This window comes from Enemella dayhoffiae (assembly GCF_002250625.1).
Taxonomy (GTDB): domain Bacteria; phylum Actinomycetota; class Actinomycetes; order Propionibacteriales; family Propionibacteriaceae; genus Enemella; species Enemella dayhoffiae.
The window spans coordinates 1-57,671 of the sequence record NZ_NMVQ01000023.1 but is presented as its reverse complement, the minus strand read 5'-3'; the positions used below and the strand labels follow the sequence as shown (position 1 = coordinate 57,671).

At 69.8% G+C, this 57,671-nt stretch carries 48 protein-coding genes, 1 tRNA gene and 3 pseudogenes (1 of these 52 running past the window's edge); 17 read left to right on the top strand and 35 right to left on the bottom strand.

Annotation, left to right across the window (positions count from 1 at the left end; all coding sequences use genetic code 11):
- From CGZ93_RS11195 to efeB, 6 genes are all read left to right on the top strand, one after another.
- Positions 1-164, top strand: the end of a protein-coding gene (locus CGZ93_RS11195) for a decaprenyl-phosphate phosphoribosyltransferase (protein WP_094364482.1). It extends 784 nt beyond the left edge of the window; 164 of the gene's 948 nt are visible here — the last part of the coding sequence; its start codon lies beyond the left edge, outside the window; the stop codon is at positions 162-164.
- Between the two features lie 30 nt (positions 165-194).
- Positions 195-884: an SDR family oxidoreductase gene (locus CGZ93_RS11190; RefSeq protein WP_094364219.1), complete on the top strand. Its 690-nt coding sequence runs from the start codon at positions 195-197 to the stop codon at positions 882-884.
- Positions 881-1,954, top strand: coding sequence for a winged helix DNA-binding domain-containing protein (locus CGZ93_RS11185; protein ID WP_094364218.1), 1,074 nt, complete (start codon positions 881-883; stop codon positions 1,952-1,954). Before CGZ93_RS11190 ends, CGZ93_RS11185 begins: the two co-directional genes overlap by 4 nt.
- Before the next feature lie 177 nt (positions 1,955-2,131).
- Positions 2,132-2,995, top strand: coding sequence for an iron uptake transporter permease EfeU (gene efeU / locus CGZ93_RS11180; protein ID WP_094364217.1), 864 nt, complete (start codon positions 2,132-2,134; stop codon positions 2,993-2,995).
- Positions 2,992-4,164 (top strand): iron uptake system protein EfeO, encoded by a 1,173-nt coding sequence (gene efeO, locus CGZ93_RS11175; protein ID WP_094364216.1) that lies wholly within the window; start codon positions 2,992-2,994, stop codon positions 4,162-4,164. The genes efeU and efeO overlap by 4 nt, the downstream gene beginning before the upstream one ends.
- A gap of 17 nt (positions 4,165-4,181) precedes the next feature.
- On the top strand, positions 4,182-5,450 hold the full coding sequence (gene efeB / locus CGZ93_RS11170; protein WP_094364215.1) for an iron uptake transporter deferrochelatase/peroxidase subunit: 1,269 nt from the start codon (positions 4,182-4,184) through the stop codon (positions 5,448-5,450).
- 65 nt (positions 5,451-5,515) lie between these two features.
- On the opposite strand, the gene CGZ93_RS11165 is transcribed toward efeB, so the two are convergent.
- The 3 genes from CGZ93_RS11165 to CGZ93_RS11155 are packed head-to-tail and all read right to left on the bottom strand — an operon-like array spanning position 5,516 to position 8,746.
- The gene (locus CGZ93_RS11165; RefSeq protein WP_094364214.1) at positions 5,516-5,950 is read right to left on the bottom strand and encodes a lipoprotein LpqH; all 435 of its coding nucleotides are present in this window, start codon (positions 5,948-5,950) and stop codon (positions 5,516-5,518) included.
- Positions 5,951-5,978: 28 nt separating this feature from the next.
- Positions 5,979-7,514, bottom strand: a complete 1,536-nt coding sequence (locus tag CGZ93_RS11160) for an acyl-CoA carboxylase subunit beta (protein ID WP_094364213.1) — start codon at positions 7,512-7,514, stop codon at positions 5,979-5,981.
- A gap of 47 nt (positions 7,515-7,561) precedes the next feature.
- Positions 7,562-8,746, bottom strand: a complete 1,185-nt coding sequence (locus CGZ93_RS11155) for an acyl-CoA dehydrogenase family protein (protein WP_094364212.1) — start codon at positions 8,744-8,746, stop codon at positions 7,562-7,564.
- 189 nt (positions 8,747-8,935) lie between these two features.
- Here CGZ93_RS11155 and CGZ93_RS11150 point away from each other — a divergent pair, with 189 nt between their 5' ends.
- A complete protein-coding gene (locus tag CGZ93_RS11150; protein WP_094364211.1) occupies positions 8,936-10,804 on the top strand; it encodes a potassium transporter Kup in 1,869 nt (622 codons plus the stop codon).
- A 29-nt stretch (positions 10,805-10,833) separates the two neighbouring features.
- On the opposite strand, the gene CGZ93_RS11145 is transcribed toward CGZ93_RS11150, so the two are convergent.
- Positions 10,834-11,838, bottom strand: a complete 1,005-nt coding sequence (locus CGZ93_RS11145; RefSeq protein WP_229117378.1) for a magnesium transporter CorA family protein — start codon at positions 11,836-11,838, stop codon at positions 10,834-10,836.
- Between the two features lie 103 nt (positions 11,839-11,941).
- Between CGZ93_RS11145 and CGZ93_RS11140 the strand changes: the two genes are divergently transcribed.
- Positions 11,942-12,595: a M23 family metallopeptidase gene (locus tag CGZ93_RS11140; protein WP_229117377.1), complete on the top strand. Its 654-nt coding sequence runs from the start codon at positions 11,942-11,944 to the stop codon at positions 12,593-12,595.
- A gap of 6 nt (positions 12,596-12,601) precedes the next feature.
- Here CGZ93_RS11140 and CGZ93_RS11135 read toward each other — a convergent pair whose 3' ends face one another.
- Entirely contained in the window at positions 12,602-12,934 is a 333-nt protein-coding gene (locus CGZ93_RS11135; RefSeq protein WP_141211184.1) for a DUF899 family protein, read from the bottom strand.
- Between the two features lie 53 nt (positions 12,935-12,987).
- Here CGZ93_RS11135 and CGZ93_RS11130 point away from each other — a divergent pair, with 53 nt between their 5' ends.
- Entirely contained in the window at positions 12,988-13,827 is an 840-nt protein-coding gene (locus CGZ93_RS11130; RefSeq protein ID WP_094364209.1) for an RCC1 domain-containing protein, read from the top strand.
- Positions 13,828-13,886: 59 nt separating this feature from the next.
- Here the strand turns inward: CGZ93_RS11130 and CGZ93_RS11125 are convergent, their stop codons facing one another.
- The 3 genes from CGZ93_RS11125 to CGZ93_RS11115 all read right to left on the bottom strand — a co-directional run bounded on the left by CGZ93_RS11125 (position 13,887) and on the right by CGZ93_RS11115 (position 17,057).
- Positions 13,887-15,221 (bottom strand): HNH endonuclease signature motif containing protein, encoded by a 1,335-nt coding sequence (locus CGZ93_RS11125; protein WP_094364208.1) that lies wholly within the window; start codon positions 15,219-15,221, stop codon positions 13,887-13,889.
- 397 nt (positions 15,222-15,618) lie between these two features.
- A complete protein-coding gene (locus tag CGZ93_RS11120; protein ID WP_094364207.1) occupies positions 15,619-16,251 on the bottom strand; it encodes a TetR/AcrR family transcriptional regulator in 633 nt (210 codons plus the stop codon).
- Positions 16,236-17,057, bottom strand: coding sequence for an alpha/beta fold hydrolase (locus CGZ93_RS11115; RefSeq protein WP_176451732.1), 822 nt, complete (start codon positions 17,055-17,057; stop codon positions 16,236-16,238). The genes CGZ93_RS11120 and CGZ93_RS11115 overlap by 16 nt, the downstream gene beginning before the upstream one ends.
- Positions 17,058-17,213: 156 nt before the next feature.
- Here CGZ93_RS11115 and CGZ93_RS11110 point away from each other — a divergent pair, with 156 nt between their 5' ends.
- From CGZ93_RS11110 to CGZ93_RS11100, 3 genes are all read left to right on the top strand, one after another.
- Complete coding sequence (locus CGZ93_RS11110; protein ID WP_094364205.1) at positions 17,214-18,980, top strand: acetyl/propionyl/methylcrotonyl-CoA carboxylase subunit alpha; 1,767 nt, start codon at positions 17,214-17,216, stop codon at positions 18,978-18,980.
- 105 nt (positions 18,981-19,085) lie between these two features.
- Positions 19,086-19,898, top strand: coding sequence for a hypothetical protein (locus CGZ93_RS11105; RefSeq protein WP_094364204.1), 813 nt, complete (start codon positions 19,086-19,088; stop codon positions 19,896-19,898).
- An 8-nt stretch (positions 19,899-19,906) separates the two neighbouring features.
- Positions 19,907-22,651: an FAD-binding and (Fe-S)-binding domain-containing protein gene (locus CGZ93_RS11100; protein WP_094364203.1), complete on the top strand. Its 2,745-nt coding sequence runs from the start codon at positions 19,907-19,909 to the stop codon at positions 22,649-22,651.
- Between the two features lie 6 nt (positions 22,652-22,657).
- Here the strand turns inward: CGZ93_RS11100 and CGZ93_RS11095 are convergent, their stop codons facing one another.
- Together CGZ93_RS11095 and CGZ93_RS11090 are read right to left on the bottom strand one after the other, a co-directional pair.
- Entirely contained in the window at positions 22,658-23,518 is an 861-nt protein-coding gene (locus CGZ93_RS11095) for an NAD-dependent protein deacetylase (protein ID WP_094364202.1), read from the bottom strand.
- A complete protein-coding gene (locus CGZ93_RS11090) occupies positions 23,518-24,942 on the bottom strand; it encodes an NAD(P)H-quinone dehydrogenase (RefSeq protein WP_229117416.1) in 1,425 nt (474 codons plus the stop codon). Before CGZ93_RS11090 ends, CGZ93_RS11095 begins: the two co-directional genes overlap by 1 nt.
- A gap of 98 nt (positions 24,943-25,040) precedes the next feature.
- Between CGZ93_RS11090 and CGZ93_RS11085 the strand changes: the two genes are divergently transcribed.
- The 3 genes and pseudogenes from CGZ93_RS11085 to CGZ93_RS19880 form a co-directional block, all read left to right on the top strand.
- Complete coding sequence (locus tag CGZ93_RS11085; protein WP_094364200.1) at positions 25,041-25,856, top strand: purine-nucleoside phosphorylase; 816 nt, start codon at positions 25,041-25,043, stop codon at positions 25,854-25,856.
- Positions 25,856-27,604, top strand: coding sequence for a phospho-sugar mutase (locus CGZ93_RS11080; RefSeq protein ID WP_094364199.1), 1,749 nt, complete (start codon positions 25,856-25,858; stop codon positions 27,602-27,604). Before CGZ93_RS11085 ends, CGZ93_RS11080 begins: the two co-directional genes overlap by 1 nt.
- A 200-nt stretch (positions 27,605-27,804) precedes the next feature.
- Positions 27,805-28,359: pseudogene (locus tag CGZ93_RS19880) on the top strand (CPBP family intramembrane glutamic endopeptidase); the annotation flags it as partial.
- 273 nt (positions 28,360-28,632) lie between these two features.
- On the opposite strand, the gene CGZ93_RS11070 reads toward CGZ93_RS19880, so the two are convergent.
- The 5 genes from CGZ93_RS11070 to CGZ93_RS11050 all read right to left on the bottom strand — a co-directional run bounded on the left by CGZ93_RS11070 (position 28,633) and on the right by CGZ93_RS11050 (position 34,390).
- Positions 28,633-29,424 (bottom strand): SDR family NAD(P)-dependent oxidoreductase, encoded by a 792-nt coding sequence (locus CGZ93_RS11070; protein WP_094364479.1) that lies wholly within the window; start codon positions 29,422-29,424, stop codon positions 28,633-28,635.
- A complete protein-coding gene (gene metG, locus CGZ93_RS11065) occupies positions 29,421-31,208 on the bottom strand; it encodes a methionine--tRNA ligase (protein ID WP_094364197.1) in 1,788 nt (595 codons plus the stop codon). The genes CGZ93_RS11070 and metG overlap by 4 nt, the downstream gene beginning before the upstream one ends.
- An 18-nt stretch (positions 31,209-31,226) precedes the next feature.
- Complete coding sequence (gene selB / locus CGZ93_RS11060; RefSeq protein ID WP_094364196.1) at positions 31,227-32,978, bottom strand: selenocysteine-specific translation elongation factor; 1,752 nt, start codon at positions 32,976-32,978, stop codon at positions 31,227-31,229.
- Positions 32,969-34,273, bottom strand: coding sequence for an L-seryl-tRNA(Sec) selenium transferase (selA, locus tag CGZ93_RS11055; protein WP_094364195.1), 1,305 nt, complete (start codon positions 34,271-34,273; stop codon positions 32,969-32,971). The genes selB and selA overlap by 10 nt, the downstream gene beginning before the upstream one ends.
- A 21-nt stretch (positions 34,274-34,294) precedes the next feature.
- Positions 34,295-34,390 (bottom strand) — tRNA-Sec (locus CGZ93_RS11050).
- A 39-nt stretch (positions 34,391-34,429) separates the two neighbouring features.
- Between CGZ93_RS11050 and selD the strand changes: the two genes are divergently transcribed.
- Positions 34,430-35,416, top strand: coding sequence for a selenide, water dikinase SelD (gene selD / locus CGZ93_RS11045; RefSeq protein ID WP_094364194.1), 987 nt, complete (start codon positions 34,430-34,432; stop codon positions 35,414-35,416).
- Between the two features lie 106 nt (positions 35,417-35,522).
- Here selD and nrfD read toward each other — a convergent pair whose 3' ends face one another.
- The 18 genes and pseudogenes from nrfD to CGZ93_RS10950 form a co-directional block, all read right to left on the bottom strand.
- Positions 35,523-36,593 carry an NrfD/PsrC family molybdoenzyme membrane anchor subunit gene (gene nrfD / locus CGZ93_RS11040; RefSeq protein WP_094364193.1) on the bottom strand — a complete coding sequence of 357 codons (1,071 nt, stop codon included), beginning with the start codon at positions 36,591-36,593 and terminating at the stop codon, positions 35,523-35,525.
- Entirely contained in the window at positions 36,590-37,699 is a 1,110-nt protein-coding gene (locus CGZ93_RS11035; protein WP_094364192.1) for a 4Fe-4S dicluster domain-containing protein, read from the bottom strand. The genes nrfD and CGZ93_RS11035 overlap by 4 nt, the downstream gene beginning before the upstream one ends.
- Positions 37,699-40,986, bottom strand: coding sequence for a formate dehydrogenase (fdh, locus tag CGZ93_RS11030; protein WP_267489731.1), 3,288 nt, complete (start codon positions 40,984-40,986; stop codon positions 37,699-37,701). Before fdh ends, CGZ93_RS11035 begins: the two co-directional genes overlap by 1 nt.
- A gap of 33 nt (positions 40,987-41,019) precedes the next feature.
- Positions 41,020-41,349 (bottom strand): annotated as a pseudogene (locus CGZ93_RS11020) (hypothetical protein); the annotation flags it as partial.
- Positions 41,350-41,373: 24 nt separating this feature from the next.
- Complete coding sequence (locus tag CGZ93_RS11015; protein ID WP_407643944.1) at positions 41,374-42,432, bottom strand: adenosine deaminase; 1,059 nt, start codon at positions 42,430-42,432, stop codon at positions 41,374-41,376.
- Positions 42,433-42,600: 168 nt separating this feature from the next.
- The gene (locus tag CGZ93_RS11010; RefSeq protein WP_094364187.1) at positions 42,601-43,014 is read right to left on the bottom strand and encodes a cytidine deaminase; all 414 of its coding nucleotides are present in this window, start codon (positions 43,012-43,014) and stop codon (positions 42,601-42,603) included.
- Entirely contained in the window at positions 43,004-44,284 is a 1,281-nt protein-coding gene (locus CGZ93_RS11005) for an ABC transporter permease (RefSeq protein WP_229117375.1), read from the bottom strand. The genes CGZ93_RS11010 and CGZ93_RS11005 overlap by 11 nt, the downstream gene beginning before the upstream one ends.
- Complete coding sequence (locus tag CGZ93_RS11000) at positions 44,281-45,447, bottom strand: ABC transporter permease (RefSeq protein WP_094364186.1); 1,167 nt, start codon at positions 45,445-45,447, stop codon at positions 44,281-44,283. Before CGZ93_RS11000 ends, CGZ93_RS11005 begins: the two co-directional genes overlap by 4 nt.
- The gene (locus CGZ93_RS10995) at positions 45,444-47,015 is read right to left on the bottom strand and encodes an ABC transporter ATP-binding protein (protein WP_094364477.1); all 1,572 of its coding nucleotides are present in this window, start codon (positions 47,013-47,015) and stop codon (positions 45,444-45,446) included. The genes CGZ93_RS11000 and CGZ93_RS10995 overlap by 4 nt, the downstream gene beginning before the upstream one ends.
- A 247-nt stretch (positions 47,016-47,262) precedes the next feature.
- Positions 47,263-48,372, bottom strand: coding sequence for a BMP family lipoprotein (locus CGZ93_RS10990; protein ID WP_176451731.1), 1,110 nt, complete (start codon positions 48,370-48,372; stop codon positions 47,263-47,265).
- Between the two features lie 172 nt (positions 48,373-48,544).
- Positions 48,545-49,309, bottom strand: a complete 765-nt coding sequence (locus tag CGZ93_RS10985; RefSeq protein WP_094364185.1) for a helical backbone metal receptor — start codon at positions 49,307-49,309, stop codon at positions 48,545-48,547.
- A gap of 28 nt (positions 49,310-49,337) precedes the next feature.
- Complete coding sequence (locus CGZ93_RS10980) at positions 49,338-49,970, bottom strand: response regulator transcription factor (protein ID WP_094364184.1); 633 nt, start codon at positions 49,968-49,970, stop codon at positions 49,338-49,340.
- Positions 49,967-51,070 (bottom strand): sensor histidine kinase, encoded by a 1,104-nt coding sequence (locus CGZ93_RS10975; RefSeq protein ID WP_094364183.1) that lies wholly within the window; start codon positions 51,068-51,070, stop codon positions 49,967-49,969. Before CGZ93_RS10975 ends, CGZ93_RS10980 begins: the two co-directional genes overlap by 4 nt.
- On the bottom strand, positions 51,067-51,816 hold the full coding sequence (locus CGZ93_RS10970; protein WP_094364182.1) for an ABC transporter permease: 750 nt from the start codon (positions 51,814-51,816) through the stop codon (positions 51,067-51,069). The genes CGZ93_RS10975 and CGZ93_RS10970 overlap by 4 nt, the downstream gene beginning before the upstream one ends.
- Before the next feature lie 28 nt (positions 51,817-51,844).
- Positions 51,845-52,738, bottom strand: a complete 894-nt coding sequence (locus tag CGZ93_RS10965; RefSeq protein ID WP_094364181.1) for an ABC transporter ATP-binding protein — start codon at positions 52,736-52,738, stop codon at positions 51,845-51,847.
- A gap of 262 nt (positions 52,739-53,000) precedes the next feature.
- Complete coding sequence (locus CGZ93_RS10960) at positions 53,001-53,309, bottom strand: HU family DNA-binding protein (RefSeq protein WP_094364180.1); 309 nt, start codon at positions 53,307-53,309, stop codon at positions 53,001-53,003.
- 292 nt (positions 53,310-53,601) lie between these two features.
- Positions 53,602-54,468: an amidohydrolase family protein gene (locus CGZ93_RS10955; protein ID WP_171196750.1), complete on the bottom strand. Its 867-nt coding sequence runs from the start codon at positions 54,466-54,468 to the stop codon at positions 53,602-53,604.
- Positions 54,465-55,736: an MFS transporter gene (locus CGZ93_RS10950; protein ID WP_094364179.1), complete on the bottom strand. Its 1,272-nt coding sequence runs from the start codon at positions 55,734-55,736 to the stop codon at positions 54,465-54,467. Before CGZ93_RS10950 ends, CGZ93_RS10955 begins: the two co-directional genes overlap by 4 nt.
- Positions 55,737-55,908: 172 nt before the next feature.
- Between CGZ93_RS10950 and CGZ93_RS19465 the strand changes: the two are divergent.
- Positions 55,909-56,076 (top strand): annotated as a pseudogene (locus tag CGZ93_RS19465) (IS3 family transposase); the annotation flags it as partial.
- 14 nt (positions 56,077-56,090) lie between these two features.
- Here CGZ93_RS19465 and CGZ93_RS10940 read toward each other — a convergent pair.
- On the bottom strand, positions 56,091-56,675 hold the full coding sequence (locus CGZ93_RS10940; protein WP_094364177.1) for a S1C family serine protease: 585 nt from the start codon (positions 56,673-56,675) through the stop codon (positions 56,091-56,093).
- Positions 56,676-56,761: 86 nt separating this feature from the next.
- Positions 56,762-57,283 carry an HdeD family acid-resistance protein gene (locus CGZ93_RS10935; RefSeq protein WP_094364176.1) on the bottom strand — a complete coding sequence of 174 codons (522 nt, stop codon included), beginning with the start codon at positions 57,281-57,283 and terminating at the stop codon, positions 56,762-56,764.
- Positions 57,284-57,671: the final 388 nt, after the last annotated feature.

The following is a 57,671-nucleotide window of genomic DNA, read 5'->3' as shown; positions in this document are numbered from 1 at the left end:
TGGTCATCTCGATCATCCCGCTGACCATCGGCCTGCTGCAGTATGCCCTCGAGGTGGACAGGGGCGACGCCGGCGAGCCCGAGGACGTGGTGCTGAAACACCGCGCCCTGCAGGTGTCCGGTCTGCTCTGGATGGTCTGCCTGGTGCTCGGCATCTTCTTCTGATTCAGTTTTGACCCAACGCAGGGAGGCCTCATGACCGCACGCCCCATCGCCCTGATCACCGGCGCCAGCCGCGGCATCGGTCGCGCGATCGCGTTCGACCTGGGCCGCGACCACCACGTGCTGGTCGGCGGCACCCACGCGGAAGCGGTGGACGCGCTGGTCGCCGAGCTGCCCTCGGCCGCCCCCTTCACCGCCGACCTGACCGACCCGGCCCGCATCGCCGAGCTCGCCGCGGACATCCCCAGCCTGGACGTGCTCGTCCACTCGGCCGGGATCTCGGTCCACGGCCCGATCGCCGAGGTCGACCACGACGAGTGGACCCGGGTGCTGGCGGTGAACGTGGTCGCCGTGGCCGACCTGACCCGGCTGCTGCTGCCGGCCCTGCGCACCGCCGGCGGCCAGCTGATCAGCATCAACTCCGGTGCCGGCTACACCGCCCGGCCGGGCACCGGCCCGTACGCCGCCTCGAAGTTCGCGCTGCGCGCGCTCACCGACGCGCTGCGCGAGGAGGAGCGTGGCCGGGTGCGGGTGTCCTCGATCCACCCCGGGCGGGTGGACACCGACATGCAGCGGGAGATCCAGGCCCGGCGCGGCAACGACGACTATCGCGGCGAGATCTATCTGACGCCGGAGTCGGTGGCCGCGGCGGTCCGGCTGGCGGTCGATGCCACCGACGAGGCGATGGTCGAGAGCATCTTGGTACGCCCGGTGGTGACGTGACGCTGCACCCCGCGGACCTGTCACTGGCGCGGATCGTCGCCCAGCGGCTGGCCGGGCCGCCGCTGGCCGACCCAGCGACCGTGGTCGCGCACCTGGGCTGCGTCCAGGGACAGGACCTTCCCGGAGCGCTAACCTCGGTGGCCCTGCGCACCGCGGAACGCAGCCTGGCCGGCGTACGCCGTGCCCTCGACGAGGCGAAGGTGGTGCGCACGTGGCCGATGCGCGGCACCCTGCACCTGGTCCCGGCCCGGGACGCCGCGTGGATGTGCGGGCTGACCGCGCCGCGGATGGACGCCCACGCCGCGCGGCGGCGCGCGGAACTCGGGCTGACCGAGCAGATGTCGTCTGCGGCGGGTGAGATCGCGGTCGCCGCGATCCGCGCGGACGGTCCGCAGACCCGGGCCGAGCTGCTCGCCCGCTGGGAGCCCGAAGGGTTCACCGAGGTGTCGGGGCGTGGCTATCATCTGCTGTCCCAGTTGAGTTATCGGGGGATTCTGACGCAGGGGCCGATGACCGCCGACGGGCGCACCGAGCAGCGTTTCGTGGTGCTGGAGGACTGGGTGCCCGAGCTCGAGCGACCGGAACGCGAGCAGGCGCTGGCCCGCTGGGCCGAGCTGTACTTCGGCTCCCACGGCCCGGCGACGCGGGCTGACTTCGCGCGCTGGACCGGGCTGACGATGACCGACGTACGCCTCGGTATCGCCGGGGCGACCGGGCTCACCCGTCAGGAGATCGACGGCGTCGAGCACTGGTTTGCCGAGGAGCTTCCGGACCTGCTCGCCGATCACCGTCGCGCGGCCGGCGCTCCCCTGCTGCTGCCGGGATTCGACGAGCTGATCCTCGGCTACGCCGACCGCTCCTGCACGCTGGACCGCGACCACGAACAGCTGGTCGTCCCGGGCCGCAACGGCGTGTTCAAGCCCACCGTCATCCATCGGGGCAAGGCGGTCGGCACCTGGAAACGGGTACGCCGCAGTGCCGGCGACCGGCTGGAGACCCGGGCCCTCGGCGAGCTGAAACTCCCCTCCGACCGCCAACTGGACCGGGCCTTCGAACAGCTCCCCCGCTGACACCACGTTCCCCGAGCGGTCGGGCATGCAGCGAAGCGGAGCAGTGACCGAGGTGTCGAGGGGAGCGACCGGAACTCCAGTGTGACCTGCCCATCACTCTCGTGAAGTGCATTGCCAAGGCGGGACCACCGTGATAGACCTCTTCTCAGGTAAGGCTTGCCTAATCCGGGAGGTGTGATGCTGGCGAACTTTCTGATCGGCCTGCGTGAGGGCCTCGAGGCGGCCCTGGTGGTCAGCATCCTGGTCGCCTATCTGGTGAAGTCCGACCGCCGTCACCTGCTCCCCCGGATCTGGGCTGGCGTCGGCGCAGCGGTGCTGGTCTCGCTCGCGTTCGGGGCACTGCTCACCTTCGGCCCGAAGGGGTTGACCTTCGAGGCCCAGGAACTGATCGGCGGCGGGCTGTCCATCGCCGCCGTCGGATTCGTCACCTGGATGATCTTCTGGATGGCCAGAGCCGCGAAGAACCTGTCCGGAGAGCTGCGCAGCCGGGTGGACGCCGCGGCCGAGGGCGGCCGGGCATCGCTCGTGGTCGTCGCCATGCTCGCCGTCGGCCGCGAGGGGCTGGAGACCGCACTGTTCCTGTGGGCGGCCACCCAGGCGGCGTCCGGGTCGGGGGGTTCGAGCCTCACCCCGCTGATCGGCGCCCTGCTCGGTCTGCTGGTGGCGGTGGCACTCGGTTGGGCCCTCTACAAGGGCGCACTGAAGATCAACCTGACCAGGTTCTTCACCGTCACCGGCGCGTTCCTGATCCTGGTCGCAGCCGGGGTTCTCGCCTACGGGGTGCACGACCTGCAGGAGGCGCGTTTCCTGCCCGGCTTGCACAATCTGGCCTTCGACGTCTCCCACCTGGTGCCGCCGACGTCGGTGCACGGCACCCTGCTCAAGGGGATCTTCAACTTCTCACCGGCCACCACCTGGCTCGAGCTGATCGCCTGGTGGGCGTACGCCCTGCCCACCTCCCTGCTCTTCTGGCGCACCATGCGCCGTCGCACGACCACCCCTGCCATCCGTGAACCCGTACCCGCTGGAGATCTTCGATGATCCGTCTGACCCGCACCCTCGCCGCCGCCGGAATCGGCGCCCTGCTGCTCGGCGGCCTGGCCGGCTGCACCGACAACACCAACCGGGCCGGCGCCGCTGGCGATCCGCGCCACCTGTCGGTGAACGCCACCGACACGTCCTGTCAGGTGTCGGCCGCCGAGGCCCCCGCCGGCAAGCTCACCTTCTCGGTGCGCAACTCCGGCGCCAAGGTGACCGAATTCTATCTGTTGGGTGAGGACGGCCTGCGGATCCTCGGTGAGGTGGAGAACATCGGCCCCGGCCTGACCCGCGACCTGGTGCTCTCGGCACCGGCCGGAAAGTTCTTCACCGCCTGCAAACCCGGCATGGTCGGCGACGGCATCCGCAGCGCGTTCACCGTCCATCCCTCCGCGGAGCAGGCGCCGGTCAGCGAGGACGACAAGGCGATGGTCGAGCAGGCCAATCAGCAGTATCAGCTCTACGTCAAGGACCAGACCGAGCAGCTGCTCAGCAAGACCGAGGCGTTCGCCGCGGCCTACAAGGGCGGTCAGGACGACGCCGCGCGCCGGCTCTATCCGCAGGCTCGGGTGCACTGGGAGCGGATCGAGACCGTCGCCGAGTCGTTCGGCGACCTGGACCCGAAGATGGACGCCCGCGAGGCGGATCTGAAGCAGGGCGAGGAATGGAGCGGCTGGCACCTGATGGAGAAGGACCTGTGGCCCCAGCGGGCACAGAACTACCAGCCGCTGAACCAGACCGATCGGGCAAAGTACGCCGACCAACTGGTGGCCGACACCAAGGAGCTGTACGAACGGACCCGCTCACTCACCTTCACCGCCGACATGATCGCCAACGGCGCCAAGGGCCTGCTCGACGAGGTCGCCACCGGAAAGGTGACCGGCGAGGAGGAGTACTGGTCGCGCACCGACCTGTGGGACTTCCAGGCCAACGTCGACGGCGCCCGGGTGGCGTGGCAGGGACTGCAACCGCTGTTGAAGAAGAAGGATGCTCAGCTGGACGGCCAGCTGACCACCGACTTCGCCGAGCTGCAGAAGCTGCTCGACAAACACAAGGTCGGCGACGGGTTCAAGACCTACGACAAGCTCTCCGAGGCTGAGGTGCGGGAACTCTCCGACGCCGTGAACGGGCTGTCCGAACCGTTGTCCAAGCTCACCGCCGCGGTGATCTGAGCCAGAGGATCCCTACGATGGCGGACATCTCGCGCCGTGGCCTGCTCGGGGCCGGCGGACTCGGCCTGGCCGCAGCCGGTGCGGCCTTCGCCGGTGGGTACGCCGCAGCGGCCCCGGACGCGGCCGATGCCGCCGCGGGAGCGGCGCCGGCCGAGCGGCGCTATCCGTTCCGCGGTCCACATCAGGCCGGAATCACCACCCCGGCACAGGATCGGCTGCACTTCGCCGCCTTTGACGTCACCACCGACTCCCGGGACAAGCTGATCCGGCTGCTGCAACGCTGGACCGAGGCCGCGGAGCGGATGACCCGCGGTGAGGCCGCCGGTGCCGGTGGACAGTCCTATGACTCACCCCCCGACGACACCGGCGAGGCGATGGGGCTGCCGCCCTCGGGGTTGACCATCACCTTCGGCTTCGGCCCGACACTGTTCACCGACGCCCAGGGGCGCGACCGGTTCGGGTTGGCGGCGCGAAAACCTCAGTCCCTGCAGCGATTGCCGCACTTCCCCGGAGACCGGCTGGACCCGGCGCGCAGCGACGGTGACCTGTGTGTGCAGGCCTGCGGAGACGACCCGCAGGTGGCGGTGCACGCGATTCGCAACCTCGCGCGGATCGGTTTCGGCACGGTGGCGGTACGCTGGTCGCAGCTCGGGTTCGGACGTACCTCGTCGACCTCGACCGACCAGGCCACCCCACGCAACCTGTTCGGGTTCAAGGACGGCACCGCCAACCTCAAGGCGGAGGACCCGAAGTCGGTCGAGGAACACGTCTGGGTACCCCGCGGCCGGGAGACCGCCGCCGACTGGCTGGCCGGTGGCTCCTTCCTGGTGGCCCGGCGGATCAGCATGCACATCGAGACCTGGGACCGCGCTCCGCTGCGGGAACAGGAGACCATCATCGGGCGGAGCAAGGCCGAGGGGGCACCGATGTCCGGTGGTCAGGAGTTCACCGGACCCGACTTCACACTGGCCGGACGCGGCCAGAAGCCGCTGATCGACGTCAACTCACACGTCCGCCTTTCCCACCACAGCAGCAACTCCGGGCGCCGGATGCTCCGTCGCGGCTACAACTTCGTGGACGGGTCCACCGCACTCGGCCGGCTCGACGCGGGTCTGTTCTTCCTCGCCTACGTGACGGATCCGGCCACCCACTTCATCCCGCTGCAGACCAACCTGGCCCGCAATGACCTGCTCAGCGAATACCTGCTGCACACCGGCTCAGGGCTCTGGGCGATCCCGCCCGGTGTCGCCGACCGCGAGTTCGTCGGCCAGGCCCTCTTCACCTGACGTTGAACCCCACGATCCCCGAGTAGCAGAGGATGGCAATCCTCTGCGTGTCGAGGGGAGCGACCTCACTCGATCTTGTTGCAGCTCACGGTGATCTTGAACTCCTCGGTACCACCCGCGGGTTTGCCCTCAGCCACCCGGACCAGAGTGCCGCTGACCAGGAACGTGTTCGCGCTGCGGCTCACCACCGCCCGACCGGTGTTGTCCTGAGCCCGCATCATCATCGTCGGTTGACCCTTGGCACCCATCACCACACCCACCACCTTGGGCTGCTGATCCTCGGTCACTCCAACCTGTGTCTGTGCCGGGCCGGAGTCCATGGTGATCAGGATCCCACCCTCCTTGCGTTCGCACTTGATCGAGCTGGCCTGGTAGGTCTCGCCCTCGACCTCGAACTGGCCGCTGCCACCGTTGATCAGGGAGCATCCGGACAACAGCCCGAATGCCAGCACCGATACGGGAAGGGCTCGGCCGAGTCGCCGGAACAAGGGGGTGGTCACGCGTCCAGCCTAGCCGCAACGGGCTCGATCAGACCGGAGGAATGCCGTGCCGACGGGCAACCAGGTGTCGGTCCTTCCCGGCGGCGGCGGCGAATCGCGCGATCAGTTCCCCGCGCACCTCACCGGGGTTGATGATCCCGTCGATCACCAGGTCGCTGGCCAACCGCAGGATGTCGATGTCGACCTCATATTCCTCCCGCAGCTTCGCCACGTAGGCCTCGCGCTCGGCCGGATCCTCGATCGCGGCGATCTTGTTGGCGTACACGGCGTTGATCGCCGCCTCTGGCCCCATCACGGCGATCTTGGCGGTGGGCAGGGCGAGACAGGCGTCCGGCCCGAAACCGGGTCCGCACATGGCGTACAAGCCGGCCCCGTAGGCCTTGCGGACGATCAGCGAGATGGACGGCACGGTCGCCTCGGACATCGCGGTGATCATCTTCGCCCCGTGCCGGATGATGCCCTGCTTCTCCACCGCCGAGCCGATCATGAACCCGGGCACGTCGGCCAGATAGAGCAGCGGGAGGTTGAACGCGTCGCACAACCAGATGAAGCGGGCGGCCTTGTCGGCGGAGTCGACGAAGAGTACGCCCCCCTTCACCGCCGGCTGGTTGGCCACGACTCCGACCGGTTTTCCTTCCAGCAGGCCGATTCCGGTGACCAGCTCAGGGGCGAACAGCGGCTTGGTCTCAAAGAACGAGTCCTCGTCACAGATCGCCTCGATCACGGTGTGGATGTCATAGCCTACCGATTCCGAGGAGGGGACCAGGTCGTCGGTGAACTTCCGCGCGGCCGGCGCCGACTCCTGCACCGGCGGCTGGTCGCGCCAGTTCAGCGGCAGATAGGAGAACCAGTGCTTGGCCTGTTCGATCGCGTCCGCGTCGTCGTGGGCGAGTTGGTCGCCGCACCCGGAGACGGTGGCGTGCATCCGCGCGCCGCCCATCTCCTCCAGGCTGACCTTCTCCCCCACCACCATCTCCGCCATCCGCGGCGAACCGAGATACATCGACGCGTTCTGCTCGACCATGATCACCAGGTCGGTGAACGCGGGGATGTACGCCCCGCCCGCGGCCGAGGGGCCGAACAGGCAGCAGATCTGCGGCACCTTGCCCGACAGCAGCACCTGGTTCTTGAAGATTCGGCCGGCGCCGCGGCGTCCCGGAAAAAGCTCAACCTGGTCGGTGATCCGGGCCCCGGCGGAGTCGATGAACCAGAAGATCGGCAGCTCGTCGCGCAGCGCGGTCTCGGTGACCCGGACGATCTTCTCCACGGTGCGCGCACCCCAGGATCCGGCCTTGACCGACGGGTCGTTGGCCACCACCAGTGCGGGGCGCCCCTCGACCAGTCCGCGGCCGGTGACCACCCCGTCGGCGGGCAGGTTTCCGGCCAGGGCGTTGGCGAGCTGTCCGTCCTCGATGAAGGTCTCCTCGTCGAACAGCAGCGAGATCCGGTCGCGGACGAACAGCTTGTTCTGCGAGTCGAGCTTGGCCCGCGCCCTGTCCGCCAGGGAACCGCTGGCATCCCGGGCGGCCTGGATGTCGGCCGCACTGCTCACCCCGTCGACCATCGGTCCTCCCTCGCTCGTGCTCTCCCGCCGTCCCACGCCGTCGGCGCTCACTCGACCGGCAGGCCGAGTCCGCGGGCGATCAGCATCCGCTGCACCTCGGAGGTGCCCTCGCCGATCTCCAGAATCTTTGCGTCGCGATAGAAACGGGCCACCGGGTATTCCTCGATGAAACCGTAGCCGCCGAACACCTGGGTCGCGATCCGGGTCGCGGCAACCGCGTTCTCGGAGGTGTAGAGCTTGGCGATCGCGGCGGCCCGCTTGAACTCGGCGAGCTGCTTCTTCGACGGCTGAGCGGGCAGGGCGTCCTTGAGCGCTGCCGCCGAATAGGTGAGCAGGTGCGCGGTGTGCGCCATCAGGTCGAGGTCGGCGATCTGGAAGGCGACCGCCTGCTTGCGCCCGATCGGGCCGCCGAAGGAGGTGCGCTGCTGCGCGTACTCGACGCACAGGTCGCGGCAGGCGCGGATGCACCCGAGCGACAGGGCCGAGATGGCGACCCGGCCGTCGTCCAACGTGGACAGGAATTGCGCGTACCCCTTGCCGCGCGCGCCCAGCAGGTTCTCCTCCGGGACCCGGCAGTCCTCGAACGCCAGCGGGTGGGTGTCCGAGGCATGCCAACCGAGCTTGTGGTACGCCGGTTCGACGGTGAAGCCGGGGGTGCCGTTCGGCACCATGATCGCCGACAGCTCGGGGCGTCCGTCGTCCTTGGTGCCGGTGCGGGCGGTGACGGTGACCAGGGCGGTGAGGTCGGTGCCGGAGTTGGTGATGAACTGCTTGGCACCGTTGACGGTCCACTCACCGTCGGCGAGCTCGGCCCGGGTGCGGGTGGCGCCGGCGTCCGAGCCGGCCTCCGGTTCGGTGAGCCCGAAGCCGGCGAGGGTACGCCCGGCGACCAGGTCGGGCAGCCAGCGTTCTTTTTGTTCCTGGGTGCCGAAGTTGAGGATCGGGTTGATGCCCAGTCCGACCCCCGCCTCCAGGGTGATCCCGATCGACTGGTCCACGACGCCGAGCTCTTCGATCGCCACGCACAGGCTGGTGAAGTCGCCCGAGCCACCGAACTCCTCCGGCGAGTGCAGCCCGAACAGTCCCAGCTCCCCCATGGCGCGCACGGTGTCCACCGGGAAGCGGTGTTCGCGGTCCCACTCGGCGCAGTGCGGTGCCACCTCCTTGCGGGCGAAGTCGGCGACCACGGCACGCAGGTCCTGGTGCTCCTCGGACAGTTCGAAACTGGTCATCACATCTCCTTGAGCTTCGATGGAGCAGATACTAGGACGCCCTAGTATTTTCCGCCACCGCCGCAGTCGGTCCATGGATCACACCGACCATCGACAAGGGGCCATACTGGCCGGGTGAGCCAGAACAGGGCCGCAGCGCCCAGCACACCCGGGGCGCCCGCCGAGGAGAACGGCCGACCGCACGGGCCCGTGCCGCTGGTCGGGTTGACCGCACTGGGAGTGGTCTTCGGCGACATCGGCACCAGCCCGTTGTACTCCCTGCAGACCGTGTTCAGCATCGAGCACAACACCGTGGCCCCGAATCCCCTCGACGTCTACGGGGTGATCTCGCAGGTGTTCTGGGCCATCGTGCTCGTGGTGACGGTCAAGTACGTGGCGCTGGTGCTGCGCGCCGACAACGACGGCGAGGGCGGCATTCTGGCCCTGGTGCACCTGCTGCGGCAGCGGCTCCGTGGTCATCCGCGGTTGGCCGTGTCGGCACTCATGCTGGGGATTCTCGGGGCCGCCCTGTTCTATGGCGACAGCCTGATCACCCCGGCGATCTCGGTTATGTCAGCGGTGGAGGGGCTGACGGTGTCCCAGCCGCAGCTCGAAGAGTGGGTGCTTCCTGTGTCGGTGGTCATCCTGACCGCGCTCTTCGCGATCCAGCGCTGGGGCACCGAAAAGGTGGGGCGCGCCTTCGGGCCGGTGATGCTGGTCTGGTTCGTCTGTCTGGCGGCCCTCGGCATACCGCACATCGTCGAGCACCCCGAGATCGTGGGCGCGCTGCTGCCGCACCACGCCTGGCTGTTCATGCTGGAACGCCCCTGGGTTGCCTTCATCGCGATGGGCGCGGTGGTGCTGACGATCACCGGTGCGGAGGCCCTGTACGCCGACATGGGCCACTTCGGCGCCCGGCCGATCCGCCTGGCGTGGTTCGCGGTGGTGCTTCCAGCGCTGGTGCTCAACTACCTCGGCCAAGGTGCGATGATCCTGCACTCGCCGGAGACCTCGGACAACCCGTTCTTCCGGATGGCACCGGCCTGGGCCCAGCTGCCGCTGGTGGTGCTGGCCACGGTGGCCACCGTGATCGCATCCCAGGCGGTCATCTCCGGGGCCTTCTCGGTGTCGCGCCAGGCGACGCGGCTCTACCTGCTGCCACGGTTGACGATCCGGCACACCTCGAAGCACGAGGGCGGTCAGATCTATGTGCCCGTGGTGAACTGGATCCTGTTCGGCGGGGTGCTGGTGCTGATCGCGGTCTTCCAGTCCTCGGCACGGTTGGCCACCGCGTACGGCCTGGCGGTGACCGGCACACTGCTCTTGACGATGCTGCTGTTCCTGTTCCTCGCCCATCACGTGTGGCACTGGCGGTGGTGGCAGCTGGGGCTGGTCGCGGTGTTCATCGGCGGCATGGAGGCGGTGTTCTTCGCCGCGAACCTGATGAAGCTGCCCTCGGGTGGCTGGATCCCGTTGCTGATCGCGGCGGCGGTGATCACGGTGATGTCGACCTGGCACCGTGGTTATCAGCTGGTCGCCCAGCGTCGTGCGGAACTCGAGGGGCCGTTGGACGACTTCGTGGAGGAGGTCCGCGACTCCGGACTGGTGCGGATTCCCGGGGTGGCGGTGGTCCCCCACCCGGACCGGGCGACCGTCCCGCTGGCGCTGCGATTCAACGTCGGGTTCAACCGGGTGCTGCACGGTCGGGTGGTGATCGTCAGCGTCGTTTACGAGAACGTGCCCCACATCCGGCACGTGGACCGGGTCCAGATCAACGATCTCGGGTACACCGACGACGGCATCGTCTACCTCGCCTACCACATCGGCTTCAACGACACCGCCAACATCCCGGCAGCGCTGGAGCTGGCCCGGGGGCGTACGCCCGAACTCGACTTCGAACAGGCCGAGGTCACCTACCTGCTCTCCACCGCCGAGGTACGCCGGGGTGACAACCCGGGCCTGTCGCGGTGGCGCAAGCAGCTCTACATGGCCCTGACCCGCAACGCCGCGAGCCGGTCCTCGGTGTTCTGCCTGCCGCCGGAGCGAACCGTCGTGATGGGTTCGCAGATCACGCTCTGAGCCTGTCGACCCCTGAGCCTGTCGAAGGGTCAGATCCAGTCGCGCCGCCGCAGCAGGAGGAACACCGTCGCCGTGATCAGCAGAATCAGCGCCACGCTGAGGATCAGTCCGAGCGGTTCCCCGTTGCCCCAGAACGGCACGTTCTGCCCGAACCAGCCGGTGATCGCGGTGGGCACGGCGATCACCGCGGCCCAGCCGGCCAGCTTCTTCATCACCTGGTTGAGCTGGGCGTCCTGCAGCGACAGGTTGGTCTCGAAGATCGACCCAACGACGTCGCGCAGCGACTCGGTCCACTCGGCCGCCCGCATCACGTGGTCATAGAGGTCCTGGTAGTAGCCGTCCAGACCGTGATCGGCCACCTGCAGGTCGGATCGGTAGTGGATCAGCGTGTTCACCACCTCCCGCATCGGCAGGACCACCCGGCGCAGCGCCACCAGCTCCTTGCGCAGCCGGTACACCTGCTGCTGGATCACGGTGCGTGAGATGCGGTGCTCGAACAGTTCGTCCTCGGTCGCCTCGGCGGCGTCGTCGAGCTGCTGGATGGTGTCGAAATGGCCGTCCACGATCACGTCGAGCAGTCCGTGGGCCAACGCCCCGACGCCGAGTCGCATCAGCGCCGCCTCGGTCTCCCAGCGTTCCACCACCTGGTCCATTTCAAAGTGGTCGTCGGCCCGGACGGTGATGAGCCCGAACGGCAGCACGAAGCAGTTGATCCGCGAGGTGACCAGTCGGGAGTCGTGCAGCTCCTCCCCCGCGTCCTGGCCGAGCCAGGCGGCGTACACGGCCAGGAAGGTGTGGCTGGCGTGCCGCATCGCCTTGGGCCGTTCGGCCGGCGCGATGGCGTCCTCGACGGAGTGCGGATCGAGCCCGACCTCACGGGCGAGCAGGGCCAACTCGCTCGCGTCCGGGTCGACCAGGTCGACCCAGACCAACGAGTCCGGGTCGACGATCAGCTCCTCGACCGTGGTCAGTTCTTGCGCCGCGGGCGTACGCCGCCCGTCGCGCCACTGCAGCACTCGTACGCCTCGGTTCACCCGCTCAGTCTGCCGCAGCCGGCGGCGCTTTCGCGGGACGCACCATTGCCATTTCCGGTCGCAGGGCGAGATGATCAGCGCGCCTCCAGAAGACAGGACCCCCATGATCCGCACTCCGCTGCTCGCCGGTGTCGCCTCCGCCGCGCTGCTCGCACTCCCCGGCGCCGCCTGGGCCGAGCCGACCCCAACCGCCACGGTCGCACCCTCGGGCGGTCCGAGCGCGACTCCCAACACCAGCGCGACGCCCACTCCGACGCGAACTCCCGCCGCGCCCCTGGCGCCACCGCCGTGCGCACCGTTGCCCGCTGGGACGTACACGATGGGGGCGCGCTGGAGTGCCGTCGGCAGCTGGGCCCGGTACCACACCGGCCAAGACTTCCCGGCGCGCGTGGGTACGCCGGTTCTGGCCGTCGCCGACGGGATCGTGGAGGGACCTGCAGCAGGCGCCGCCTGGGCCGGGACCCATGTGGTGATCCGCCATGCGAACGGCGGGGCCACGATGTACACCTTCCTCTCCACGCTCCTCGTCCGCCCCGGTGACCGGGTCGCGGCCGGCCAACAGATCGGCGCGGTCGGCATGACCGGACGCACCTTCGGTCCGCACCTGCATCTGGAGTACTACCCGCCCGGCACCCGACCGGGTGAGGTCTACACATCGGCAGATCCCTACGCCTGGCTGCTCACCCGGCCGTGCGAGAAGAGGGTTGCTCCCGCCGGCCCCGAGCACACCGGCGGGTTGGCGAAGACGGGCAGTTGATCCTGCTCAATATTCGTCGAGGCGACGGTTCCGTTCGAACGCCTCCTGCTGCGGCCAGCCCTCGGGTGAGTCCTCCCAGGTCTCCTGGCGGCCAGAGACGCAGCGGTCCAGATAGCCCGCCTGGGAGCTGAGCGGCTCGACCCCGCGACCGGACGTGCGATAGGTGAGATAGGGCCGGTCGTCCACCTTGAGCAGCCAGCTGACGCCGGACAGCTCGTTGCCCTCGACCGTCCAACCCCAGTCCTGGTTGAACTTGTTGCCGTGCGAGGACACCCACGGCTCGGTCCACCCCATCCGCTTCGAATAGGCGGTCAGCTTCTCGCCGCGGATCAAGCCCACAACGTCAAGTTCATCGCATACCAATGAGGCCGTAGCCTGCTTCGGGAGGAGGCATGCCCATGCGCGCAGTGGCGATAGCGGCTGGTCGACGACACTCGCTGGCCTGCCTTGGCGACGGAACGGTTCTGGCGAGTGGCAACGGCACCTCGGGTGAGCTCATGGTGGACGCCTGGCGGGACGTGGTCTCCGTGGCGGCGGGAAACGTGCACACGGCCAACAACACCGGCCGGTCCCACAGCGTCGGGCTTCGGGCCGACGGCTCGGTGGTGGCAACGGGGTGGCAGGCGGACGGGCAGTGTCAGGTCTCCGGCTGGCGGGGTGTGGTGGCGGTGGCCGCGGGATGGCGGCGTACGCTCGGCCTGCTCGCCGACGGCCGAGTGCTCGCGGTCGGCCGCTCTGACGAGGGCCAGTGCGCGGCTGGCGGTTGGCGTGAGGTGGTCACCGTTTCCTGTGGTGACTGGCATTCCGTAGGCATCCGCGCCGACGGGAGCGCTCACGCGGTTGGCGCGGACAGGCGCGGTCAGTGTGCGGTGACCGACTGGCGCGGCCTGGTCGGGATCGCGGCCGGCTATCTGCACACGGTGGCGGTGGGGCGGGATGGCCGCGTGCTGGCAACCGGTGACCGCTCCACCGGGGCGTGTGCGGTGGACGAGTGGACAGACGTCGTCGCCGTCGCCGCGGGCAGCTATCACACCCTCGGGCTGACCTCTTCCGGCCGAGTGCTCGCGACCGGGCTCGACCAGCACGAACAGTGCCGCGTCACCGGTTGGCGCGATGTCGTCGCGATCGCCGCCGGCTCCACCCACTCACTCGCCCTCCGCTCTGACGGAACCATCCTCGCCACCGGCAACAACGCCGACGGCCAGTGCGACTTCGCCCAGCACGTCTGCTGAGCGAGCTTGCGAGTCGAAGCCCTGTTGAGTTCCCTTCGACTCCCTCGCCCCCTGCGCGCTCAGGGGGCGTTGGGGTCACAGGGTCTGGGGATTCGGAAACGGGCATGGCGGGTGTGCTTCCGGTCAGTGTTGAAGTACTTCGGTGGGATCACGAACGGCAACCCGTCGGGGTCGAGGCGGATGGCCCAGCGTTCGGGGTTGTCGGCATTCCAGGGTCGGTCGCGGGCGGGTTCGACCTGGCGGTGGTGGTGGGGGCACAGCAGCACCAGGTTCCACAGTTTCGTCGGGCCGTACGCCCACCACGGTTGGACGTGGTGGGCCTCGCAGTCCTCCGGCGGATGCGTACAGCCCGGGAACACACACCCCTTGTCCCGGGCCATGAGAGCGGCCCGGATCTCCGAGGTGACCAGCCGCTGCGGCGTGCCAACCTCCATCGGAACCCCTTTGCCGTTCATCACGACCGGCAGGATGTCGGCATCACACGCCAGCCGGCGCACCTCGGTCGCCGACAGATGCTCCCCGCACGACACCTGCACCGTACCCAGACCCGTGCGCAACGTCTCCAACGACACCAGCACAGAGATCCGCGGACGATCGCCACCATTCTTGGGTGCATCACCGACCTTCGCGGCCCGGCGGATGAGGATCATCAACGCATCCGCCCGCATTTGCGCCCGGGTCGGCGGGACCGCGTCGGTTTCCGTGACCACTCGCCACAGCGCCGACTCGTGGGCCTTCAACAACGCGGCGAGTTCTTCACCATCGGCCAGCGGGAGTTTGCCGGCCAGGAGGTAGGAACCGTGATGATCCGGCGCCAACGACAGCCGCCGGTTCTTCTCGGCCTGCAGCCGTTCGGCTTCCAACCGGGCGGCCTCGACGGCGTCGGTGCCGTCGGGGTCAATCGTCTGCCGTACGTGCAGCGACAGTTTGCGCAGGTCATCGGGGGCGAAGTCGGCGGCGAACCCGACCATCAACTCCTGCGCCCGATCCAACTCCGCGGTGGCAAGGGTGTCGGGCAGCTCCTGAAGCCCGTTGAGGATTCCGCGGACCTGGCTGTCCGACAGCAGCCCAGCACACGCGGCCTCGGCGATCAGGTTGAACCGGCCGAACAGAATCGTTGCCTGCTTCACGATCCGGCGTGCCTCCCGGCCGCTGTGCCGATGCTGCCGAGTCAGGAACGTGGCGGTCGAGCACAGGTGCAGTCGTTCGGCCGCTTCGCGCTGCTGCGCCTCGGCGACCAGCTGCGCGCGAGCGGCCTGGGCCGCGGCAACCTGCGCATCGGCCTTGTCGATCAGGGCCAGGACTTCTTCGTCGGTGAGCAGTGCGAGGTTGTCGAGTTCGGGCAGCATGGACACCGCGGTGATCACCGTGGGGGTGTCGGCTGTTGTGCTCATGGTTCAAGTACATCAGTCGGGTCTGACAGTCCGACCCCGAGAACGGCCCGAAATGACTGTGTGGGCAGAAAAATTGTAAGAATCTTTGGGCCACTCCAGTCACAGCGCTCCCCGAGATGCTTCCACTCGCAAGCTCGCTCAGCCACCGTAACGGCGGGTGGCTTCGACAAGCTCAGCCACCGTGGGCCTGGAAACTGGACGTTGGGCGCTGAGGTGGTGGAGGCGGAAAGGGCGTCGGGGCGTGGTCGGGCGTACCGAGCTGAAGACCAGACCGGCGGCAGCACAAACCCAACCACCAGCGAGGTGGGCGGGACGCCCTTTCCGCCGCAACCACCGGACGCAACCACCGGAGGTGACCACAACCAGCAGGCTTCGACAGTCTCAACCACCGACAGGTTCAGCGGCCGAGAAGGGCGACGAGTTCCATCCAGGCACCGGGATCGACGGACCCGTCGCCCGTTTCCAACGAGGACACCATCAGCGCCATCGTGTCGGCCGCCGCGACCAACTGGTTGCGATCATCAGCGCCCACGATCCGCGCCACGGAAAGGAATCCGGTGCTCGCGGCCGACAGCGCCAGGGCCACCGCGCCGGGGTCCACATCCGCCCGCAACGCGCCACCCTCCTGCAGCGCGGCGACGTAGGCGACCAGGGCCACATGCCGGGCGCGATAGCGGTTGTCCTCGACCTGAGCCACATAGGACCCGAGCACCCCACGGTCGTCCAACAGCGCCGCGGTCATCAGCGGATCACCGAGCATCCCGAGCAGCACCCGGCGGAACCCCTCCCCCAGCCCGGGCGGCGGGCCGCTCCGGCGTACCCGCGCCGCCAGTCTGCGCATCGAACGTCGCAGAAGTTCATCCAGCAACGAATCCTTGGATTCGAACTCGAGATAGACCGCCCCCTTGCCGATCCCGACCCGCTCCGCCACCGCGGCCACAGTCATCGCGTTGAACCCACGCTCCAGCACCATTTCCTCGGCCACGTCGAGAATGCGTCGCCGTCGTTCGGGAATCAGCGGCCGGGGCATACCCGCTCCAAGAAGCTGAGCATCGCCTGCACCGTCTGCTCCGGCGCATCCCGTTGCACCCAGTGCTTTCCGCCCGGCACCACGACCAGCTCGGCATCGTCGACCACGGCGGCCGCCTCGCGCACCCAGCGCAACGTCACCCCCGGGTCGGCCGCGCCGTGCACGAACAGCACCGGGCAGTCGAGATCGCCCACCCGTTCCCGATAGTCCGTACGCAGCCCAGAGCATCCGATTTCACTGCGTTGCCATTGCTCAAAGGTCGCCGGTCCCGGCCCTCCCAGCGCGGCACGGATCTCAGCGCCGAAGTCAGCGGGCAGCACCGACCGGTCCCGCACCAGGGAGCCCAGCGACGCCTCGACCAGCCGCGGCGAGCGTCCCATCGCCCGGCTCACCCGCGGCCCCGCCCCAGAGTGCACCCACAGCCACGACGCCAGATGTGTGAGTCGCCCACCCATGGCCGGCATCAGCCCATAGCTGCCCAACAGCATCAGCCCGCGCACCCGGTGCTCCAGCGCATGCCCGAGTGCCATCCCGCCGCCCATGGACAGCCCGCCCAGCACGGCGTCGGTCAGGTCGAGCGCCTCGATCAGCTCCGCCAGATAGGTCAACAGCTCCGACTGCCCCTGCGGGCTGGCGGGGCGGTCGCGGTGCCCATATCCCGGATGATCGGGCGCGCACACGCCATATCCGGCCTCGGCCAACCGCGGAATCACCCCACCCCACGACAGCTCGGCCGAGTCGGCTCCCCCACCGTGCAAGAGCACTACCGAACCGCGTTCCCCGCGCCCGGCAGTCAGATAGCTCACGACACCACCCGACAGCCGCACACTCCGCCGTTCCATCCCACACCCACTTAGTGACCACATCCTGATTCTGGTCACCAAAGCTACCAGCCCGGGGTACGCCTCCCCTAGACTCCGACGCGGTCGCGGCATCGAGGCCGGGCCAGTGAAGGAGAAGTCATGGCCATCAGCAAGGTGCTCGTCGCCAACCGCGGTGAGATCGCCGTCCGTGTCATCCGCGCCGCCCGTGACGCCGGGCTCGGCAGCGTGGCGATGTATGCCGATCCCGACGCCGACGCCCTGTTCGTCAAGCTGGCCGACGAGGCGTACGCCCTGAACGGCGCGACCCCGGCCGACAGCTATCTCGACGTGGCCAAGATCCTCGACGTGGCCGAGCGCTCCGGCGCCGACGCCGTCCACCCCGGCTATGGCTTCCTGGCCGAGAACGCCGACTTCGCCCAGGCCGTGATCGACGCCGGGCTGACCTGGATCGGCCCGCCCCCGCAGGCGATCGACTCCCTCGGCGACAAGGTGAAGGCCCGCCACATCGCCGACAAGGTGGGCGCCCCGCTCGTCCCCGGCACCAAGGAACCGGTCAAGGACGCCGACGAGGTCGTCGCCTTCGCCGAGGAGCACGGCCTGCCGATCGCCATCAAGGCCGCCTACGGCGGCGGCGGCCGCGGCCTCAAGGTGGTCCGCGACGCCAAGGAGATCCGCGACGCCTTCGACTCGGCGGTCCGCGAGGCCGTCGGCGCCTTCGGCCGCGGCGAGTGCTTCGTCGAACGCTTCCTCGACCACCCGCGCCACGTCGAGACCCAGTGCCTGGCCGACCAGCACGGCAACGTGGTCGTCGTCTCCACCCGCGACTGCTCGTTGCAGCGCCGCAACCAGAAGCTGGTCGAGGAGGCACCGGCCCCCTTCCTCAGCGACGCGCAGCTCAGGCAGCTCTACGAATCGTCCAAGGCGATCCTCAAAGAGGCCGGGTATGTCGGCGCCGGAACCTGTGAATTTCTGGTCGGCACCGACGGCACCATCTCCTTCCTCGAGGTGAACACCCGGCTGCAGGTCGAGCACCCGGTGTCGGAGGAGGTGACCGGCCTCGACCTGGTCCGGGAGATGTTCCGGGTCGCCGACGGCGAGGAGCTCGGTTTCGGCGATCCGGAGATCCGCGGGCACTCGATCGAGTTCCGGATCAACGCCGAGGACGCGGGCCGCAACTTCATGCCGGCGCCGGGCACGCTGACCGACTGGCACGCCCCTTCCGGGCCGGGCGTACGCGTCGACGAGGGCTATCTGAAGGGGATGACCGTCCCGGGCTCCTTCGACTCCCTGGTCGCCAAGCTCATCGTCACCGGCGCCACCCGCGAGCAGGCCATCGAGCGCGGCCGCCGCGCCCTGGCCGAGACCGTGATCGAGGGCATGCCCACCGTCGTGCCGTTCCACCGCGCCGTGCTGGACGACCCGGCCTACATCGGCGACGGCGACACGTTCAACGTGCACACCCGCTGGATCGAGACCGAGTTCGACAACCAGATCAGCCCGTACGCCGGCGAGGCCGGCGAGGCGCCCGAGGCGGTCGAGAAGACCTCGGTGGTGGTCGAGGTCAACGGCAAGCGGGTCGAGGTGAAACTGCCGGCCGGACTGGGCAGCATCAACTCCGGTGGCGGCGCCAGGAAGAAGCCGTCGCGACGTCGCTCCGGCGGCAGCCAGGCCAAGGCCGCCTCCTCCACCTCGCTGACCTCCCCGATGCAGGGCACCATCGTCAAGGTGGCCGTCAGCGAGGGCGACGAGGTCAACGAGGGCGACCAGATCGTCGTGCTCGAGGCGATGAAGATGGAACAACCGCTCACCGCGCACCGCAGCGGCACGGTCACCTCGCTGAACGCCGAGGTCGGCGCCACCGTGTCCAGCGGTGCGGTGATCTGCGAGATCGTCGACCCCGCCTGAGCCGTGACCAGAGGGCCCTGAGAGCCCGGCGAACCGGCCGGGCTCTCAGGAAACTCACGGGTTCTGAGGCGACTTCTTTTCCCATCTCAGGGCACACTGGGACCCATGTGGTTCATCATCCTGCTCGTTGTCGTCGCCCTGGTGGTCGGTGGCGGCATCTACGTCAGCCGTCGCAGTGCCCTGCAGCGCGAGCAGCAGCAGAAGGCCGAGCTCGAATCGCAGTTGACCGCCTCCCGCAAGGTCGCCGAGGAGGACGTCACCAAGTTCGGCGAGGAACTCCAGTCGCTGGACTCCGACGTCGCCGGTCACGCCCTCGACGAGGCGATGCAGCAGGACTACACCCGCGCCCTCGACGCCTATGACGACGCCAAGAAGTCCCTCGACGCGGTCACCAGGCCCGACGAGATCAAGCACGTCACCGAGATCCTCGAGGACGGCCGGTACGCCGTCGCGTGCGTCAAGGCGCGACTGGCCAACAAGCCGCTGCCGCAGAAGCGTCCGCCGTGCTTCTTCAACCCCGCGCACGGCCCCTCCACCGAGAACGTGTCCTGGGCCCCGCCCGGCGGCGAAGCCCGCGACATCCCCGCCTGCGCCGCCGACGCCGAGCGGGTCAAGGCCGGCGCCGACCCCTACATCCGCACCGTCCAGGTCGGCGCCCAGCGCGTTCCCTACTGGGAGGGCGGCCCCGCCTACCAGCCGTACGCCCAGGGCTACTACAACTCCTGGCGCGGCTCGGACATGCTGACCGGCATGATGGTCGGCGGTCTGCTGTTCGGCGGTGGCGACATCTTCCACGGCATCGGCTCGGGGATCGGCGCGATCGGCGAGGGTGTCGGCGACATGTTCGAGGGCATCGGTGAAGGCTTCGGCGACATCGGTGAGGGCATCGGCGACATGTTCGACGGGTTCTTTGATTGACTGGGACCATGTCCACTGAACCGCTGGTGCGTACCGACCGTTTCGACCGGCTGACGCTCGCCCATGACGCCTCGCACTATCTGCTGATCCCCGAGGCGGTGGCGACTCCGCGAAACGTCGACGAGCTCTCCGCGCTGATCCGCCGCGCCCGCCGAGACGGGACCGGGCTGACCTTCCGCTCCGGTGGCACCAGCCTCAGCGGGCAGGCCGTCACCTCCGGCCTGCTCGCCGACACCCGACGTCACTTCGGGGCGATCGAGGTGCTCGACGACGGCGCCCGCGTCCGCGTCCAACCCGGTGCCGTGGTCCGACAGGTCAACGCCCGGCTCGCCCCGCACCACACCAAGCTCGGACCCGACCCGGCCAGTGACGGCGCCTGCACCCTCGGCGGGGTTCTCGCCAACAACTCCTCCGGGATGCTCTGCGGCACCGAATACAACAGCTACCAGACCCTGGAGAGCCTGGTCCTGGTGCTGCCCAGCGGCACCGTGATCGACACCGGCACAGCGGACGCCGACGAGAAGCTCCGCCTCACCGAACCCGACCTGTACGCCGGCCTGGTCACCCTGCGCGACCGCATCCGCGGCAACCCCGACTCGGTCGCCACGATCCGCCGCCAGTTCTCGATGAAGAACACCATGGGCTATGGCCTGAACTCCTTCCTGGACCACGATTCCGCAACCGAGATCCTGGCCCACCTGATGATCGGATCCGAAGGCACGCTGGGGTTCATCGCCGAAGCGACCCTGCGCACCGTCCCGGTCCACCCGCACGTCGGCACCGGGCTGCTGGTGTTCGACTCGCTGTCCGCGGCGATGGCCGCCCTGCCCGACCTGGTGGACACCGGGTTGGCCACCGTCGAACTGCTCGACGCCCAGTCGCTTCGGGTGGCGCAGGCGCTGCGCAACTCCCCCGAGGCGATCCGGCGCCTGGAGGTGCAGCGGCACGCGGCGCTGCTGGTGGAGCACCACGCGCCGAGCAGCGACGAGCTCACCGAGCGGCTGCGCACCACCGAACGGGTGACCGCCGAGCTGCCGCTGTTCGGCCCGGCGGCGATGAGCACCGAGGCCAGCACCCGCGGGTCGCTGTGGACCGTCCGCAAGGGGTTGTACGCCGCAGTGGCCGAGGCGCGACCCCAGGGCACCACCGCCATGCTGGAGGACGTCGTCGTGCCCGTCGGCGCCCTGCTGGAGGCGTGCGAGTCGCTGACCGAACTGTTCGACCGGTACGCCTATCCCGAGTCGGTGATCTTCGGTCACGCCAAGGACGGCAATGTGCACTTCCTGCTGAACGAGGAGTTCGGCTCCGACGTGCAGCGTTACACCGACTTCACCGAGGACATGGTCCAGTTGATCCTCGGCCTCGGCGGGTCGCTGAAGGCCGAGCACGGCACGGGCCGGATCATGGCCCCGTTCGTCCGCCGGCAGTACGGCGACGAGCTCACCGAGGTGATGATCGCGGTGAAGCGGCTGTGCGACCCCGACGGCGTGCTCAACCCCGGCGTGCTGCTGAACGACGACGAGTCCGCCCACATCAGTAACCTGAAGACCACCCTCCCGGTCGAGGATGAGGTGGACCGCTGCGTCGAGTGCGGGTTCTGCGAACCGGTCTGCCCCAGCCGCACGCTCACCCTCACCCCGCGGCAGCGGATCGTCGCCCGGCGCGAACTGGCGGCCGCCCGGCAACGCGGGGATTCCGAGCTGGTCAACGAAATCACCGAGCGCTACGAGTACGCCGGCAACCAGACCTGTGCCGCCGACGGCATGTGCAGCACGGCCTGCCCGGTCGGCATCGACACCGGCGATCTGGCGCGGCGGCTGCGCGGCACGCAGACCGGTACCGCCGAACAGGGCGTGTGGGACGCCGCCGCCCGCGCCTGGGGGCCGTTCACCGCCGCCGGGTCATTGGCCCTGACCGCGGCCGCCGCCGTGCCCGGTGCCACCGCGGCGAGCGAGCTGGGACGTGCGCTGCTCGGCACCGAGGTCGTGCCGCGCTATGACCATGGGCTTCCCGCCGGCGGCCCGCCCCGGCAGGGTTGGCGCTCCGAGCAGGCCGAGGTGGTCTGGTTCGACGCGTGCATCCAGACCATGTTCGGCCCCGAACCAGGCCAGCAGCCACTCGCCCGGGCGGTCGAGGAACTGTTCCGCCGCGCCGGGGTGGTGGTGCGTACGCCGGCGGGCCTGCAGGGGTTGTGCTGCGGCACCCCGTGGTCGTCGAAGGGCAAGCACACCGGGCACGCGACGATGGCCGAGCGCACGGTGCCGGCACTGGTCGAGGCGTCCGAACAGGGCCGGTTGCCGATCGTCTGCGATGCCGCCTCCTGCACCGAGGGGCTGCTCAAGTCGGCCAAGGATTCCCAACCCACGTTGCAGATCCTCGACCTGGTGGCATATGCCCGGGCCGAGCTGCTGCCCCGACTGACGGTACGCCGGAAGGTCGAGTCGGTGGTGCTGCACCCCACCTGCTCCTCCCGCCAGCTCGGCCTGGACGCCGACCTGCAGGCGATCGCCGGGGCCGTCGCCGAGGAGGTGGTGGTGCCGACCAGCTGGGGGTGCTGCGGCTTCGCCGGCGACCGTGGACTGCTGCACCCCGAGCTGACCGCCGCCGCCACCGAGGCCGAGGCGGCCGAGGTCGCCCAGCGGGAGTTCTCGGCGTACGCCTCGCTCAACCGCACCTGCGAGATCGGGATGACCCGCGCCACCGGCCGCCCCTATCAGCACATCCTGCAGCTGCTGGCTGAGTGCACCCGCTGAGCCCGTTCAGCCAACCGGAAGGCGACGCAATTCCCACTGCCGCAGGAAATCGGCCACCCCCTGGTCGAGTTTGACCGTGGCCAGGCCGTCGCCGCGGGTGCGGCCGCGGTTCACGATCAGCACCGGCATCCGGTTGCGTTCGGCGAACCGGACGAAGCGCAGCCCGGACATCACCGTGAGCGAGGATCCCAGCACCAGCAGCGAATCCGCCGCCTCGACCAGGTCGAAGCACTCCTGCACCCGCGGTTTGGGAACCGACTCACCGAAGAACACCACGTCGGGCTTGAGCACCCCGCCGCAGGCCAGGCACTCCGGCACCACGAACTGCTGCCAGTGCTCCACCACGGCGTCGCCGTCGGGTCGCAGCTCCGCCTGGCCGGCGGCGAGCTCATTGTCCGCGCTCACCTCGAAATCCGGGTTCAGCGCGGAAAGCCTGTGCTGCAACGCCTCCCGGTCGCTCACGGTGCCGCAGTCCAGGCACACCACCCGGGACAACCGGCCGTGCAGGGCGATCAGCCGCCGACTGCCGGCGGACTCGTGCAACCCGTCCACGTTCTGGGTGATCACCCCCGACACGGCGCCGGCGGCCTCGAGCCGAGCCAGCGCCAGGTGTCCCCGGTTCGGCTCTGCGTGACCCATCCGCGCCCAGCCCCGATAGGAACGCGACCAGTAGCGCCGCCGGTTCTCCGCCGAACCGACGAACTCGGCGTACAACATCGGATTCGCCTTCGGCGCGGTCGGTCCGCGATAGTCGGGAATCCCAGAATCGGTGGACATTCCGGCCCCGGTGAGCACCGCGACCGAGCGTCCCCGGAGCAGCTCCAGCGGCTGCGGCAGGCGATCCGGCGTCTCCTCGGCGTGGGCCATCAGATGTCGATCTGCCGCTCCAGCTTGTCGGTCGAGTGACCGTGCAGCCGGCGGGCGGCCTCGGCGATCGAACCGGACAGCGACGGATAGACGGTGAAGTCGTGGGCGAAGTTGTCCACGGTGATCTTCTCCGACACCGCCAGCGAGATCGTGTGGATCAGCTCGCTGGCCCGGGGCGCGACCACCACCCCACCGATGATGATGCCGGTGGTCGGCAGACAGAACAGCTTCACGAAGCCGTCGTGGATGCCCTGCATCTTGGCGCGCGGATTTCCCGACAGCGGCAGGTTGATCGCCAGCGCCCGCACCTCGCCGGAGTCCACCTGCTTCTGGGTCGTCCCCACCGTCGCGATCTCAGGGGAGGTGAACACATTGGAGGACACCACGTTCAGGTCCAGCGGCGCGACGGCGTCACCGAGGGCATGCCACATTGCGATCCGGCCCTGCATGGCCGCGACCGAGGCGAGCGCGTGCACGCCGGTGCAGTCCCCCGCCGCGTACACCCCGCGTACGCCGGCCCGGGACACCTTGTCGACCTGGATGTAGCCGCCGTCGTTGAGGGTGATGCCGGCCTCCTCGAGGCCCATGTCGGCGGTGTTCGGGATCGACCCGACCGCCATCAGGCAGTGCGACCCGGTGACGGTGCGGCCGTCGGTCAGGTGCACGGTCACCTGGTCGCCCTCGCGGGTCACCGATTCGGCCCGCGACTCCGACAGCACCGTCATGCCGCGTCGGGTGAACACGTCCTGCAGCACCTGGGCGGCGTCGGCGTCCTCGCCGGGCAGGACGGTCGTGCGGGAGGACACGAGGGTGACGTCGACGCCCAGCGCGTCGTAGGCGTTGGCGAACTCGGCCCCGGTGACACCGGAGCCGATCACGATCAGGTGCTCGGGCATCTCGGTGAGGTCATAGACCTGGGTCCAGGTGAGGATCCGTTCGCCGTCGGGTCGGGCGGTCGGGAGCTCACGCGGGTGCGCCCCGGTGGCCACCAGGATCACGTCGGCCGGGAACCGCTGCTCCCCCTCGTCGGTGTCGGCAATGACGGTGTCGGTCCCCTGCAACCGGGCCCGCCCGGGCACCACCGTGACCCCCTCGGCGATCAGCTTGTCGTAGATGTCGGCGGACTGCCGTTCGGCCAGCGCGAGCACGCGGCGGTTCACCTTGGCGAGGTCGACCGAGACCCCGTTGGCGTCGTCGGTGGCGTCGTCCACGTCTATCCGCAGGCCGAGCTCCTCCGAACCCTTCACCGTCATCATCACCTCGGCGGTGGCGATCAGCGTCTTGGAGGGCACGCAGTCGGTGAGCACAGCCGAGCCGCCCATCCCGTCCCTGTCGATCAGCGTCACGTCGCCACCCAGCTGGCTGCCCACCAGGGCCGCTTCGTATCCGCCGGGTCCGCCACCAATGATCACCACTCGAGTCACGAGCAGCATTGTTCCATCTCCGGTGCCGGTGACCTACCCGGCGGGGGTTGCGCCGGGCACCGCGGTCGCTGCCTACACTGACGCGGGTGAGTGACAGCATGCAGACCCCACCCCACCCGACCGACCCGGCAGACCTGGCGGCCCGGGCAGCGACCGCGCTCAGGCAGCGTTTCGACGTCGAGAGTCTCGACCTGGCCCTGGTGCTCGGCTCTGGCTGGTCGGCCGCCGCCGACGACCTCGGTGAGCCGATCGGTCAGGTCGAGCTGGCCGAGCTGCCCGGGTTCTCCGCGCCGGTGGTGGCCGGTCACGGTGGGCAGCTGCGCTGCGTGCGTACGCCGAACCAGAAGGTCGCCGCGATCCTCACCGGGCGTACCCACTTCTATGAGGGGCGCGGTGTCGACGCGGTCGCCCACGGGGTGCGCACGATGGCCGCCGCGGGCGCGTCCACCCTGGTGCTCACCAACGGCTGCGGTTCGCTGCGGCGCGAGTGGGGTCCGGGTACGCCGGTGCTGATCTCCGACCACATCAACCTGACCGGCTCCACCCCGCTGCGCGGAGCCACCTTCATCGACCTGTCAGAGGCCTACAGCAAGCGGCTGCGCGACCTCGCCCGACAGGTCGATCCGAGCCTGCCCGAGGGGGTCTATGTGCAGTTCCGAGGGCCGCAGTACGAGACCCCGGCCGAGGTGCGGATGGCAGGGGTGCTCGGTGGCGACCTGGTCGGCATGTCCACCACCTTGGAGACGATCGCCGCCCGCGCGGTCGGGCTCGAGGTTCTCGGCATCTCGCTGGCCACCAACCTGGCCGCCGGGATCAGCCCCGAACCGCTCGACCACGCCGAGGTGATCGCCGCCGGCAAGGAGGCGGCCCCGCGCCTGGCCGCGCTGCTGCGCGGCCTGGTCGAGGCGTTGTGATGCTGCCGCCGGAGTTGGTCGAGCGGATCGACGCGTGGATCGCCGCCGACCCCGACCCGGTCACCGCGGCCGCCGCCCAGGACCTGCTGGAAAAGGCGGCGGCCGATGACCTCACCGCAGTCGCCGAGCTGACCGACGCCTTTTCCGGCCCGCTCGAGTTCGGCACCGCCGGTCTCCGGGGCCCCCTCGGCGCCGGCCCCGCCCGGATGAACCGCGTCGTCGTCAGCCGCGCCGCAGCCGGCCTCGCCGCCCACCTCCTCCGTTCCCCGAGCAGCGGAACCGGGCGAAGCCCGGTGCGGCGTGTCGAGGGGAACCCCCACCCGCCGAAGGGCCGCGTCCTGATCGGTTACGACGCCCGCTACAACTCCGAGGTGTTCGCCACCGACACCGCAGAAATCCTTGCCGCACAGGGGTTCGAGGCGATCCTCACCAGCCACCCGGTGCCGACCCCGGTCGTCGCGTTCGGCATCCGCTGGCTCGGCTGTGTGGCCGCCGTGGTTGTCACCGCTTCACACAACCCGCCGCAGGACAACGGTTACAAGGTCTACCTCGGCGACGGCAGCCAGATCGTGCCGCCGGCCGACGCCGACATCGCCGCCGAGATCCGTGCCGTGGAGCGCATTCCGGTGACCGAGCTGCCCCGCTCGCAGAACTTCCGCCGGATCGCCAGCGAGCTGCTGGAGGCGTACGCCGAACGCGTCGCCCAGCTGGTGTCGGCGGACGCCCCGCGGGAGGTGTCCTGGGTATACACCCCGCTGCACGGAGTGGGCGGCGCGGTGATGCACGACGTGATCGCGCGGGCCGGATTTCCTGCCCCCGTTGAGGTGAACGAGCAGGCCCAGCCCGATCCGGCGTTCCCGACGGTCAGCTTCCCCAACCCCGAGGAGCCCGGGGCGATCGACCTGGCGCTGGCGGCCGCGGCCGCCAACCAGGTCGACCTGGTGATCGCCAACGATCCCGACGCCGACCGTTGCGCGGTGGCAATCCCGGCCCCGGACGCACCGACCGGGTTCCGGATGCTGCACGGTGACGAGCTCGGTGCGCTGCTGGCCGACGACTTCTGCCGCCGCGGCGTCCACGGCGTCTACGCCAACTCCGTCGTCTCGGGATCCCTGCTGCACAAGGTGGCGGCGGCGTACGGGCAGCCGAGCGCGGTCACGCTGACCGGGTTCAAGTGGATCGGCCGGGTGCCCGGGTTGGCGTTCGGTTATGAGGAGGCGATCGGTTACTGCTGCGACCCCGAGGCGGTCGCCGACAAGGACGGCATCTCCACCCTGGTCACGGTGCTGGCTCTGGCCGCCCGGCTGCGCGCCGACGGGTCGTCGATCGGTGAGCGGCTCGATGAGCTGGCCCGCACCCACGGCGTACACCTGAACAGCCAGTGGTCAGTCCGCGTGCAGGACCTGTCGCTGATCACCGACGCGATGGCGCGGCTGCGCTCGGCGCCGCCGCGCGAGCTGTGCGGCGCCCCGGTCGAGGTGGTCGACCTGGCCGAGGGGTGGGCCCCTTCGACAGGCTCAGGGACCACTTCGACAGGCTCGGGGAACGCGTTGCCGCCGACCGACGGCGTACGCCTGGCCGGTCCCGCGGTGACCGCCACCGTGCGGCCCTCGGGCACCGAACCGAAGCTCAAGTGCTATCTCGAGGTGCGCCTCGATCCCACCCCGGACCTGGCACGAGCCAGGGCCGAGGCCCGGGCGCTGCAGGAACGGCTGTTGACCGAGCTGCGCGCTAGCTTGCAGTTGTGAGCTACACCCCCACCCGGACCAACCCAAAAACCCTGAACCCGATCAACCCGCAGACCACCCCGAGCAGCCTCTCGGCCGGTCCGATCACCCGCTTCGACGGACTCGCCGCCGACGCACCACCGCGTTCGCTGCGCGCGCGGATCCCGGTGCTGTTCAACCCTTTCCTGCGCCTGTTGCTGTTCCTGGTCATCACGGTACTGATGGCGGTGCTGGTCGTGCTGCCGTTGATTCTGCTGGCGCCGCCGGCGATCTCCGGCAACCGCAGCGTGATGGCCGGGGTCCAGATCGTCGTGACGCTGCTCGCCTATCTGGTCTGGGTGCTGCTGATCGAGCGCCGCCGACCGCCGGTCGAGCTCGCTCCCCGACGGGCGCTCGGACTGCTCTGGGGGCTGCTCGCCGGCGCCGTCGTCTTCGCGGTCGTCTTCGCGGTGATCGTGGCGCTGGGCGCCTACCAGATCGAGGGGACAAACAGCCCCGATTGGGGCGAGTGGTGGCGGATGGTGCTCGCCGTGGGGGCGGGGGCCGGGATCGCCGAGGAGTTGCTGTTCCGCGGCGTGCTCTATCGGATCACCGAGGAGCTGCTCGGCACCTGGGGTGCGGTCGTCGTCTCCGGACTGGTGTTCGGCATCGTGCACATCTCCAACCCCGACGCCACCTGGTGGGGGGCGATCGCGATCGGCCTGGAGGCCGGGCTGCTGCTCGGAGTGTTGTACGCCTGGAGCCGCTCGCTGTGGCTAATGATCGGTTTCCACGCGGCGTGGAACATCACCCAGGGACCGCTTCTCGGGGTGATCGTCTCCGGCACCGGTGAGGTGGACGGCCTGGTGAAGGTCACCCCGCAGGGGTCCGATCTGATCTCGGGTGGGCGGTTCGGGGCCGAGGCGAGCGTCGTGGCGGTGCTGCTGCTGGTCGCGCTGGCCGTTGCCCTGGGCGTACGCCTGGCCCGCACCGGCGGCGTCGTGCAGCCGATGTGGGTACGCCGATCCCGGCAGAAGCGAGCGATCGCCTCAGGTAGCGCCGGGGGTGGCTCAGGAGTCGCCGAAGGCGTCGGGAAAGGCGTTGGTGAGCAGGATTCCGCCCTCGACGGGCAGCACCGCCCCGGTGATCCAGGAGGCCTGGTCGCTGGCCAGGAACAGCAGCGCATCCGCGACGTCTGAGGCCTGCCCCACCCGGCCGAGCGGATAGTGCTGGCCGAGCTGCTGCATGATCTGCGGGTTCTCCGCCTTGGCGTCGGCCCACGCCGGGGTGTCGATCGTCCCCGGCGCGACCGCGTTGGCGCGGATGCCGCGATCGGCGAAGTCGGCGGCCAGGTTGCGGGTGAAGTGCAGCAGGCCGGCCTTGGCGGCCGAATAGCCGTGCCCGCCATACCAGCCGATCCCGTTCACCGAACCGATCGCCAGCACCACCCCGCCGCCGGAGTCGACCATGATCGGCAGCAGCGCCCGGCTGACCAGCATCGGCCCCAGCAGGGTGACCTCGAGGTCGAGGCGCAGGTCCTCCACGCTCGTCGAGCACAGGTCCTCGGCGCTCGCGTGGTGGGCCCCGTGCAGCAGCACGTCGAGCCGGCCGATGCGTTCGCGGACGAACGTGGCCAATTCCTGCACCGACTGGGGATCGGCGACATCCACCGGGCACGCCAGCGCCCCGTCCAGGCTGGTGGCGACCTGCTCGGCGGCCGCCAGGTTGCGGTCGGCGATGACCACCCGCGCGCCCTCGCCGGCGAACCGGCGGGCGGTTGCGGCGCCGATCCCGGAGCCGGCTCCGGTGATCAGCACCACCTTGTCGGTGAACCGCTGTTCCAGCTGTGCCTCGCTCCTCATCCGATCGGTGCCCACTGGGGGCCGGTCTCGCCCAGTTCTTCGTCCAGCTTGGTGAACAGCGGGGTGGGCTTCTGCAGCGGGGTGCCCACGGCGATCGGCCGGGACTCCCACCGGGCCTGCTCCGAGGCGTACTCCCCCATGATCACCGGGTAGTCCTCGTTGCCCTCCTCGCTGACCATCCGGATCTCCGGCAGTGCGGCCCAGACGCCCTCACCGCCGAGCGCCTCGAACACCTTCTGGGAGGCGTGCGGCAGAAACGGGGTGAGCAGGGTGTTCACGTCGCTGACCACCTGAAGGGCCACGTGCAGCACGGTGTCGCGGCGGGTCGGATCGTCCTTGAGCTTCCAGGGTTCGGTTTCCGAGAGATACCGGTTGGCGGCACCGGCGATCCGCATCGCCTCGGTGATCGCGTTCTTGAACTTGTTGTGCCCGAGCAGGTCACCGACGGTGTCGAACCCGGCGCGGGCGGTGGCGAGCAGCTGCTCGTCGATCGGCTGCAGGTCGGTGGCCGCCGGGATCTCGCCGTGGTTCTTGTGGGCCATGGAGATCGACCGGTTGACCAGGTTGCCCCACTCGTTGGCGAGCTCGGAGTTGGTCCGCCGGACGAACTCGTCCCAGGTGAAGTCGGTGTCGTTGTTCTCGGGGCCGGCGACGGCGATGAAGTAGCGCAGCGCGTCGGGCCCGAACTCGCGCAGGAAGTCGGTGACGTAGATGACCTTGCCGCGGGAGGTGGAGAACTTGGATCCGGACATGGTCAGGTATTCCGAGGACACGACCTCGGTCGGCAGGTTGAGCTGGCCGCCGAACACGTGGTCGTCACCGCCGCGGTCTCCCTCACCATTGGCGCCGAGCAGGATCGCCGGCCAGATCACCGAGTGGAAGACGATGTTGTCCTTGCCCATGAAGTAGTAGGACTTCGCCTCCGGGTCGGTCCACCACTGCTTCCACGCGTCGGGGTCTCCGGTTCGCCGGGCCCACTCGATGGAGGCGGACAGGTAGCCGATCACCGCGTCGAACCAGACGTAGAGTCGCTTCATCGGCTGGTCCCGCCACCCGTCCAGCGGGATCGGTACGCCCCAGTCGAGGTCGCGGGTGATCGCCCGCGGGCGCAACTCGGAGATCAGGTTGTGGCTGAACTTGAGCACGTTGGGGCGCCAGTCGGTGCGTTGGTCGAGCCAGCGGGAGAGCTCCTCGGCCAGGGCGGGCAGGTCGAGGAAGAAGTGTTCGGTCTCGACGAACTCGGGGGTCTCACCGTTGATCCGCGAGCGCGGGTTGACCAGGTCGACCGGGTCGAGCTGGTTGCCGCAGTTGTCGCACTGGTCGCCGCGGGCGCCGTCATAACCGCAGATCGGGCAGGTGCCCTCGATGTAGCGGTCCGGCAGGGTCCGCCCGGTCGACGGGCTGATCGCCCCCTTGGTGGCGCGGGCGACGGCGTACCCGTTGTCGAACAGGGCGGTGAACATCTCCTGCACGACGCGATAGTGGTTGCGGGTGGTGGTGCGGGTGAACAGGTCATAGCTGAGCCCGAGGCCCTGCAGGTCCTCGACGATGACGCGGTTGTACTTGTCGGCGAGCTGGCGGGTGGTGACCCCCTCCTTCTCGGCCTGCACCGAGATCGGGGTGCCGTGCTCGTCGGTGCCGGAGACCATCAGCACCTGGTGTCCCGACATTCGCATGAAGCGGGCGAAGACGTCGGAGGGGACACCGAAACCGGAGACGTGTCCGATGTGGCGCGGGCCGTTCGCATACGGCCACGCGACGGAGGTCAGCACGTGAGCACACATGGGTCCAACCCTAGTGCCTCAGCGCCGGACCTCCCGGTGTCCGCCATCCAGCCGCCTCGTCCAGCCACGGGCGTCCAGGTGCTCGAGCAGCGGAATCACCACCCGGCGGGTGCTGCCGAGGGCCTGGCGCGCCTGGGAGGTGGTGAACGGCTGCGGCAGCCTGGCCAGCTCGCGCATCGCCAACGCGGGCGCGGCCGGGGCGAGCACCACCAGCTCGCCGAGGTCGATCAGCCGGCCCAGGCGTACCGCCGTGGCGATCTCCCGCGATCCCAGGCCGAGTCGGGTCAACTCGTCGCGCTCGGGGGCGGCGAACGGACGCTCCGCCAGCGACCGCTCGACCTCCCGGAGGGCATCCTCGGCCGGCCCAAGGTCGGCGCGGGCACCGGGTTCGGCGAGCTGTCCGTCCGCGGTGATGAGCCCGCACTGGTCGGCCAGCGGCGCCAGCAGCTCCGCGCTGGGCAGCCCGAGCGCGGTCGCGGCCGTTCCGGCCGGCATCCGTGCCTGCATTGGATTCTTTGCGGCGTACGCCCGGACGAGACCGGGCAGCCGGTCGACCCAGGCGGCCCACCGGACGGGGTCGATCAGCCAGCGGCCGGCCCGCACCACCGCCGCATCCAGCCGGTCCGGGTCGGCCCCGAGCGCGCGCAGGGTGGCCCCGTCGGTCACCCCACGCCGGGCCAGCTCCCGATCGGCGTCGATCGTCGTCGGCGCCGTGGAGAGCGACTCGGCCCGCTCACGGGCAGCACCGCGGCGGCGCAGCGGCGGCGGATCCAGGTCGAGCACCGTGGCCCCGGCCAGCACCTGTTGGCGGCCGGGATCGCGCAGCACCATCCGGTCCCCGACCTGCAACGGCAGTTCCCCCGACCAGGTGAGGCGTACCGCTCCGTGGCCGAGTCGGCGTACCCGCACGGGGCCGGAAAACGTGCCCACGTGCAACATCAGCCGTTCGGGCAGATCGTCCGCCCCGACTCGGCCGTCGACCGTGTCGGTCGTCCACCAGTCGCCCGTGGTGAGCGCGTCCCCGCGGCCCACCCGGTCAGCGTCGAGACCGCGCAGGTTGACCGCCACCCGCGCGACAGCCGCCGCGCGCTCGACAGGCTCCCCCAGGCTCTGCAGCCCCCTGATCCGCACCGGCCGACCCGCGAGCCGCACCCGGTCCTCGATCGCCAGGGTGCCGGACCCCAGGGTTCCGGTGACGACCGTGCCCGCTCCGCGGATGGTGAAGCTGCGGTCCACCCACAACCGCCCCCGACCGCTCACCTCGGGGGCCGGCACGGTGGCCAGCAACGCGTCGAGCGCGGCCCGCAGCTGCGACAGACCGTCACCGCTGCGCGCGGAGACGGCCACGTCGGCCCAGTCACCGAACCCGGCCTCGGACAGCCGTGCCCGGGCCTGTTCGCGTGCGGGCTCGGGGTCGGCGAGGTCGTTCCGGGTGAGCACCAGCAGGCCGTGTCGGATGCCGAGCGCCGCGATGGCGGCCAGATGTTCGCTGCTCTGTGCCCGCCAGCCCTCGTCGGCCGCGACCACGAACAGCACGATCGGCACGGGCCCGATCCCGGCGAGCATGTTGGCGATGAACCGCTGGTGCCCCGGCACGTCGACGAAAGCCACGGTCTCACCGCTCGGCAGGGTGGTGTGGGCGTACCCGAGGTCGATGGTGAGGCCACGCTCATGCTCGGCCGCCCAGCGGTCCGGGTCGGTGCCGGTGAGCGCCCGGACCAGGGTGGACTTGCCGTGGTCGACGTGACCGGCGGTGGCGATCACCCGCACCCGGCGATCCCCGCTTTCCGTGCGGCACAGGTGATTGCGGCGATCAGGTCGTCGTCGCGGCCGGCGGGGATGCAGCGCGGGTCGACCAGACAGCGGCCGTGTTCGGTGCGGGCGAGCACCGCCGGGTCGCCGAGACGCAGCGCTTCGGCCAGCGGCTCTGGCACGGCGACCGCCCAGCCGGGCAGCGGGACGCCGGGAGCGCCGCCGCCGCCGACGTGACCGGTGCTCGGGACCACGTCGGCCGGGAACTCCAGTCGGTCGGCCAAGCGTTGGCAGCGCTCCTTCAGCCGAGCGGGATCGGCGCGGCGATGGTCGCTCACCGGCGGCACGGGTCCGGTCAGGGTGGCGTGCAGCGCGGCCAGGGTGAGCTTGTCCACGCGCAGCGCGCGTTGCAGGGGGTGCCGGCGTAGGCGCTGCACGAGTTCTGCCTCGCCCAGCAACAATCCCGCCTGCGGGCCGCCGAGCAGCTTGTCCCCGCTGGCGGTGACCAGGTCGGCGCCAGCGGCGAGTGCGGTGGCGGCGTCGGGCTCGTCGGGCAACGCCGGGTCGGGGGCCAACAGGCCGGAGCCGAGGTCGGCCACGACCGGGACCCCGAGCCCAGCGAGCTCCGCGATCCCAACGCTGGCCGTGAATCCGGTGACCGCGAAGTTGCTCGGGTGCACCTTGAGGATGCAGCCGGTGTCCGGTCCGACGGCCTCGGCATAGTCGGCCGGGTGGGTGCGATTGGTGGTGCCCACCTCGCGGATTCGTGCCCCGGCGGAGGCGATCAACTCCGGCAACCGGAAGCCGTCGCCGATCTCGACCAGTTCGCCGCGGGAGACGATCACCTCACGCCCGGCGGCCAGGGCGGTGGTGGCGAGCACCAACGCGGCGGCCCCGTTGTTCACCACCAACGCGTCCTCGGCGCCCGGGCAGGCGGTGCGCAGCGCGGTCAGCGCGGCGGCGCCGCGTCGGGCGCGGCGGCCGGTGGCGAGGTCGAGCTCGACGTCGGCGTACCCGCTGGCCTCGACGATGGCCCGCACCGCGGCCTCCGACAACGGGGCCCGGCCGAGGTTGGTGTGCACCACGATCCCGGTGGCGTTGAGCACGGCGCGCAGTGGGGTCGGTCCGCTCAGGTCTCGTTCGGCACACCCGGCGACCTGCTCGGGGGTGATCCGGCCGGCCCGTGCCTGGTCCTGGGCACGGCGTACCACCGCCCGCACGGCCTCGCTCCCGAGCCGTTCGCTGGCCGCGAGCATGGCGGGCCGGGCCAGCAGCGCGTCGGTGCGCGGGATGTCGCGCCGCGGATCGCTCACGCCTCCTCCTGCCCGTCGAGCTGGCGGAGGCGGACGGGAATCGAACCCGCCAGACCGAGGTACTCGATCTCACCGGTTTTGAAGACCGGGGGGCCCACCAGGTACCCAGACGCCTCCTCTGCCCGCCGACTGTAGCGCGCGGCCTAGAGTGGGCCCATGAAACGCCTCACCTCGTATGCCCACGGCGGCGGCTGTGCCTGCAAGATCCCACCCGGCGAACTGGAGCAGATGGTGTCCGGGCTCGTCGGCGTGGACTCCCCCGAACTGGTGGTCGGGCTGGAGCACGGTGACGACGCCGCGGCGGTGCTGCTCGACCCGGCCGGCGATGGCACGGTGATCATCTCCACCACCGATTTCTTCACCCCGGTGGTCGACGACCCGTTCGACTGGGGGCGGATCGCCGCGGCCAATGCGCTGAGCGACATCTATGCGATGGGGGGTACGCCGATGCTGGCGATCAACCTGCTGGGGTGGCCGCGCGGGGTGCTGCCGACCGAACTCGCCACCGAGGTGCTGCGCGGCGGGCTGGCGGTCTGCCGGCAGGCCGCGACGCCGCTGGCCGGTGGGCACAGCATCGACAACCCCGAACCGATCTACGGCCTCGCGGTCACCGGGCGGGGGAAGGCCGACCGGCTGCTGCGCAACGACGCGGGACAGCCGGGATTGCCGCTGTCGCTGACAAAGCCGCTGGGGGTCGGCGTACTCAACAACCGGCACAAGGCCACCGGTGAGCGGTTCGAGGAGGCAGTCGCGTCGATGACCGCGCTGAATGCGGACGCCTCGGCAGCGGCTCTGGCGGCGGGCATCCGGGCGGCCACCGATGTCACCGGTTTCGGCCTGCTCGGCCACCTCTACAAGCTGTGCCGCGCCTCGGGGGTGGCGGCGGTCATCGACCACCGGGCGGTACCGATGCTGGCCGCGGCCAGGCAGTCGCTGGCCGAGGGGTTCGTGCCCGGCGGCAGCCGGCGCAACCTGGACTGGGTGGCCCCGCACCTGTCGGCAGAAGTTGCCGAGGACGAACTGTTGCTGCTCGCCGACGCCCAAACCTCCGGAGGGCTGCTGCTCGCCGGTGAGATCGCTGGCGCCCCGGTGATCGGTGAGCTGGTCCCGGCCGGGGATGGCCCGGTGATCACGGTCCGCTGACCATCCAGCGCCCCTCCAATGGCGATCCAGCGAACCCTGGTGCCATTCGCCTGACCCCGTGGGGTTCGCCGGGCGGCAAGGCGGTTCGCTGAATGGCCATTGGGGATCAGCGGGGCCACTCACCGCCGGGTTGGGTGACGCCACGCCCCTCGGCCGCGGCAGCGGCAGCGCGGGCGCGCTGGGGGCGTACCGTGTAGCGCGGGTCCTTCGCGGACGTGATGCCGGCGTGGAACACCGCGAACCGGGTGGCCAGCGAGCCGCCGATCAGCGCCGCACCGGACAGCGCCGCACCAACCCGCGTCCCCCCGACCACGGCGGCACCGACCGCGCCGACGACCGTGAGCACCCGGGCCACCTGGTGCCACCGCTTCGCCGGGGGTTCCTCGAACGGCTCGGCCAACTCCCCCAGGCGACGGGTCATCAGTTCCCCGATCCCCAACTCGCAGGCCGCGCCCAGCACGGCCAACTGTCGCACCGGGCCCCTGGTTTCGGCGGTCGGGGTGGTGATCATGGACAGCCCGGTCCCGGCGGCCAGCGCGGAGCTGACGAACACGAACGGCAGCTCCCGATAGGACTCGTGCCAGGTGGGTGCGGCCGTGTCGGCGAGCAGCACGGCGGTGTACGCCGCCAGCGGTGGCGCGAAGAACGCCGAACCGGCACTGGCCAGTCCGTCGACCACGCCGGCCGCCCCGGCCAGTCCGCTCCCCGACCGCAGCCGCGGCCGGAGCAGCTCCAGCCCGACGGCCGCGCCGGTGCAGGCGCCGAACCCGGTGAGGATCCAGGTACCGACCGACATCGGCGAGGTGAGCTTGACGGTGCGGAACATGTTCAGCACCCGCTCGGGTCGGCCCAGGTCCTTGGCCAGCGCCGCGCCGCCGAGGGCCGCCGCGCCGATCGCGGCGTACCGGCCGCGGCGACGCAGCCGCGGTCGCCCGGTGAAGTGTCCGCCGGCGGCGACCAGGCCGGAGCCGGCGGCGAGCCCACCGAGGAACAGGTACGCCGGGATCGGCCACTCCCACGGCGGCGGTTGGACCACGTTGTGCCCGTAGTAGCTGATGAACTCGGCCTCCGGCACGGTGGCGTTCGGATCGCTGCGTCGCCTGGAACCGTCACCGTCACGGCGTTTCCGGGGTCCGAGCAGCGGCGGCCGGTCATCGTCGAAGGGTCTGGTCGTCATCGTCGGACCACGCCCCCGGCAAAGGCGGCCAGCACCGCGCCGATCAGCGCGGTGCCCGCGATCCCTGCCATGGTGAACATCTTCGGCAGCACGGCGGTGGTCACGATCGGATCGGGCGGCAGCCCGTACGCCTCCGGCTCGTCCATCAGCAGGAACACCGATCCCGTCCCCCCGACCCCGTCGTCGGGGTTGGTGCCGTAGAGCCGGGCCTCGGGATGTCCCTGTGCGTGCAGCACTTCCAGCCGTTCCCGGGCCAACCGCACCATTTCGTCGTGGTCGCCGAACTTGATGCTGGTGGTGGGACAGGTCTGGGCGCACGCGGGCGTCTGGTCCTCCCGGATCCGGTCATAGCACAGCGTGCACTTCTGGGCCACGCCGGCGTTCGGGGGCTTGGCGCTGCTGCCGTCGGCCAGCTCGACCAGGCCGTTCTCCCGCCGTCCGATCACCCCGAACGGGCAGGAGCCGACGCAGTATCCGCAGCCGTTGCAGACGTCGGGTTGGACCACCACGGTGCCGTATTCGGTCCGAAACAGCGCCCCGGTCGGGCACACGTCCAGGCAGCCCGCGTGGGTGCAGTGCTTGCACACGTCAGAGCTCATCAGCCAGCGCACCGGAGGCAGGGTGTCGTCGGGTTCGGCGAACCCGACCCCTGAACCTGGTCCTGCAACGTCCCCTGAGCCTGGTCCTGCAACGTCCCCTGAGCCCGTCGAAGGGGTGGCTTCGACAGGCTCAGCCACCGTCCCGACAGGCTCAGCCACCGTCGGGCGTACGCGCGGCATGCCCAGGTCCACCGATCCGGTACGCCGGGCGCGCGCCAACTGCTCAGGTCCCTGCTCGATGAACGCCACGTGCCGCCACGTGTCGGCGCCCAGGTGCCCAGTGTTGTCGTAGGACTCGGTGCTCAGGCCGAGCACTCCCCCGTGCCGCTCCCGACCGTGGCTGCGGGTCGGCACGTGGTTCCACTCCTTGCAGGCGACCTCGCACGCCTTGCAGCCGATGCAGATGGAGGTGTCGGTGAAGAAACCCTTGCGGGGCTTGACTTCCTGCCACGCGGCATCACGCGCGGGGTTGGTCGCCCCGATGAGTTGCTGGCGCCAGAACCCCATCAGCGCTTCCCCTTCCTCGGGCTGGTTTCGGGCTGCAGGCCGGCCCGCCGCTGATAGTCGGCGACGAGCGCGGACAACGCTGGTCCGCGCGGGCGGCGGCCCGGCCGGATGTCGCACATGCCGACCTTCGACTCCTGGATCTGCACGTTCGGGTCGAGCACGATGCCCAGCAGATCGTTGGCGGCGTCACCCTCGACCACGGCGCGGGCACCCACACCCCAGTGGTAGGGCAGCCCGATCTGGTGCATGGTCCGTCCGGCGACCTGCAGCGAGGACACCCGCTCGGTCACCAGCACCCGGGTCTCGATCGCGGCGCGCGGGCTGACCAGGGTGGCCCAGCCGCCGTTCTCCAGCCCGCGCTCGGCGGCCAGTTCCGGGGAGATCTCGCAGAACATCTCCGGCTGCAGCTCCGACAGGTAGGGCAGGAACCGGCTCATCCCGCCGGCGGTGTGGTGCTCGGTCAACCGGTAGGTGGTGAACTGATAGGGGTACACCGCGACCGCGTCGGCGCCGACCACGAACTGGTTGTCGGGGCGCGGGAACGTCTTCTTCGCCGGGTTTGTCTGCTGACCGTAGAGCGGGTTCGGCACCGGCGACTCCGCCCCCTCGTAATGGGTGGGCATCGGGCCGTCCACCATGCCCTTGGGCGCGTACAGCCAGCCCTTTCCGTCGGCCTGCATGATGAACGGGTCGTCACCGTCCAACGCCTCCGGGCCACCCTCGACCCCGCTGCCGCGGTGGTCGGGGGCCATGTCGACCGGGAAGTCCGGCACGTCGCGACCGACCCAGCGCCGCTGCTCCTCATCCCACCAGATCAGCTTCTTGCGCTCGCTCCATGGTTTGCCGTCGAGGTCTGCCGAGGCGCGGTTGTAGAGGATCCGCCGGTTCGCCGGCCACGACCAACCCCACTCGGGCGCGATCGGGTCCTGCTCCCGCCCCGGTCGGCGCCGGTTGGCCTGGTTGACGCCGTCGGCGTACACCCCGGTGTAGATCCAGCACCCACCCGAGGTGGAGCCGTCGGCGGTCATCTCCAGATAGCTGGAGAGCGGTTGGCCAGCCTTCTCGCCGGTGAGGTGGCGGCCATTGATCTCCGCCAGCACCGACTCCGCGTCGATCTCGCCCTGCTCGTCGAGTCGGTAGTCCCAGGTGAGCTCCTGCAGCCCGCGGTCACGGGGGTCGGTGGAGCCGGCTACGCGCTCCCGGATCCGCTGCCCGAGCAGGTACGCGAACTGCAGATCGCTCATCGCCTCACCCGGCGGATCGAGCGCCTTTTCCCGCCACTGCAGCAGCCGCTGCGTCTGGGTGAAGCTGCCCGCCTTCTCCACGTGGGTGGCCGCCGGCAGGAAGAACACCTCGGTCCCGATGTCGGCGGGTGCCACCTCCCCGTTCTCCACCTCGGGACCGTCGGACCAGAAGGTGGCGGTCTCGATCAGCCGCAGGTCGCGTACCACCAGCCACTTGAGCGCGGCCAGCGCGCGCCGCTGCAGCCGGGCGTTGGCGGATCCCACCGCCGGGTTCTGCCCGATCACCAGATAGCCGTCGACCTGGCCGTCCAGCATCCCCAGCGTGGTCTGGTAGGTGCCGTGCGCGCCGGTGAGCCGGGGCAGGAACTGGTAGCCGTACTCGTTCTCCTCGGTCGCCGCGTCCCCCCACCACGCCTTCAGCAGGTTGACCGCGTAGGCGTCAGCGTTCGCCCAGAATCCCTTCTCCTGCTTGGATCCGGCGGTCTGCAGATAGGCCGCGAAGTCCTCCTGACCGGCCCGTGGCATGGGCAGGTAGCCCGGCAGCAGGTTGTAGAGCGTGGGGATGTCGGTGGACCCCTGGATCGAGGCGTGACCGCGCAACGCCATCACTCCGCCACCGGGGCGGCCCACGTTGCCGAGCAGCAGCTGCAGGATCGAGGCGGTGCGGATGATCTGCGCACCGTCGGTGTGCTGGGTCCAGCCGACCGCGTAGCAGAAGGCGGTGGTCCGGTCCCGGCCCGAGTTGCTGGTCACCGACTCGGCCAGATACTGGAAGTCGGCCACGCTGATGCCGCAGACCTGGGCCACCATCTCGGGGGTGTAGCGCCGGTAGTGGCGCTTGAGCAGCTGCAGCACGCAGCGCGGGTCGGTCATCGAATCGTCACGGAGCACGCTGGCGTGGTCCAACGCCGGACCACCGGAGCCGTGCGACTCGCCGTGGGAGGCCTCGCCCAGCTCGGCGCCATGAGTGTCCCCTCCGGCCGGGCCCTGGATCCGGTCGGTGTCGTCACCGGATTCGGTCTCCGGGCCCTCGGCGTACGCCCAGCTCGCCGGGTCGTAGGCGTTCAACTCCGGGTCGAACCCGCTGAACAACCCGTCCAGGTCCTCGGTGTCGACGAACCCCTCCCCGACCAGGGTGGGGCCGTTGGTGTAGTGCTGCACGTATTCGTGGAAGTACAGCTCGTTGCTCAGGACGTGGTTGATCAGCCCACCCAGCAGCGCGATGTCGGAGCCCACCCGGATCGGGATGTGCCGGTCGGAGACCGCCGAGGTGCGGGTGAAGCGCGGGTCGACATGGATCACCCGGGCGCCGCGCGCCTTCGCCTCGGTCACCCACTGGAAGCCCACCGGGTGGCACTCGGCCATGTTGGAGCCCTGGATGACGATGCAGTCAGACTCGGCCAGATCCTGCAGTGTCTGCGTGGCGCCCCCGCGCCCGAACGAGGTCCCCAGACCGGGAACCGTGGCGGAGTGTCATATCCGGGCCTGGTTCTCGATCTGGATCGCTCCGGCGGCGGTGAACAACTTCTTGATCAGGTAGTTCTCCTCGTTGTCCAGCGTCGCCCCGCCCAGGGCGGCCACGCCCATGGTGCGGTTGACCCGGCGGCCCTGGTCGTCGTGATCCTGCCAATGGGCGCGACGGGCCTCGAGGAAACGGTTGGCGATCATGTCGAGCGCGGTGTCGAGGTCGAGGCGCTCCCACTCGGTGCCGTGCGGTCGACGGTAGAGGACCTTCGTCTGCCGGTTCGGGGCGTTCACCAGCTGTTCGCTGGCCGCGCCCTTGGGGCACAGCCGACCGCGGCTGATCGGCGAGTCCGGGTCCCCCTCGATCTGGGTGACCCGGCCGTCCTGCACGAACACCCGCTGGCCGCACCCGACGGCGCAATAGGGGCAGATGCTGCGGGCCACGTGGTCGGCGGTGTTGGTGCGTGGGGTCAGCTCCCGGGTGCGCTCACTGGTGACCGCCGGTCCCCGGCCCAGGAGGTCCCCGGAACGGAACTGGCGGATCACCGGCCAGTCGAGCATCACCTTGCCCAGTCCCATGCCCACTCCTCTCCGGCCCCTGGAGGTCCGACCCTACCGGTTCGGGCGAAACCAGGGGAGGGGCTGGTACGCCCGGCGCGCCACCAGCGCGGCGACCACCAGCAGCGGGATGAACCACCCTGACCAGCCGAGCACCGTGCCATGCAGGGTATCGACCTGACTGTCGGCGGACTGGAAGACCAACATCGCGCTACCGGCGAGGGCGTTGAACAGTCCGTGCCCGTAGGCCGCCGGCCACACCGAGCCGGAGCGCTGGCGTACCCAGGCGAACAGACCGGTGAGCAGGGTGCACAGCACGCAGAACGCGAACAGACCCAGCACCGGATGCAGCGGATAGTTGTAGCCCAGCAACAGCAGGGGCGAATGCCACGAACCAGCGACCCCGCATCAGCCGGCGTAGCCGGGCACGATCTGCTCGGCGAAGATCTGTTCGGCGACCGTGTGGGGCAGGAAGGCCGCCCGGATCGAGTTGCGCGCGAAGCGGGCGAGCTGGACCCGGTCGAACCCGAACGCCTGCACGAGCTGGTGGAGCTCGTTGCTGAGCGTGGTGCGGCTCATCAGTCGGTTGTCGCAGGAGATGGTCACGTTGAACCCGAGCTCGACCAGCGTGCCGACCGGGTGTTCGGCGTACGTTTGGGCGATTCCGGTCTGCAGGTTGGAGGTGGGGCACACCTCGAGCGGGATCTGGCGGTCCAGCACGTACGCCGCCACCGGGCCCAGGCTGGGCAGGTCCCCGGAGTCGTCGATGTCCTCGATGAGGCGTACGCCGTGACCGAGCCGCTGCCCGCCCTGCACCAGCGCGTCGCGGATCGAGTCCACCCCGGCGGCCTCACCGGCATGGATGGTGAACCGGCCGAGATTCTCACGCAGCAAGGAGAACGCGGCGGCGTGGTTGCTCGGCGGGAAGCCGTCCTCGGGGCCGGCGATGTCGAAGCCGGCGACCAGGTCACCGGCGTGGTCCAGCCCGAGCTCGGCCACGTCGCGGGAGGTGTCGGTGTGCCGCATCCCGGTCACCAGCTGGCGCACGGTGATGTACTGCTCCTGATCGGCGGCGGTGCGTACGCCCTCGCGCAACCCCTCGCCCACCGCACGGATCGCCTCGGCCATGCTCAGCCCGGCACGGGTGTGCTGCTCCGGCGCCCAGCGCGCCTCGGCGTACACCACCGAGTCGGCGGCCTGATCGAGCACGAACTCGCGCGCGATCCGGCGCAGGTCCTCGGCGCGCTGCATCACCGCGATCGTGTGGTCGAAGGTCTCCAGATAGCGGACCAGCGAACCCGAGTCGGCGGCCTCGAAGAACCAGGTGGCCAGCGAATCCGCGTCACCGGCCGGCAGTTGGTGACCGACCTCGGCGGCGATGTCGAGCATCGTCTGCGGGCGTACGCCCCCGTCCAGATGGTCGTGCAGCGCCACCTTCGGCAGCGCGCGGATCGTCTCGAGATCCAGGACCTCGGTGGGGGTGTCTTCGTCAGCCATGCCGCCATTGTTCCGCGCTGTCCGGCCGGGCGCGAGTCAGCCTGAGGTAACCGGACAGGCAATGGCAACAGGGGCAGGCCCGGCAAACCCAGTCCGACTGGGTTTGATCATGGAGTCACGCGGGCACTGCCGGCCCGGTTACGTGGTCCCGGAGACGACCCGATCGAGATCGTGGGCGCCGAATGCCTGCGGCAGCACCTCGGTCATCGGGAGCACCCCCTTCGGGGTGTCCACCAGCAGCTCCGCTCCCCCGTGCTCCCACAGCAGCTGGCGGCAGCGCCCGCACGGCATCAGCGCCGAGCCGGTGGCGTCGACGCAGGCGAACGCGACCAGGCGTCCGCCGCCGCTGGCGTGCAGGGCCGACACCAGCCCGCACTCGGCGCACAGCCCGACCCCATAGGACGCGTTCTCCACGTTGCAGCCGACCACGAGCCGGCCGTCGTCGACCAGGGCGGCCGCGCCGACCGGAAACTTCGAATAGGGCGCGTACGCCCGCTCCGCGGCCTCGACCGCGCGCCGACGGAGTGCGGCCCAGTCGATGTCACTTGTCATAGGGCACCCCGTCGGCGGCCGGCGCGCGGACCCGGCCGATCAGCCCGGCCACGGCGATCACGGTGGCGACGTAGGGCAGCAGCTCCAGGAACTGGCTCGGCACCGGGGTGGACAGCGCCTGCATCTGCGAGGACATCTGGGTGACGAAGCCGAAGAACAGCGCCATCACCGCCGCCCAGACCGGGTGCCAGCGGCCCATGATCAGCGCGGCCAGGGCGATGAACCCCTTGCCCACCGTGAGTTCCTTGGCGAACGAGCCGGTCGAGCCGATGGTGAAGAAGGCGCCACCGAGGCCGGCGAAGATGCCACCGACCAGCACCGCCTGATAACGCATCGCGCGTACCTTGATGCCGACGGTGTCCGCGGACTCCGGGTGCTCACCGACGGCGCGCACGCGCAGGCCCCAGGCGGTGCGATAGAGCAGGAACCAGACCAGCACCACCGACACGATGGCCAGATAGGCCAGCACGGTCTGCCGGAACAGGATCGGCCCGAAGAACGGGATCGACGACAGCAGCGGGATCTCCACGGCCTCGAGCAGCGGGGCGCTGTTCAGCTGGCTGGCGGCCGGCGCGACCAGCTGGTCGAACAGGAAGCCGGTCAGTCCGACCGCGAGCAGGTTGATCACCACACCGAGCACCACCTGGTCGACCAGGTATTTGATCGAGAAGACCGCCAGCAGCGCGGCCATCAGCACCCCGGCCAGCACCGCCGCCAGCATCGCGGCGGGGATCGACTTGGTCATCGACCCGACGATCCCGGCGGCGAAGGCGGCGGTCAGGAACTGTCCCTCGATGGCGACGTTCACCACGCCGGCCCGCTCACAGAGCACACCGGCCAGCGCGCCAAGGATCAGCGGCGTGGCCAGGTTGAGGGTGCCGTTGAACTGGTTGCTCATCGGGAACGGCAGGTCGCGCCCGGAGGCGGCCCAGGTGAGGAAGCCGAGCACCACGGCGACCCCGGCCACCGCGCCGAGGATGCGGCGTACCCGAACGGGAAGCCGGCCGCGGAACAGCAGACCGCCGCAGACCAGGCAGGCCAGCGCGCAGACCAGCACCACCGGCATGCCGGGCAGGGTGATCTCGGGCAGCTGCACCTCGTCGAAGGCGTCGCTGAGCGCGAACCGGGCGGCCCCCTTGGCGTTGAACGCCAGCCCGAGCAGCAGCAGCCCGACCACCGCGATCAGCACGCTGGTGGAGATCCGCTGCGAGCGGGCCTGCCGGGACTCGACGAAGGCGGGCAGCTCCGGGGTCGTCACGGTGGTGCTCACTGCAGGCCTCCTGCCTGGGCGGCCCCGGCGAGGGGACGGGTACGCCGCCCCTTCAACCAGGGGAAGACGGTGCGGACCAGGCCGGGTGCGGCGACGAACAGCACGATCAGCGCCTGCAGCAGGGTGGTCAGCGTGAGCGGGGTCTGCGCCATCGACTGCATCGCCAGCCCGCCGGCGTGCAGGCCGCCGAACAGCAGCCCGGCCAGCACGATGCCGAACGGGCGGGAGCGGCCGAGCAGGGCGACGGTGATCGCGTCGAAGCCGACCGTGCCGACGAGCCCGCCGGACAGCGGCACGGGGGTGCCGAGCACGCCGGGTCCGAGCGCGTACTGCACACCGGCCAGGCCGGCCAGCCCGCCGGCGATGACCATGGTGATCACGGTGGTGCGGGCGACGCTCATCCCGGCGGTGGCCGCCGCGTGCGGGTTCTGCCCGACCGCGCGGATCGCGAAGCCGGTGGTGGAGCGGTCGAGCAGCCACCAGACGCCTCCGGCGGCGAGCAGGGCGATCAGGAAGCCGAGGTGCAGCTGGGTGCCCTCGATCCGCGGCATTGTCGCGTTCCAGTCGACCACCGGCGAGATCGGGTCGGTGCGGCCGGGGCGCTGGAACGCCTTGGTGGTCAGCAGCCACTCGAGCAGCTTGGAGGCGATGTAGTTCATCATGATCGTCACGATCACCTCGTGCGCCCCGGCACGGGCCTTGAGCAGGCCGACGATGCCGCCCCAGATCGCACCGCCGAGCACGCCGAAGGCGATCGCCACGAGCAGGTGGATGACCGGCGGCAGGTGCCAGCCGAAGCCGGCGTACGCCCCCAGGATCGCTCCCCAGATCGCCTGGCCCTGGGCGCCGATGTTGAACAGCCCGGCGCGGAAGGCGAGACCGACGCCGAGGCCGGCGCAGATCAGCGGCGCGGCCTGGGCGGTGGTCTCGGTGATCGGGCCCAGCCCGCCGAGCGAGCCGAGGAAGAGCGCGCCGTAGGCGCCGGACACCTTCTCCCAGGAGGCGGTCAGCGCGTCACCGGGTCGGTACGCCAGATAGCTCCACTTGGCCATCACCTCGGCGTCGGAGACGATCATCACGATCGCGCCGACGACGAACGCCATCACGAAGGCGACCGCGGTGGTGATCACCTCGGTCCAGGCCTGGCGGGATCGGGTGCTCATCGCAACTCCTCGGGCCGGGTGTCGGCCTGCTCGTCGGGATCGGCCGGCGCCGGGGAATGGGCGCCGGCCTCCTCGGCCGTGGCCCCGGCCATCATCAGGCCGAGCACCTCGCGGGAGGTGTCGGCGGGGACGACTCCGACGATCCGGCCGCGATACATCACCGCGATCCGGTCGGCCAGCGCGGCGACCTCGTCGAGCTCGGTGGAGACGATGATCACGGCGGTGCCGTTGTCGCGCTCGGCGACGATCCGCTGGTGCAGGAACTCGATCGCGCCGACATCGACGCCGCGGGTGGGCTGGGAGGCGATCAGCAGCGACAGCGGCCGGGACAGCTCACGGGCCAGCACCACCTTCTGCTGGTTGCCGCCGGACAGCGAGCCGACCGGGGTGTCGATCGACTGGGTTCGGATGTCGAACTCCTCCACCCGGTCGGTGGCGTTGCGGCGGATCCTCTTCAGGTCCAGCGAGAGCCCCCGGGCGAACGGTTTCTCGTCGAAACTGTTCAGCACAAGGTTTTCCGCGACGCTGAAGCTGGAGACGAAACCGTCGTGCTTGCGGTCCTCAGGGACGAAGCCGAGTCCGGCGTCGATGGTCTGCTTGGGCGTACTGCGGGTGATCTCACGGCCGTCGAGGCGGACCCGGCCGCCGGAGACCGGGGTGGTACCGATCAGCGCCTCGGCCAGCTCGGTCTGCCCGTTGCCCTGGACGCCGGCGATGCAGAGGATCTCGCCGCCGCGCACGTCGAAGGAGACGTCGTTGACCACGACCTGGCCGGCGGGGCTGAGCACCCGCAGATCCTGCACGGACAGGCGTACCTCGCCGTCGGCGGCGGGCGGTGCCTTGTCCACGGTCAGCTGCACCGCGCGGCCGACCATCAGCTCTGCCAGCTCGGACTCGGTCGCCCCCGGACTGGCCTCGCCGACCACCTTGCCGCGGCGGATCACGGTGATCCGGTCGGCGACGGCGCGCACCTCGCGCAGCTTGTGGGTGATGAACACGATGGCGCGACCCTCGTCCTTGAGCCGCTGCATCACCGCCATCAGCTCGTCGATCTCCTGCGGGGTGAGCACCGCCGTCGGCTCGTCGAACACCAGATATTTGGCGTCGTTGGCGAGGGCCTTGAGGATCTCGACCCGCTGTTGTACGCCGACCGGCAGGTCTTCCACCACGGCGTCGGGGTCGACCTCGAACTTGTACTGGTCGGCGAGCCGGCGGACCAGGCCGCGGGCACCCTTCATGTCCAGGGTGCCGAAACCGGCCGCCTGTCGGCCGAGGGCGAGGTTCTCGGCGACGGTGAACACGTCGACCAGCATGAAGTGCTGGTGCACCATGCCGATGCCGGCGGCCATCGCCTCGCGCGGGTTGCTGAACTTCCGGGCCGCCCCGTCGACGACGATCTCGCCCTCGTCGGGCTGCAGCAGCCCGTAGAGCACGTTCATCAGGGTGGACTTGCCGGCCCCGTTCTCACCGAGCAGGCAGTGGATCTCACCGGGCCTGATCGCCAGGTCGACGGAGTCGTTGGCGACCAGTTCACCGAACCGCTTCGTGATGCCGCGCAGCTGCAACATCTCGGAGCGGCCGGCTGCGGTCTGCTCGGCGAGGGGCTCGTCGGTCTGTGGCACGGGGGCATCCTTGCAGCAGAGCCGTCGCAGGTCGAGCGTGACGGCGGGACGTGCGTGACGGCGGGGTGGCGTGACGGCGGGACGTGCGTGACGGCGGGGTGGCGTGACGGCGGGACGTGCGTGACGGCGGGGTGGCGTGACGGCGGGGCGTGCTGCGGGGGAAGGGGCAGACCGCCCCCTCCCCCGCAGTGCGTCACTTGGGCTGAGCGCTGGACTCGATCTTGACGGTCCCGGCCTGGATGTCGGTGGCGAGCTTCTCCACCTCGGCCTTGGTCTCGGCGGTCACCTTAGAGTCGAACTCGTGGTAGGGCGACAGCTTGGTGCCCTTGTTCTTCAGGTTGCCGACGTAGGCCTCGCTGTTGAACTTGCCCTCCTTGCCGGCCTTGATCGCCTCGAAGACAGCGACGTCCATCGCCTTCTCGACCGAGGTGATCAGGTTCTTGCAGTAGTTCTGCGCGGACACGCACCCGTCGGTGTCGACCCAGATCGCGTTCACCTTGCCGCCGGACGCCTGAGCGGCCTGCAGGCCACCCTCACCGGCCGGGCCGGCGACCGGGAAGATCACGTCGGCGCCCTGGGCGACCAGGCCGTTGGCGGTGTTCTTGCCACCGTTGACGTCCTCGAAGGAGCGCTCACCCGGGACGAACTGGCCGTCCTGCTTGGCGGAGTCCCAGCCGAGCACCTGGACGTTCTTGCTCTTGGCCTTGTTGTAGTGCGCCACACCCTGGGCGAAGCCGTCCATGAAGATGGTCACGGTGGGGATCTTCTTGCCACCGAAGGTGCCCACCTTGCCGGTCTTGGACTGCGAGGCGGCGACATAACCGGCCAGGAAGGAGCTCTCGGCGGTGTTGAACGCCAGCGGCTTCAGGTTGGGCAGCTTGGTGTCGGGCTGGGAGTCGACGATGGCGAAGTTGACGTTCGGGTTCGCCTTGGCCGCGGCCACGGTGTCGTCGGCGAGCAGGAAGCCGACGGTGATGATCACGTTGCACTTGGCGTCGACCATCGACTTGATGTTCTTGGCGAAGTCGGCGGTGGTGGTCGACTCGACCTCGCCGGTCTGTACGCCGAGCTGCGACTTCGCGTCGGTCAGGCCCTTGTGCGAGGTCTGGTTGAACGACTTGTCGTCGAAACCGCCGGAGTCGGACACCATGCACGCCTTGTAGCCCGAACCGCCACCAGAAGAGGTCTGGGTGGCGCCCGCGCCGGGGCTGGTCCCCTCACCCGGGGGCTTGGCACAGCCGCCGAGGGCCAGGGTGGTGGCACCCAGCAGGGCTGGTACGGCCAGGAGATTCTTGCGCTTCACTTGTTGCCTCCTCGGGGCGTTGCGGGGGTCTCGCCATCGGCGACCCACCTGACTGTAACCCCGTGGTCACCGTTGGTTCTCCATCGCGGGCGTACGACCCGCGAGGCGGTTACCGAAGCGTAATCGTTGGGGTGGGTCCGGTTTCACTGTGGTCGCACCCACCACACGGGTGTCAGGAGTGGCTGGCGTCGAGCCGTTGTTCGAGTTCTGCGCGGGCGGTGATCAGCGAGGGGCCGTACCAGGTCAGCGCCCGCCCGGACAGGCACACCGTGGGCTGCGGAAAGTCCTCCGGCCCGTCGGCGGGGCCGAAGGCGTACGGTTCGTCGGGCAGCAGCACCCGGTCGGGGCGCAGCGCGTGCAGGTCGCTCAGCTCGGCGGCCGGATAGCGACCGGGTCCGGGGACGAGCAGGCGTACGCCGAGTCGGGTCAGCAGGTCGGCGGTGAAGGTGGCCTCCCCCACCACCATCCACGGGTTCTTCCAGATCGGCACGACGGCGGTGCCGCGGTCCGGCGACGGCGCGGCCCAGGCCTGTTCCGCGGCGCGCAACCAGTCGGGTATGCCGACGCCGAGCCCCTCGGTGCACAGTCGACCGATGGAGTGGAACGCGTCCGCCAACGACTCGATCCGGGTCACCCAGACCGCGATTCCCGAGTCGCGCAGCCGCTGCACGTCGAGCTCGCGGTTCTCCTCCTGATTGGCCACCACCAGGTCGGGTCGCAGCGCGCGAATGCTGTCCAGGTTGGGATTCTTGGTGCCGCGGACCCGGCGTACGCCCCGGACGTCCAGGTCGGCGGGGTGGGTGCACCAGTCGGTGGCGCCGACGAGCCGTTCGGGGGTGGTGGCGGCGAGCGCCTCGGTCAGCGAGGGCACCAGCGAGCAGATCCGCTGGGGTGGCTGCGGCAGCGGCACCGGATGGCCCAGGTCGTCAATCGGCACTTGCCCAGTCAATCAGGCGGGCCGGGGCTCAGTCGGAGAGGCCGGGCAGCCACCCGTTGTCGACCGCCACCCGGACCGCCTCGCCCCGGTTGGCCACGCCCAGCTTGCCGATCGCGGCGGACAGGTGGTTGCGCACGGTGCCCTCGGACAGGAACACCCGGCGCGCGATCTCGGCGGTGGTACGCGCGTCGGCTGCTGCGGCAAGCACCTCCTGCTCGCGCTCGGACAGCGGGTTGGGGCCGGCGGACAGGCTGGCCGCGGCCAGGTCGGGGTCGACCGCACGCAGCCCCTGGTGCACCCGCCGGATCGCCTCGACCAATTGTTCCACCGGGGCGTCCTTGACGAGATAACCGACCGCCCCGGCCTCCATCGCCCGGCGCAGCCAGCCGGCCCGGCCAAAGGTGGTCACCACGATCACGCGGGTCTGCGGCAGCTCGGCGAGCAGTGCGGCGGTGGTGGCGATTCCGTCAACCAGGGCCGCGTTTCCGGGCATCTGCACATCCATCAGCACGACATCGGGTTGCAGCGCGCGAGCCTGTTCGAGCACCCCCGCACAACTGCCCGCCTGACCCACCACCGTGAGGTCCGGTTCGAGGTCGAGCATGGTGGCCAACGCGTTGCGGACCAGGGTCTGGTCGTCGGCGAGCAGCAGGCGGATCATCGGGATCCTCCGATTCGCGCCTCGACGGTGGTGCCGTGCTCGTTGTTGCGCACCGACAGGGTGCCCCCGGCCTGCTCGACGCGTTGCCGCAGACCGCGCAATCCGTTGCCGGCCGGGGCGTGCAGTCCTCGGCCGTTGTCGGTGATGCGCACGCCACGCTCGGCCAGGGCGATCTCGCACCGGTCGGCGCCGGAGTGTCGGATCACGTTGGTGACGGCCTCGCGCACCACGAAACCGAGCAGTTCGCTGGCACGTTCGTCGGGTTGGGCCGCGGCGGTGCTGACCCGGCACTCGACCCCGGCGGCCTGGAGCACCGAGCGGGCGCTGGCGGTCTCGCTGGCCAGGCGTACCTGCTGCATGCCCGAAGCGGTGGCGCGGACCTCGGCGAGGGCCTGCCGGGCCAGCCGTTCCACCTCGGCCATCTCGGTCGCGGCGGCGGCCGGATCGCGGTCGGCGAGTCGGCGGGCCAGTTGCGCCTTGACCGCGACGGCGGTCAGCGAGTGGCCCAGGATGTCGTGCAGGTCGCGCCCGATCCGCTCCCGCTCGGCGGCCACCGCGAGCACCGCGTTGCGCTCCTCCGCGGCGATCAGCCGCTGTCGCAAGTCCTCCTGGCGGATCGCGAAGGCGATCCAGATGCCCACCGACCCACCCACCATGGCCAGCGAGATCGCCAACCAGTCGTCGGCCAGCAGTCCGACACCGACCAGGGTGAGCGTGGTCACCGGAATGACCAGGCGAGAGTGCCTCCACGGCGTGAGCGAGGCGAGTGCGATGCAGACGAAGGCGCTGAAGTAGATGGCAGCGACCCCGAGAAACGGGACGAGCAGGGCTACGGCCGCGGTCACGGCGAGGACGCCCAACCAGCGAGCGCGCAGCGAGAGTTCGACCACCAGGGGAATTGCCAGATAGGCGATGGCGATCAGCAGGCAGACGCCGGTGACACCCAGGCGTACGCCGAGCGAGACGGGGCGGGTCCAGGCGGGAACGAGCGCGAACCCGAGGAAGGCCAGACCGCCGGCGTACATCGGCAACCCGTTCCGGACGCCGCGGTGCCACACCTGCGCCACCCGAGAGACACCGGGGTGCACCGTTCGGTTCATCGTCGCGAGCTCCGCACGGCCCGACGGTATCCGACGGCGCCCAGCAGGGTGAGCCCAGCGAGCCAGGCCACAAGGACGAGGGGGCCGCGGGCCTCGAGCTCACCGCCGAAGATCGGCCACACGGCCAGGTCGTTCATCCAGTAGGTGGGCAGCAGCTTGGCGATCCCCTGCATCGCCGTCGGCATCTGGGCCACCGGCACCCACAGTCCGCCGAGCATGGACAGCGCCAGCAGCAAGATGGTGGACAGGGCCCCCACGGTGCTCGGCTGGAACCAGAGCGCGATCACCACACCCAGGATCACCATCGGCAGCAGGCAGATCCACACCAGCACCCCGACCGCCAGCCAGGTGGCCGGTTGCAGGCGTACACCGTTGAGCAGACCGCAGACGAACACGGCAAGGATGGCCGGCAGCACCTGCACCATCGCGCCGATGATTTTGGCGCTGAGAAATCCGGCCGGGGTGAGCCCGCTGAGCATCAACTGTCGGAACCAGCCGGTGCGGCGTTCCACCTGCAGCTGGGCACCGGCGGAGATGGCGGCGCCGAGCGCGCCGTAGATGGCCATCGACACCATCATCAGGGTGTTCACGTCGGTGGGCCCGACCTGGAAGGAGCCGAAGATCTTGGAGAACATCAGGTACATCCCCACGGGCAGGGCGATCGTGAACACCAGGAAGCCCGCCTGGCGCATCGAGATGGCGAGGTTGGCTCCGACGTAGTGGCCGGTCGTGCTGAGGGCGCTCATCGCGGTTTTCTCCTTCTGGTGCGTCGGTTCAGGCGGCCTGGTGGGTGAGTTCGATGAACGCGTCCTCCAGGCTGACCGCGCTCACCTCGATCTCGTTGACCCGCTCGGGGAGCTCGAGCAGGGCGTACAGGGTGGCGTCGGAATCGGTGGTGCGCAGCTGAATCCGATCGCCGACCCGGGTTGCACCGGTGACCCCGGCGAGTGACTCGAGCGCAACCTGGTCGCTGGAATCCTCGCTGCGGAAGGAAACCACGCGTCCGGCGACCCGGCGCTTGATCTGCGCACCGGTGCCGTCGGCGACCACCCGACCCCGGGTCATCACGATGACCCGTTGGGCGAACTCGTCGGCCTCGTCGAGATAGTGCGTGGCGAACACGATGGTGCGACCCTGATCGGCGATCCCGCGCATCTGGGACCAGAACTCGCGACGGGTGCTCACGTCCATCGCCACGGTGGGTTCGTCGAGCAGCAGCAGTCGTGGGTCGGCGAGGATGGCGAGCGCGAACCGGACGCGCTGGGCCTGACCGCCCGACAGCTTCGTGGTGGGGGTGTGCAGCACCTCGGTCAGGTCGGCCCGCTCGATCACCTCGGCCAGCGGCAACGGGTGGCGGTGCAGGCCGGCCATCAGCCGCAGCAGCCCACGGACGCTGACCCCGTCGAGCAGCGGTCCGCCCTGCAGCATCGCGCCCACACCGCCGGCGCGCATGGCAGTGATCGGGTCGGTGCCGAGCACCTTGACGGCCCCCTCATCGGGGCGGTTGAGGCCGAGGATCATCTCGGTGGTGGTGGATTTCCCTGCCCCGTTGGGGCCGAGCAGGGCGACGACCTCGCCGGTGCGGACGGTCAGGTCGAGGTGGTCAACGGCGGTGAGCTGGCCAAACCGCTTGGTCAGCCCGGTGGTGCGGATCGCTTCGCTGGTCATGCATCCAGAGTGGCGGGCCCGGGGTGGGTCGACCATCGGTCGCCGTCACGACTGGGTCGTGACAATTGTCAGCGGCTCGGGCCCAGGTGTGCTGGGCAGGAACCGCACAACTCCGGTGTCACGCGCCAGCCGGAACAGCACCATGCGAGGTTGCGGGTCGCCGGGGAAAATGATCAAGGAATTGTGCGGGATTCGGCCAGCGCCGAAAATGAAGCACGGGCAGGCCCACGTGGGGTCTGCCCGTGCTCACGCCGGGTGGGCGTCACTTCTTCTTGGCAGCCTTCTTGGCCGGCTTGGCGTTGGCGACCGTGGTCTTGAACTGCGCGGCCGGCTTGAAGCCGGGCACCGAGGTGGCGGCGATCTTGATCTCCGCGCCGGTCTGCGGGTTGCGGCCGGTGCGGGCGGAACGCTCGCGCTTCTCGAAGGTGCCGAGGCCGGGGATGGCCACGCGATCGCCCTTGGCCACCGAGCTCGCGATGGCGTCGATCAGCGCGCCGAGCGCCTTGTCGGCAGCGGCCTGGCTGATCTCGGCCTGGGCGGCCATGGCCTCCAGGAGTTCCTTCTTGGTCATGAGTGTCCTTCTCTCGGGAGCTTCCGTTGCGGTTCAGCGTAGGGACAACACGCCGGGCGTACGCGCGACACGCCGCCCAAAGCGCGCTCCTACGGCCAGTGAACGGCCTGTGGGGCCCGAATCACGGGGAGAAGGGCACCCTGCGACCCTGGTGCCGCGAACCCCAGCCGCCGTTGATCGGGATGCGATCCCGCAAACAGATGGACCGCCGGGAACCTCATTGTCCCCAAGCGGTTGGTGGCCAACCGTAGGCAGGAGCGATTCACCATGTCAACCGCACCGATCGAAGCCGTCATTGATTCTGGTGCACGGGAAAGTCGTAGCGTCGGCTCGGATTGAGTCCGGTCACGACCTGACGTTGCCCCTCCTCCGGAAGCCAGCGGTGCAGTCGGCCGAGCAGGGTGTCCGGACCGGGATGCGGCAGGGTGAGTCCGACATGTGGCCAGTCGCTGCCCCACAGCACTCGCTCGATCCCGGCGTCGACCAGGGCGGCCACCCGTTCGTCGACGCGCTCCTCGTGTGCGCGCCAGCGGCTGGCGAAGTCGGGGTCCGCCTGGCCGGGTTCCCCCGCCGGCAGCAGCCGATCGAGCCCGGAGAGGGTGACCCAGACCTGGCCGTCGCGGACCAGGTCGAGCAGCATGCGCACCGCGGGGGTGTCCAGTCCCTGGTCGGAGGGGAGGTGACCCAGGTGGTCCACGACGACCTCGGCACCGCAGCGGCGTACCCGGTCGGCGAACCAGTCGACGTGCCGGCGCAGATCGCTCCACACCTCGATGTGCCAACCGAACGGGGCGACCATGGCGGCCACCTCGCCGATCGCCTCGACCGGCACACCGCCCGGATAGCCGTCCTGCACCCTGGTCGCGCGCACCCCTGCCTGGTGCATCGCCTCCAGCACCCCGGGCGGCGTACCCACCGGCACGCAGGCCACCCCGCGCAACTGCTCGGGTCGCTGGCGCAGTGCGGCGAGCAGGATGTCGTGGTCGTCGGTGCCGTAGGCGGATGGTTGCACCAGCACGCCGCGGTCGCAGCCCAGGGCGGCGAGGTGGTCGGCGTGGTCGTGCACGCCGACCTGGGGTGGTTCGTACGCCGCCCCGCCGACCGGCACCGGCGGACGGATGCCGGCGTGGGTGAACACGTGGCAGTGGTTGTCGATCACGCGAAATCCGTTGCCTGGTGCAGCTCTCGGCCGCGGGTCTCCGGCAGCAGCAGCGCGGCGATGGCGAGTACGCCGTAGGCGACGCAGGCGAAGAGGGCGATGGCCGGGCCGATGGAGATCCGGGCCGCCAACGATCCGACCAGGAACGGGAACAGTGCCCCGATGCCGCGGCCGAAGTTGTAGGCAAATCCCTGACCGGATCCGCGGAACTCGGTGGGGAACTGTTCGGTGAAGAAGGCGCCCATGCCGGAGAAGTAGGCCGAGGAGAAGAATCCGAGCGGGAAGCAGAGCACGACGAAGACGATGTTGGGCAGGGAGAGCAGGGTGAACGGGAGCACCATCACGATGGCGCCGACCGAGCAGAGGATGAGCGCCCAGCGGCGTCCCACCTTGTCGGTGAACCAGGCGCCGAACAGATAGCCGGCGAAGGCGCCGGCGATGATGATGATCAGCGTGCCGCCGAGCGCCATCACCTTCAGCCCTCGCGTGGCGGAGAGGAACTGTGGGAGCCAGGTGGTGAGCGCGTAGTAGCCGCCCTGGGCGCCGACGGCGAGCAGGGAGCAGAGGACCGTGGTCTTCAACATCCGGGGGGAGAAGATGGCCAGCAACGGGCTGTGCGTCCTCGCCTGCTCGGATCGGCGGGCGATGTCGGAGATCTCGGGATCCTTGACGTGCTTGCGGAGATAGAGCACGAGCAGAGCTGGCAGGATGCCCAGGAAGAACAGGATCCGCCAGGACCACTCGGTCGGTGCCAGAGCGGTGACCAGGGTGAACGCGAGCACCGCGATCCCCCAGCCGATGGCCCAGCCGGACTGCACCGTGCCGACCGCGCGGCCGCGGTAGGCCGGGCGTACGGTCTCACCGATCAGGACCGCGCCGGCGGCCCACTCGCCGCCGAACCCGAAGCCCATCAGGCCGCGGGCGAGCATCAGTTGGTTGGCGTCCTGGGCGAGGCCGGACAGCGCGGTGAACACCGAGAACCAGAGCACCGTCAGTTGCAGGGTGCGGACGCGACCGATCCGGTCGGAGAGCACGCCGGCGAGCCACCCGCCCACCGCCGACGAGAGCAGCGCAACGGTGGCGATCAGTCCCGCCTGGGCGGTGTCACGGATGAAGTGCAGGCTGAGCAGCAGCGGGATGACCAGGCTGTAGAGCTGGACGTCGAACGCGTCGAGCGCCCACCCGGTGAAGCAACCCCAGAAGGTTTTTCGCTCCTGCGGCTGCATCTGGCTGAACCAGGTGCCCTGTGAATCGGTGGTTGTGGACATCGGTGCTCCCTCACTGGCAACGCTGCTGGTGAAACTGCCATACCAATCTGATTTTGGATACGATACTCGCGCTGGGTGGGTCCGGAGGAGCCTTTCAGGAGACCCACTGGGTCGGCGGCCCCAGGCGGAGCAGGAGGGCGAACTGAACCGCACTGGGTTGGTTGGAGTCTCCTCCGTCCTCGACCGGCAGCCTTGGGCCACCCGTGAACAGCTGCGGATCGCGATGGTGTCCTGGATCGAACGCACCTACCACCGCCGACGACGACAGTCCCGCCTCGGCCGCTTGACCCCAGTCGAATTCGAGACAATCATGACCACACCAGCCGACCTGGCTGCGTGACTAGGAACTGTCACCTATCCCTGCAGCAGACCCCTCGGCCCTGTACCCTGCTCGGAGGCAGCCACTGGACGGTTGAGGGCGCTGACGATGCCGGTGGTCACAGTCCCTGCCAGTCCCAGCGGGTTGCCCACGGCCATCACCGGCTGCCCGGTGCGCACTTCGGCCGAAGTGGCAATCGGGATCGGGGTGAGCTTGGTGTCCTGCACCGTGAGCACGGCCAGATCAGTGATCGGATCACGACCGGCGATGGTGACGGGCTGGACGCTGTTGTCGGACAGGGTGACCGACACGTCGCTATCAGTGGCATCACCCACCACATGGGCATTCGTGACGATGTGGTGCTCGTCAACTGCCACCCCCGAGCCCTCGCCCACCGGGTGGCCGCCGCTGGAGACCTCCACGGACACCACGGACGGGCTCACCTTCTCAGCAAGTGTCGTCCAGGACGGATCGTCGATGCTGCACGAGGTAACAGAGCTGTTCCCCGAGGTCGGACTTGTGAGGGGGCTGTTGGACGCCACTGGTGCTGGCGTCTTCACGTCTTCGGGGTTCATCGGCGCGGTGGCACTACAGGAAGTGAGCGGAATCAGTGCGGTCATCGCAATGGCTGCTGCCACAGTGCGCGCGGGAAGGCTAGAAGAGACCGAGTTGTGGTTGGAAGGGTCGTAGGCGTTTGCCTGGTCGGTCAGCTGTTCTTGGCCGCACGCCACACGGCGATGGCCGCTGCAACTTGGGACATGCCGAGGACCAGCAGCGACATGCCGGCCCAGAGCCCGATGGTGATGATCGCAGCGGCGTGGTTGAAGATGAACCAGATGCCTGCCAAGACCAGCAGCACGCCAGCCAGGACGTACAGCCAGCGACGCCGAGCAGTTTTCTCGGTCATCAGGCCCAAGCCACACATGATGGTCCATAGGCCAACGGCGGCAGCGATGAACGACAAGGTGAGATCAGGCAGGAGGACGATGAATAGGGCTAGTGCGACGCCCAGGGCCCCCACTCCGCCTCGCAGCCAACGCAGGACGCCGTAACAGCGCCATGCGCCGATCATCGCCGAAATTGACTCGACGAGCAGAAAGGCGCCGCAGAACATCACCAGGGATTGCAGGGTTAGCCCTGGCCACCAGATGAGCATGAAACCGAGCAGGATCACCAGTGCTGCACCAAACAGCTCGATCAGGGCCAGTGTGCGAAAAGTCTTGGACATGGAAAACCTCCGAGGGTCACTCAGGACAGGGATCGCGACAAGAAGGCCCGCGCAAAGCAGGCCAACCGCCGATGATGGTCAGCGAGGCCCGGCACAGGGCCATGAACCCCGCACGTCCCATTCCAGCCCTGACCACGGCCGATCACCATCGATGCTAGCACCCACAACGGACTGACCACACATGCACAAGCTGGGGATAGCTGGGGACTGTCGCAGGAACGGTGTAAGTGGCTCTACCGCCCGGATGGGCGAGAGGAGTCATGATGACCGACACACTGGTGGGCATGAGCCCACCGAGCCCGGCTGCGGCCGGCGATGCCGAGGACCGCGCTTCAGGCGCAGGTCGTGCTGAGGACCGGGATCTGAGCCCGGCGGAGCTGGCGGCGGT

Coding starts and splice junctions, on each gene's coding strand:
- CGZ93_RS11190 (WP_094364219.1), top strand. CDS start 195: ATGACCGCACGCCCCATCGCCCTGATCACCGGCGCCAGCCGCGGCATC.
- efeU (WP_094364217.1), top strand. CDS start 2,132: ATGCTGGCGAACTTTCTGATCGGCCTGCGTGAGGGCCTCGAGGCGGCC.
- efeO (WP_094364216.1), top strand. CDS start 2,992: ATGATCCGTCTGACCCGCACCCTCGCCGCCGCCGGAATCGGCGCCCTG.
- efeB (WP_094364215.1), top strand. CDS start 4,182: ATGGCGGACATCTCGCGCCGTGGCCTGCTCGGGGCCGGCGGACTCGGC.
- CGZ93_RS11160 (WP_094364213.1), bottom strand. CDS start 7,514: ATGGTCGACGGGGTGAGCAGTGCGGCCGACATCCAGGCCGCCCGGGAT.
- CGZ93_RS11155 (WP_094364212.1), bottom strand. CDS start 8,746: ATGACCAGTTTCGAACTGTCCGAGGAGCACCAGGACCTGCGTGCCGTG.
- CGZ93_RS11140 (WP_229117377.1), top strand. CDS start 11,942: ATGATCCGCACTCCGCTGCTCGCCGGTGTCGCCTCCGCCGCGCTGCTC.
- CGZ93_RS11130 (WP_094364209.1), top strand. CDS start 12,988: ATGCCCATGCGCGCAGTGGCGATAGCGGCTGGTCGACGACACTCGCTG.
- CGZ93_RS11125 (WP_094364208.1), bottom strand. CDS start 15,221: ATGAGCACAACAGCCGACACCCCCACGGTGATCACCGCGGTGTCCATG.
- CGZ93_RS11120 (WP_094364207.1), bottom strand. CDS start 16,251: ATGCCCCGGCCGCTGATTCCCGAACGACGGCGACGCATTCTCGACGTG.
- CGZ93_RS11110 (WP_094364205.1), top strand. CDS start 17,214: ATGGCCATCAGCAAGGTGCTCGTCGCCAACCGCGGTGAGATCGCCGTC.
- CGZ93_RS11105 (WP_094364204.1), top strand. CDS start 19,086: ATGTGGTTCATCATCCTGCTCGTTGTCGTCGCCCTGGTGGTCGGTGGC.
- CGZ93_RS11100 (WP_094364203.1), top strand. CDS start 19,907: ATGTCCACTGAACCGCTGGTGCGTACCGACCGTTTCGACCGGCTGACG.
- CGZ93_RS11095 (WP_094364202.1), bottom strand. CDS start 23,518: ATGGCCCACGCCGAGGAGACGCCGGATCGCCTGCCGCAGCCGCTGGAG.
- CGZ93_RS11085 (WP_094364200.1), top strand. CDS start 25,041: ATGCAGACCCCACCCCACCCGACCGACCCGGCAGACCTGGCGGCCCGG.
- CGZ93_RS11080 (WP_094364199.1), top strand. CDS start 25,856: ATGCTGCCGCCGGAGTTGGTCGAGCGGATCGACGCGTGGATCGCCGCC.
- CGZ93_RS11070 (WP_094364479.1), bottom strand. CDS start 29,424: ATGAGGAGCGAGGCACAGCTGGAACAGCGGTTCACCGACAAGGTGGTG.
- metG (WP_094364197.1), bottom strand. CDS start 31,208: ATGTGTGCTCACGTGCTGACCTCCGTCGCGTGGCCGTATGCGAACGGC.
- selD (WP_094364194.1), top strand. CDS start 34,430: ATGAAACGCCTCACCTCGTATGCCCACGGCGGCGGCTGTGCCTGCAAG.
- nrfD (WP_094364193.1), bottom strand. CDS start 36,593: ATGACGACCAGACCCTTCGACGATGACCGGCCGCCGCTGCTCGGACCC.
- CGZ93_RS11035 (WP_094364192.1), bottom strand. CDS start 37,699: ATGGGGTTCTGGCGCCAGCAACTCATCGGGGCGACCAACCCCGCGCGT.
- CGZ93_RS11010 (WP_094364187.1), bottom strand. CDS start 43,014: ATGACAAGTGACATCGACTGGGCCGCACTCCGTCGGCGCGCGGTCGAG.
- CGZ93_RS11000 (WP_094364186.1), bottom strand. CDS start 45,447: ATGAGCACCCGATCCCGCCAGGCCTGGACCGAGGTGATCACCACCGCG.
- CGZ93_RS10995 (WP_094364477.1), bottom strand. CDS start 47,015: ATGTTGCAGCTGCGCGGCATCACGAAGCGGTTCGGTGAACTGGTCGCC.
- CGZ93_RS10980 (WP_094364184.1), bottom strand. CDS start 49,970: ATGATCCGCCTGCTGCTCGCCGACGACCAGACCCTGGTCCGCAACGCG.
- CGZ93_RS10975 (WP_094364183.1), bottom strand. CDS start 51,070: ATGAACCGAACGGTGCACCCCGGTGTCTCTCGGGTGGCGCAGGTGTGG.
- CGZ93_RS10970 (WP_094364182.1), bottom strand. CDS start 51,816: ATGAGCGCCCTCAGCACGACCGGCCACTACGTCGGAGCCAACCTCGCC.
- CGZ93_RS10965 (WP_094364181.1), bottom strand. CDS start 52,738: ATGACCAGCGAAGCGATCCGCACCACCGGGCTGACCAAGCGGTTTGGC.
- CGZ93_RS10960 (WP_094364180.1), bottom strand. CDS start 53,309: ATGACCAAGAAGGAACTCCTGGAGGCCATGGCCGCCCAGGCCGAGATC.
- CGZ93_RS10950 (WP_094364179.1), bottom strand. CDS start 55,736: ATGTCCACAACCACCGATTCACAGGGCACCTGGTTCAGCCAGATGCAG.
- CGZ93_RS10940 (WP_094364177.1), bottom strand. CDS start 56,675: ATGACCGCACTGATTCCGCTCACTTCCTGTAGTGCCACCGCGCCGATG.
- CGZ93_RS10935 (WP_094364176.1), bottom strand. CDS start 57,283: ATGTCCAAGACTTTTCGCACACTGGCCCTGATCGAGCTGTTTGGTGCA.